56 protein-coding genes and 1 riboswitch (2 of these 57 running past the window's edge) are annotated in these 57671 nt (G+C 35.0%); of the genes, 23 read left to right on the forward strand and 33 right to left on the reverse strand.

The annotated features are described in order from the left end of the window. The 3 genes in view from QWY86_RS03585 to QWY86_RS03595 are tightly spaced (at most 3 nt apart) and all read right to left on the reverse strand, a layout consistent with a single transcriptional unit that may run on beyond the window. On the reverse strand, positions 1–42 hold the start of the coding sequence (locus QWY86_RS03585) for a hypothetical protein (protein WP_290238840.1). 396 nt of this gene lie to the left of the window's left edge; 42 of the gene's 438 nt are visible here — the first part of the coding sequence; it begins with the start codon at positions 40–42; its stop codon lies off the left edge, out of view. Positions 43–45: 3 nt separating this feature from the next. After that, positions 46–1041, reverse strand: coding sequence for a PorP/SprF family type IX secretion system membrane protein (locus QWY86_RS03590; RefSeq protein WP_290238843.1), 996 nt, complete (start codon positions 1039–1041; stop codon positions 46–48). Then, complete coding sequence (locus tag QWY86_RS03595) at positions 1041–3389, reverse strand: T9SS type B sorting domain-containing protein (protein ID WP_290238845.1); 2349 nt, start codon at positions 3387–3389, stop codon at positions 1041–1043. Before QWY86_RS03595 ends, QWY86_RS03590 begins: the two co-directional genes overlap by 1 nt. Positions 3390–3738: 349 nt before the next feature. On the opposite strand from QWY86_RS03595, the gene QWY86_RS03600 reads away from it, so the two are divergent. After that, on the forward strand, positions 3739–4149 hold the full coding sequence (locus QWY86_RS03600; RefSeq protein WP_290238847.1) for an organic hydroperoxide resistance protein: 411 nt from the start codon (positions 3739–3741) through the stop codon (positions 4147–4149). A 110-nt stretch (positions 4150–4259) separates the two neighbouring features. Here the strand turns inward: QWY86_RS03600 and mgtE are convergent, their stop codons facing one another. The 3 genes from mgtE to QWY86_RS03615 form a co-directional block, all read right to left on the reverse strand. After that, positions 4260–5612, reverse strand: coding sequence for a magnesium transporter (gene mgtE / locus QWY86_RS03605; protein WP_290238849.1), 1353 nt, complete (start codon positions 5610–5612; stop codon positions 4260–4262). 65 nt (positions 5613–5677) lie between these two features. Continuing rightward, on the reverse strand, positions 5678–6805 hold the full coding sequence (corA, locus tag QWY86_RS03610; RefSeq protein ID WP_290238851.1) for a magnesium/cobalt transporter CorA: 1128 nt from the start codon (positions 6803–6805) through the stop codon (positions 5678–5680). 3 nt (positions 6806–6808) lie between these two features. Beyond that, on the reverse strand, positions 6809–7420 hold the full coding sequence (locus tag QWY86_RS03615) for a WbqC family protein (RefSeq protein WP_290238853.1): 612 nt from the start codon (positions 7418–7420) through the stop codon (positions 6809–6811). A gap of 39 nt (positions 7421–7459) precedes the next feature. On the opposite strand from QWY86_RS03615, the gene QWY86_RS03620 reads away from it, so the two are divergent. Further along, positions 7460–8341: a lysophospholipid acyltransferase family protein gene (locus QWY86_RS03620; protein ID WP_290238854.1), complete on the forward strand. Its 882-nt coding sequence runs from the start codon at positions 7460–7462 to the stop codon at positions 8339–8341. Beyond that, positions 8338–9354 (forward strand): glycosyltransferase family 2 protein, encoded by a 1017-nt coding sequence (locus tag QWY86_RS03625; protein WP_290238857.1) that lies wholly within the window; start codon positions 8338–8340, stop codon positions 9352–9354. Before QWY86_RS03620 ends, QWY86_RS03625 begins: the two co-directional genes overlap by 4 nt. Here the strand turns inward: QWY86_RS03625 and QWY86_RS03630 are convergent. Both QWY86_RS03630 and aroQ read right to left on the reverse strand, forming a co-directional pair. Then, positions 9344–10069 (reverse strand): TlpA family protein disulfide reductase, encoded by a 726-nt coding sequence (locus QWY86_RS03630; protein WP_290238859.1) that lies wholly within the window; start codon positions 10067–10069, stop codon positions 9344–9346. The two genes, QWY86_RS03625 and QWY86_RS03630, sit on opposite strands and share 11 nt — an antisense overlap. Before the next feature lies 1 nt (position 10070). Beyond that, the gene (gene aroQ / locus QWY86_RS03635; protein ID WP_290238861.1) at positions 10071–10499 is read right to left on the reverse strand and encodes a type II 3-dehydroquinate dehydratase; all 429 of its coding nucleotides are present in this window, start codon (positions 10497–10499) and stop codon (positions 10071–10073) included. 63 nt (positions 10500–10562) lie between these two features. Between aroQ and xerD the strand changes: the two genes are divergently transcribed. Beyond that, on the forward strand, positions 10563–11462 hold the full coding sequence (gene xerD / locus QWY86_RS03640) for a site-specific tyrosine recombinase XerD (RefSeq protein ID WP_290238863.1): 900 nt from the start codon (positions 10563–10565) through the stop codon (positions 11460–11462). On the opposite strand, the gene prmC is transcribed toward xerD, so the two are convergent. Then, positions 11459–12304: a peptide chain release factor N(5)-glutamine methyltransferase gene (prmC, locus tag QWY86_RS03645; RefSeq protein ID WP_290238865.1), complete on the reverse strand. Its 846-nt coding sequence runs from the start codon at positions 12302–12304 to the stop codon at positions 11459–11461. The two genes, xerD and prmC, sit on opposite strands and share 4 nt — an antisense overlap. A 61-nt stretch (positions 12305–12365) precedes the next feature. Between prmC and ribD the strand changes: the two genes are divergently transcribed. The 4 genes from ribD to QWY86_RS03665 are packed head-to-tail and all read left to right on the forward strand — an operon-like array spanning position 12366 to position 15784. After that, positions 12366–13412, forward strand: coding sequence for a bifunctional diaminohydroxyphosphoribosylaminopyrimidine deaminase/5-amino-6-(5-phosphoribosylamino)uracil reductase RibD (gene ribD / locus QWY86_RS03650; RefSeq protein ID WP_290238868.1), 1047 nt, complete (start codon positions 12366–12368; stop codon positions 13410–13412). A 4-nt stretch (positions 13413–13416) separates the two neighbouring features. Beyond that, complete coding sequence (locus tag QWY86_RS03655) at positions 13417–14283, forward strand: EamA family transporter (RefSeq protein ID WP_290238870.1); 867 nt, start codon at positions 13417–13419, stop codon at positions 14281–14283. Continuing rightward, positions 14273–14887 (forward strand): IMPACT family protein, encoded by a 615-nt coding sequence (locus QWY86_RS03660; protein ID WP_290238872.1) that lies wholly within the window; start codon positions 14273–14275, stop codon positions 14885–14887. The genes QWY86_RS03655 and QWY86_RS03660 overlap by 11 nt, the downstream gene beginning before the upstream one ends. A gap of 36 nt (positions 14888–14923) precedes the next feature. Next, on the forward strand, positions 14924–15784 hold the full coding sequence (locus QWY86_RS03665) for a nucleoside phosphorylase (RefSeq protein ID WP_290238874.1): 861 nt from the start codon (positions 14924–14926) through the stop codon (positions 15782–15784). A 134-nt stretch (positions 15785–15918) separates the two neighbouring features. On the opposite strand, the gene QWY86_RS03670 is transcribed toward QWY86_RS03665, so the two are convergent. Both QWY86_RS03670 and QWY86_RS03675 read right to left on the reverse strand, forming a co-directional pair. Next, complete coding sequence (locus tag QWY86_RS03670; RefSeq protein WP_290238877.1) at positions 15919–16314, reverse strand: DUF1398 domain-containing protein; 396 nt, start codon at positions 16312–16314, stop codon at positions 15919–15921. 7 nt (positions 16315–16321) lie between these two features. Further along, on the reverse strand, positions 16322–17365 hold the full coding sequence (locus QWY86_RS03675; protein ID WP_290238878.1) for an aldose epimerase family protein: 1044 nt from the start codon (positions 17363–17365) through the stop codon (positions 16322–16324). A 75-nt stretch (positions 17366–17440) separates the two neighbouring features. Here QWY86_RS03675 and QWY86_RS03680 point away from each other — a divergent pair, with 75 nt between their 5' ends. From QWY86_RS03680 to QWY86_RS03690, 3 genes are all read left to right on the forward strand, one after another. After that, positions 17441–18592: a galactokinase gene (locus QWY86_RS03680; RefSeq protein WP_290238880.1), complete on the forward strand. Its 1152-nt coding sequence runs from the start codon at positions 17441–17443 to the stop codon at positions 18590–18592. 56 nt (positions 18593–18648) lie between these two features. Then, entirely contained in the window at positions 18649–19179 is a 531-nt protein-coding gene (locus QWY86_RS03685) for an RNA methyltransferase (protein ID WP_290238882.1), read from the forward strand. Between the two features lie 170 nt (positions 19180–19349). Further along, positions 19350–20633: an OmpA family protein gene (locus QWY86_RS03690; protein WP_290238884.1), complete on the forward strand. Its 1284-nt coding sequence runs from the start codon at positions 19350–19352 to the stop codon at positions 20631–20633. Between the two features lie 971 nt (positions 20634–21604). Here QWY86_RS03690 and QWY86_RS03695 read toward each other — a convergent pair. From QWY86_RS03695 to QWY86_RS03720, 6 genes are all read right to left on the reverse strand, one after another. After that, positions 21605–22102, reverse strand: coding sequence for a YMGG-like glycine zipper-containing protein (locus QWY86_RS03695; RefSeq protein ID WP_290238886.1), 498 nt, complete (start codon positions 22100–22102; stop codon positions 21605–21607). Between the two features lie 126 nt (positions 22103–22228). After that, positions 22229–22951, reverse strand: a complete 723-nt coding sequence (locus QWY86_RS03700; protein WP_290238888.1) for a Dph6-related ATP pyrophosphatase — start codon at positions 22949–22951, stop codon at positions 22229–22231. Continuing rightward, positions 22941–23627 carry a Sir2 family NAD-dependent protein deacetylase gene (locus tag QWY86_RS03705; RefSeq protein ID WP_290238890.1) on the reverse strand — a complete coding sequence of 229 codons (687 nt, stop codon included), beginning with the start codon at positions 23625–23627 and terminating at the stop codon, positions 22941–22943. The genes QWY86_RS03700 and QWY86_RS03705 overlap by 11 nt, the downstream gene beginning before the upstream one ends. A 2-nt stretch (positions 23628–23629) precedes the next feature. Further along, positions 23630–24562, reverse strand: a complete 933-nt coding sequence (locus tag QWY86_RS03710) for an ABC transporter substrate-binding protein (RefSeq protein WP_290238891.1) — start codon at positions 24560–24562, stop codon at positions 23630–23632. 109 nt (positions 24563–24671) lie between these two features. Further along, entirely contained in the window at positions 24672–25262 is a 591-nt protein-coding gene (locus tag QWY86_RS03715) for a DUF6580 family putative transport protein (protein WP_290238894.1), read from the reverse strand. Between the two features lie 74 nt (positions 25263–25336). Further along, a complete protein-coding gene (locus tag QWY86_RS03720) occupies positions 25337–27199 on the reverse strand; it encodes a TonB-dependent receptor plug domain-containing protein (RefSeq protein WP_290238896.1) in 1863 nt (620 codons plus the stop codon). A 98-nt stretch (positions 27200–27297) separates the two neighbouring features. Continuing rightward, a riboswitch (cobalamin riboswitch) is annotated at positions 27298–27485 on the reverse strand. Between the two features lie 84 nt (positions 27486–27569). Between QWY86_RS03720 and QWY86_RS03725 the strand changes: the two genes are divergently transcribed. Together QWY86_RS03725 and QWY86_RS03730 are read left to right on the forward strand one after the other, a co-directional pair. Then, complete coding sequence (locus tag QWY86_RS03725) at positions 27570–28817, forward strand: serine hydrolase (RefSeq protein WP_290238898.1); 1248 nt, start codon at positions 27570–27572, stop codon at positions 28815–28817. Between the two features lie 81 nt (positions 28818–28898). After that, the gene (locus tag QWY86_RS03730; protein ID WP_290238900.1) at positions 28899–29231 is read left to right on the forward strand and encodes a YegP family protein; all 333 of its coding nucleotides are present in this window, start codon (positions 28899–28901) and stop codon (positions 29229–29231) included. A gap of 65 nt (positions 29232–29296) precedes the next feature. Here QWY86_RS03730 and rplT read toward each other — a convergent pair whose 3' ends face one another. The 9 genes from rplT to QWY86_RS03775 all read right to left on the reverse strand — a co-directional run bounded on the left by rplT (position 29297) and on the right by QWY86_RS03775 (position 38960). Next, positions 29297–29641, reverse strand: a complete 345-nt coding sequence (gene rplT / locus QWY86_RS03735; protein WP_025144714.1) for a 50S ribosomal protein L20 — start codon at positions 29639–29641, stop codon at positions 29297–29299. 75 nt (positions 29642–29716) lie between these two features. Continuing rightward, complete coding sequence (gene rpmI / locus QWY86_RS03740; RefSeq protein WP_056872807.1) at positions 29717–29917, reverse strand: 50S ribosomal protein L35; 201 nt, start codon at positions 29915–29917, stop codon at positions 29717–29719. Between the two features lie 29 nt (positions 29918–29946). After that, complete coding sequence (gene infC, locus QWY86_RS03745; RefSeq protein ID WP_051691975.1) at positions 29947–30516, reverse strand: translation initiation factor IF-3; 570 nt, start codon at positions 30514–30516, stop codon at positions 29947–29949. Positions 30517–30539: 23 nt separating this feature from the next. Continuing rightward, positions 30540–32465 carry a threonine--tRNA ligase gene (thrS, locus tag QWY86_RS03750; protein WP_290238915.1) on the reverse strand — a complete coding sequence of 642 codons (1926 nt, stop codon included), beginning with the start codon at positions 32463–32465 and terminating at the stop codon, positions 30540–30542. A 186-nt stretch (positions 32466–32651) separates the two neighbouring features. Further along, on the reverse strand, positions 32652–33749 hold the full coding sequence (locus QWY86_RS03755; protein WP_353958891.1) for an acyltransferase family protein: 1098 nt from the start codon (positions 33747–33749) through the stop codon (positions 32652–32654). Between the two features lie 152 nt (positions 33750–33901). Beyond that, complete coding sequence (locus QWY86_RS03760; RefSeq protein WP_290238917.1) at positions 33902–34816, reverse strand: hypothetical protein; 915 nt, start codon at positions 34814–34816, stop codon at positions 33902–33904. Between the two features lie 120 nt (positions 34817–34936). After that, positions 34937–35674, reverse strand: a complete 738-nt coding sequence (locus QWY86_RS03765; RefSeq protein ID WP_290238919.1) for a (Fe-S)-binding protein — start codon at positions 35672–35674, stop codon at positions 34937–34939. 37 nt (positions 35675–35711) lie between these two features. Further along, positions 35712–37010: an MFS transporter gene (locus tag QWY86_RS03770; protein ID WP_290238921.1), complete on the reverse strand. Its 1299-nt coding sequence runs from the start codon at positions 37008–37010 to the stop codon at positions 35712–35714. Between the two features lie 57 nt (positions 37011–37067). Then, entirely contained in the window at positions 37068–38960 is a 1893-nt protein-coding gene (locus QWY86_RS03775) for a RecQ family ATP-dependent DNA helicase (protein WP_290238923.1), read from the reverse strand. Between the two features lie 73 nt (positions 38961–39033). On the opposite strand from QWY86_RS03775, the gene QWY86_RS03780 reads away from it, so the two are divergent. Then, positions 39034–42261: an amidohydrolase family protein gene (locus QWY86_RS03780; protein WP_290238926.1), complete on the forward strand. Its 3228-nt coding sequence runs from the start codon at positions 39034–39036 to the stop codon at positions 42259–42261. Between the two features lie 134 nt (positions 42262–42395). On the opposite strand, the gene QWY86_RS03785 is transcribed toward QWY86_RS03780, so the two are convergent. From QWY86_RS03785 to QWY86_RS03795, 3 genes are all read right to left on the reverse strand, one after another. Then, positions 42396–42752, reverse strand: a complete 357-nt coding sequence (locus QWY86_RS03785; RefSeq protein ID WP_290238928.1) for a helix-turn-helix domain-containing protein — start codon at positions 42750–42752, stop codon at positions 42396–42398. 2 nt (positions 42753–42754) lie between these two features. Next, complete coding sequence (locus QWY86_RS03790) at positions 42755–43063, reverse strand: type II toxin-antitoxin system HigB family toxin (protein ID WP_290238930.1); 309 nt, start codon at positions 43061–43063, stop codon at positions 42755–42757. A gap of 61 nt (positions 43064–43124) precedes the next feature. Further along, positions 43125–45326, reverse strand: a complete 2202-nt coding sequence (locus tag QWY86_RS03795) for a B12-binding domain-containing radical SAM protein (protein WP_290238932.1) — start codon at positions 45324–45326, stop codon at positions 43125–43127. A 223-nt stretch (positions 45327–45549) separates the two neighbouring features. On the opposite strand from QWY86_RS03795, the gene QWY86_RS03800 reads away from it, so the two are divergent. Further along, on the forward strand, positions 45550–46266 hold the full coding sequence (locus QWY86_RS03800) for a hypothetical protein (RefSeq protein WP_290238935.1): 717 nt from the start codon (positions 45550–45552) through the stop codon (positions 46264–46266). A gap of 212 nt (positions 46267–46478) precedes the next feature. On the opposite strand, the gene QWY86_RS03805 is transcribed toward QWY86_RS03800, so the two are convergent. Further along, the gene (locus tag QWY86_RS03805) at positions 46479–47669 is read right to left on the reverse strand and encodes a BaiN/RdsA family NAD(P)/FAD-dependent oxidoreductase (RefSeq protein WP_290238937.1); all 1191 of its coding nucleotides are present in this window, start codon (positions 47667–47669) and stop codon (positions 46479–46481) included. A 311-nt stretch (positions 47670–47980) separates the two neighbouring features. Between QWY86_RS03805 and QWY86_RS03810 the strand changes: the two genes are divergently transcribed. Together QWY86_RS03810 and purE are read left to right on the forward strand one after the other, a co-directional pair. Next, positions 47981–49120 carry a 5-(carboxyamino)imidazole ribonucleotide synthase gene (locus QWY86_RS03810; RefSeq protein WP_290238939.1) on the forward strand — a complete coding sequence of 380 codons (1140 nt, stop codon included), beginning with the start codon at positions 47981–47983 and terminating at the stop codon, positions 49118–49120. Between the two features lie 58 nt (positions 49121–49178). Further along, a complete protein-coding gene (gene purE / locus QWY86_RS03815) occupies positions 49179–49661 on the forward strand; it encodes a 5-(carboxyamino)imidazole ribonucleotide mutase (RefSeq protein WP_290238941.1) in 483 nt (160 codons plus the stop codon). A 103-nt stretch (positions 49662–49764) separates the two neighbouring features. Here the strand turns inward: purE and QWY86_RS03820 are convergent, their stop codons facing one another. After that, positions 49765–50328 carry a YqgE/AlgH family protein gene (locus QWY86_RS03820; RefSeq protein WP_290238942.1) on the reverse strand — a complete coding sequence of 188 codons (564 nt, stop codon included), beginning with the start codon at positions 50326–50328 and terminating at the stop codon, positions 49765–49767. A gap of 46 nt (positions 50329–50374) precedes the next feature. Here QWY86_RS03820 and pdxH point away from each other — a divergent pair, with 46 nt between their 5' ends. From pdxH to QWY86_RS03840, 4 genes are all read left to right on the forward strand, one after another. Further along, a complete protein-coding gene (pdxH, locus tag QWY86_RS03825; protein WP_290238944.1) occupies positions 50375–51025 on the forward strand; it encodes a pyridoxamine 5'-phosphate oxidase in 651 nt (216 codons plus the stop codon). Positions 51026–51043: 18 nt separating this feature from the next. Beyond that, positions 51044–51931, forward strand: a complete 888-nt coding sequence (locus tag QWY86_RS03830; RefSeq protein WP_290238947.1) for a 3-hydroxybutyryl-CoA dehydrogenase — start codon at positions 51044–51046, stop codon at positions 51929–51931. Positions 51932–52097: 166 nt separating this feature from the next. Then, a complete protein-coding gene (gene ruvB, locus QWY86_RS03835; RefSeq protein ID WP_290238949.1) occupies positions 52098–53120 on the forward strand; it encodes a Holliday junction branch migration DNA helicase RuvB in 1023 nt (340 codons plus the stop codon). Positions 53121–53643: 523 nt separating this feature from the next. Beyond that, positions 53644–55152, forward strand: coding sequence for a carbon-nitrogen hydrolase family protein (locus QWY86_RS03840; RefSeq protein WP_290238951.1), 1509 nt, complete (start codon positions 53644–53646; stop codon positions 55150–55152). A 68-nt stretch (positions 55153–55220) separates the two neighbouring features. On the opposite strand, the gene QWY86_RS03845 is transcribed toward QWY86_RS03840, so the two are convergent. Further along, complete coding sequence (locus tag QWY86_RS03845) at positions 55221–55427, reverse strand: hypothetical protein (protein ID WP_290238953.1); 207 nt, start codon at positions 55425–55427, stop codon at positions 55221–55223. Positions 55428–55564: 137 nt separating this feature from the next. Between QWY86_RS03845 and queG the strand changes: the two genes are divergently transcribed. Then, positions 55565–56497 carry a tRNA epoxyqueuosine(34) reductase QueG gene (gene queG, locus QWY86_RS03850; RefSeq protein WP_290238955.1) on the forward strand — a complete coding sequence of 311 codons (933 nt, stop codon included), beginning with the start codon at positions 55565–55567 and terminating at the stop codon, positions 56495–56497. Between the two features lies 1 nt (position 56498). Beyond that, on the forward strand, positions 56499–57338 hold the full coding sequence (locus tag QWY86_RS03855) for a hypothetical protein (protein WP_290238957.1): 840 nt from the start codon (positions 56499–56501) through the stop codon (positions 57336–57338). On the opposite strand, the gene QWY86_RS03860 is transcribed toward QWY86_RS03855, so the two are convergent. After that, on the reverse strand, positions 57335–57671 hold the 3' end of the coding sequence (locus QWY86_RS03860; protein WP_290238960.1) for a M1 family metallopeptidase. It continues 1520 nt past the right edge of the window; the window shows 337 of its 1857 coding nt (coding positions 1521–1857); its start codon lies off the right edge, out of view; the stop codon is at positions 57335–57337. The two genes, QWY86_RS03855 and QWY86_RS03860, sit on opposite strands and share 4 nt — an antisense overlap.

Here is a 57671-nt window from a genome sequence, read left to right on the forward strand (position 1 = left end):
AGCTAAAACGAGGCAAGAAATAATTATAAAGAAAGGTTTCATGATTTAAAAATTAGGGCAAGGTACTTTATAGCCTTTAAAATTATTATGGCGATATATTAAAGATATTTCGTAAGTGCGTGGTGTTGAATTTAAAATTTTATTGCCGTAAAGTGTGTAGTTTATCCCGGCACTTACATTACCATAAACGAGACCGAGATATGGATAAAATGATGATTCATTGAAATTATGCCACAAACCGGTGTTAATTTTTATTTTAGAATTTTCATTAGGTTTTAATCCAATAACAGCTCCAACAACTCTATCATTTATAACTCCTTGATAATTATATATTGCGCTAAAATTCAAGTCTACATAATTATTAACCGGATATAGTAAACTTAGATTTAAAGTTCTTCTAGCAGGTACCGATTTGTTATTTGTGCCTAAAAAACTTTCCACAGGTTTTGTTAAATGATAATGCGCATAACCGGCAACAACACTAAACCTATTAAATTCTGCTGAAAAGGTTAGTCCAAAATTTATGTCGAAATACGATAGCCTGTCGTTTTCTAAGTCGAGATAATTTGGCAATGAGGTATCAAAACCATTGCCTGTAAATTGCGAAGCAAATGTAAGTCTGTTCTGATCCAGGTATCTTGATACATAGGCAATTTGTGGCGCTAAACCGAATTTAAAGCGGTGATGCACATCTAAATATTGATAATATGAAGCACTAGCGTTAATGTATTGAGATTTAAGTGCCTTGTTAAAAGATTCATCAAACAATCCACTTAAACCGATACTAAAAACGGCATTAGTGAAATTCTCGTCTTGTATTAGTTTTACATCGCCAGAAACGCTGTACGTATTGTACGGATCACCAAGATTTCCCCATTGCTGTCGGGTATTTAACGCAATTCTGTAATTACCATCAAAAAAGCCAGTATAAGCTGGGTTTAATGTAAGCGGCGCCGCAAAATATTGCGAAAACCGTGGATCTTGTGCTGAACTAAAAAATGTAATAAAGCACAAAAATAGAGTGATTTTAATTTTGTACATTATAGTATTAATATAGTTTTCCCCTTGGTTTGAAACTTCCCACCTAATACATCGATGCCATCTGCAAACCACGAAAAAGTTTCTAAAGGTTGCATTCTTGATTTAAATTGCCCATCCCAGCCATCAGCAGACATATCGTTGGTTTGGTAAACCAATAATCCCCATTTATTGTAAACCTTGAAACTGCTTAATTTTTGAATGCTTGTTAAGAAAGGATATAACCTATTGTTTGTACTTTTTTGTGGTGTAAATGCCGTAGGTACGAAGATTTTTGGCGATGGTAATATATTTAGTGTTATCGCTGCTGAAACACCGCATCCTTTATCATTTTCTAATGAGATAAAATATATACCTGCTTTGTTTACTTTGTTTGGTTCTGCAAGCGGTGTAGATAATGTAGCATCAGTAAAATATTTAGCCTTTATAAAATCTTTACTTCCTTTAATAATTTCTGGAGCAGTTAAATCTATGTAATCGTGATCGAATATTGGTTTTGGTTGATTTAAAACTATTACTGGAATTTTGTTTATAGTTGCTACTATTTTATCGGATACGAAGCAACCATTTGGATTTATAATTTTAACATAATAAGTTCCGCTTTCAGAAATTTTCCATGGTTGATTAAGTTTTATTGATAAATTTTTATCCTTAAAGTATTCAAACCTCACCCCATGGGTTGTTCCATCATACAAATCAGCAACTGTTATATCTATAGTAGATGGATAGCATACCTCTTCAGGATTTTTAATCGATAATATTGGCGGGTCATTAATATCGACAATAATTTTTCCTGAAACTGTACAACCAAGTTCATTTATGGCTTTAACATAATATGTTCCTGTTATTGTTATTTCCGCTGGGTTAACAACTTCTTGTGTTAATGCTTCATCGCGATAAAAAGAATAAACCAATCCTACATCACTTCCTGTAAACAGAGATTTTTCCGTTATATTAACCGTTGATGGAAAGCATGCAATTGGCGGGTTTGCAATAGTTAAATTAGGCTTCGGATTTATCAGAACATCAATTGGAATAATTTTAGTACATCCAGTATTTGATAATATTTTAACGTAATATCTACCAGTTACCCTAACAGCTGATGGATTTGGTAAAGTAATTGTTGCTTCTTGATTGGTAAAGTAACTCCTTACAGTACTCTCTAAACCTACCTTATAAAGTTCCAACTTTGTAATGTCAACTGATTCGTTATAACATGCCTGTGCCAGATTATTATTCCTTGTTAAAATCAAATCATACATATCTACATATGTAGACGTTACACTTTCACAACCTTTATAATTTGTAGCCTTTACGTAGTAAGTTGCAGCGTGGTTCACCGTAATCGGCGTATTTACAGGAATGGTCAAATCCTTATCCGCATAAGCAAAATATGAAAAATCGGGATGCCTGTTTAAAATGTAATTATCTGATAATATGTCAATAACCGCTCCTTCGCAAACGGTATTTGTTGGGCGGAGTTGTAGTTGGTAATCAATTTTTGCAACCGTTGTTGTAATCGTACTTTCACAGCCAAAACCTGTAAATGGCACTAAATCTAAATAGATTTTACTTCCATCCGGAGGAGTTGGTTTGATAACAACCGATTGCGTTGTACCATATTTTACGGTTCTGTCTTCATTATACCAATTGTAATTTTTAAAACCGCTAGGACCAGATACTGTTAGTTGTTCTGAACTTTTACAATAGGTATTACCAATAATTAAATTACCGCATAGACCATTTACATCAACATATGCATAGCCAAAATGGCCTCCTAAGGTGCAATCAGTTGTTATAAATTCTAAAACTAGTTGTTTTCCTTGATAACCGGATAAGTTAATTGTAACTGGTGTCCAGTCTTTGTAAATTACAATTGAACTAGCGGTTGATTTTTTAAAACCCGGTAAATTTGCTGTAGCAATGTATTCATAAGATGCACAGGAGATGTATTGATTGGTTTCAACATCCTTAACCCTGGCAATAAATCTTGGTTGTTCAATGGCTTGATGGTTTGGATCTTCTAATACCACTGCATATTGATAGGTAAGTGTAAATTCTGGCCTATTCTCTGGTACATTAATTATGTAAGATATACCTTCCGCCTGACCACCTGTTCCATTATTTCCTAACTTAACCGTATAATTACCAGCACTTTTTGGTATTAATGGAAACTGACCGTAGGGATCTACTGCATTTTTGTCATTTATAATTGTATGCCGACCTAATATTGATTGTGAAATATCTTCAAGGCTTAAAGCTGTGGCTGAGATTGCTCCACTGTAGATCTTCCAATTTTTGAAATTACTATTTTCAAAATCTATATTTTCCGGACATAATTGCGCATTCAAATTCGATGTTGTGACAATCAAAGTCACAATGAGCATCGTTATAAATTTAAAATTCACCTTAGGGAGATTTGTTTGTATAACTTTACAAATCAAAATTATCTATTAAATAATTTTGATTTGATTCGGTTATACTAATTTAAGTAAATATTACACGAATTACTCCGTTTAGGAATATTTCACTCTTTGGGGGGTTGCGCAAATTACTGTAAATTAGTGCCTATAGCTCCACAAAGAGGAACTTATTTGTCTAATAGTTCACTGCTTTTTTACACGAAAATTAGCCGTTTAATCTTGAAATTATATTAAAACAATGCTATTAGTTCTTTGTTGAATTTTAAAGGACAATATCATGGAAAAATTATATACAGCTGAAGTTACAGCTACAGGAGGTCGCGATGGTCACATAAAATCGAGTGATGGCATATTGGATTTTGAACTAAGGAAACCGAAGGAACTTGGCGGACAAGGCGGTGCTTCAAACCCTGAACAATTATTTGCAGCAGCTTGGGGTGCATGTTATTTAGGTGCATTAGGTTCAATTGCAGAGCATGAAGGTGTTGATACCACTGAAGCAAATGTTAATGTACAGGTTTCGTTTAATAAAGATGGAAATGTTTTCAGTTTATCAGCCGATTTAGATGTACATATTCCGGGTATAACCACTGAAGAAGCACAAAAAATTGCAGATAAGGCTCATAAAACCTGCCCTTATTCTAAAGCAACCAAAGGAAATATTGAAGTGCGGGTGACGGCGATTTAGTTGTTAATGAACAAGAAAGCAGATAGAAATGTCTGCTTTTTCCTATAACATTCAATGGTCGTCATTATTATAAAAGCTACGCCATAACACAATATGGTTAACGTAATATTTTATAATAACAATTTACTGGCTAAACCTAATATTAACATAAAGCCAAAAACATCGGTAAATGTTGTAATAATTATTGAAGATGCTATAGCTGGGTCGATACCTACACGCTTTAATACCAGTGGAATACTTGCGCCAGTAATTCCTGCAATAAGCAAATTTCCTGTCATGGCTAAGAAAATAACTACACCTAACATTGGGTTACCATCAAAGAAGAATGCAAAGGCAAATACAATTATGCCATTCGCCGCACCATTTATTAAACCAACGGTAAATTCTTTTAAAACAGTTCTATATGCTTGATTATCACTTAAATCGTACAATGAAATACGGCGAACAGTTACAGCCAGGGCTTGTGTTGCTGCATTTCCACCCATACCCGCAATTATTGTCATGTAGGCGGCTAAAGATGGAATTAATTTGATAGTCGGGTCGAAATAACGAATAACTGACGATGCCAGAAAAGCAGTTCCTAAATTGATAATTAACCAAGGTAAACGAGATTTTACGGCCTCTACCCAGTTACCACTTAATTCCTCATCTTCCGAAACCCCTGATATTTTTAAAATATCCTCGGTACTTTCTGCTTCTAATACATCAATCACATCATCAAAAGTTACCCTCCCTAAAAGTTTTTGATTTTCATCAATAACCGGAATACTTGTTAAATTATATTGAGAAATTAGCTGGGCAACTTCTTCCTGGTCAGTGCCCGGGTAAACATAAACCGCATCGGTAAAAACAAGTTCTGTAATTTTCGCATCGTGCCTGGCTTTAATAATATCTTTCAAAGAAACGATGCCTTTGAAAATTTCGTTATCATCTACAACGTAAATAGTGTAGAATTCTTCCATTTCTTCGCTTTGACGAATGATTTCATCAATTGCATCTTTTTTGGTGAGGTTTATATTTACACAGATTAACTCTGTATTCATTAAACCTCCTGCAGTTTTCTCGTCGTAGGTTAAAAGATTCCGTATTTCTGAAGCGTGCTCGTCTTGTAAGTCTTCTAAAATTTCTTTCTGCTCATGATCTTCGAGTTGAGAAATGATATCTGTAGCATCATCATAATCTAACTCCTCAACAATCTCGGTACGCTTATCTGGATGGAGCTGAAAAAGTAAATCTTCAGGATGGGATTCCTCATCCATTTCCGAGATAATTTCAGATGCAATTTCTGCCGGCAGTAAATTAATGATATGCTGCTGTTCCGATTTATCCAATCGCTCAAATAAAATTGCAATTTCTGAGGCATGGTATTCTTCTAAAACCTGTTTTAGGGTTTCATCACCAGCTAAGATTGCATTCTTAACCTTTACAACGTCGCTTTTATCTATTTCGAATGATGACTGCATAGCTTTAATTCCCCTAAAATAGAAATTCTAATGCATTTTTAATGGTTATTTATTGTAAAGTGTAGTTATTTAAACCAACCTCTTCGCCAGAAATAAATGATTTGGATGATAGCAATTACCAACATCACCAGCCAAGTGTATAAATAGCCATGTTCAGCATACAATTCGGGCATATTATCGCTTAATATTTTGCCTGTTGTTGGGTCTTCCCTGCTAAAATTCATTCCGTAAATACCGGCGATAAATGTGAGGGGAATAAATATTGACGAAATAATGGTCAACACCTTCATTATTTCATTCATTCGGTTGCTTATGATTGATAAATTCATATCAATATTAGCTGAGGCAATTTCCTTTAGGGATTCGATAAAATCAATAATCTGAATGCAATGGTCATAGGCATCCTTCATGTATGTTTTTGTTAAATCCGAAATTAGATTACTATCACTTCTAATAATATCGTTTAATTTATCTCTTTCTGGCCAGGCAACCTTTCGAATCGTGATCAGCGATCGCTTAATACCTTGAGTATCATACATAATACGCTTATCTGGATTATCAAACAATCTATCTTCAATGGCATCGAGTTCCTCTCCCCAATAATTTAGCAAAGTGAAATAATTATCAACTATTGCATCCATCATGGCATACATTAAATAGCTATGGCCACCAATTCGGATATTTCCTTTCCCTATTTCTAAACGTTTTCTAACAGGATTAAAGCAATCTTCGTAGTTCTCTTGAAAAGTGATTAGACATTTTGAAGTAAGTATGAATGAGATTTGTTCATTGCATAGGTCACTTTCATCATTTATATAAAGATGCCTGCTCACTGCAAAAACATATTCATCATTATCATATTCATCAAGCTTTGGTCGTTGATAGGAACTTGTAATATCCTCTAAAACCAAGCGACTAATGTTTAATTTTGAGTAAAGCGTTTCAAAAATACTTGGGTCGGCTAAACCTTTAATATCAAACCAGTAGAAAAACTCTTTATTTTCAGTTACCTTATCAATATTATTGATGTTTTTTAACTCTTCCTTTTTATACGATTTATCGTTGTAAGTGTGAAGTGTAATTATTGGCTTGAGTGCATTATCATCTATCGTATATAAACCCGGACTTGTTCCTGGTTCTGGAACCTTGTAATGCTTGTGTCTACTCCTGTTACTAGGTTTGTTTTTAGCCATAGCTTAAAGATATAATTTTGCCTGCGGACCTTGATTAAATAGTAAATCTACAATACTTAGATTGGCGATAAATTCATGTTTATCTTCAAAAACCTGATAATAGGGTTTATTGTTTAAATAATCCGTAGTTTTCTTCGGATTCATAAAATTTCGAAAATCAAGTTCCGATGGTAAATCATCAATATATTCGTTCGTAAAATCGTAATTGACGTTCAGTTTTAGTTTTTTACTAATCCACTCTAAAAGTGCTAAATTAAAGTCAAATAGAAAATCGTATTTCTTATTGTAAAATTCAGAAAATTCATGCTCATAATATTCAAAATATGCAGAGCTGCGATAAGAGCTTTCAAAACTCATCCAGTGCAATCGTTGCCAGTTAAAATCGTAACTTATTTTAACATCTTTCATCGCTGTGCGCATTTTTGAGCCTTTAACAACTGGAACAGTTAAATCTAATTTTCCGTTGGGCGAATAAATACTTGCCCGATTTCTGAACGTTTGCTTTGGAAAATGCTCGTATTTTTCTAATAAAAAATTATCACTAACTGATTGTAGTTTACTTATATAGCCTACAGGAGGAAGATAAAATAATGGAAGTATAGCTGTATTCTGCATTTGAAAATATATGTTTGTAGTTCAAACGTTTCAAAATTAATGATTAAAAGGGGTTTTGCGCATGTAGGCGTATTTTTATTATACCTAATTTCGCTTTTGCCACTGCAAGTATTATTTGTTTTCGCAAGATTACTCTATTATATACTTTATTACCTAATTGGTTACAGAAAAAATGTAGTAACCGATAACCTGCGAAACTCATTTCCAGAGAAAACCAATGCTGAAATTAAGCTTATAGAAAAAAACTATTATAAGTTTTTGGCAAGGCTGATTTTTGAAATCGTGAAATTAACCTCAATATCAAAAAAGGAAACACTTAAACGTGTTAAATTTAAAGGTTTGGAGCAATTGGAGAAACACTTTGAAAAAGGTGAAAGTGTTTTAGCTTGTACCGGACATTACGGAAATTGGGAATTAGGCACCTTATCGCTTGGCTTAAATATTTCTGCTAAAACCATTGTAATTTATAAGCCTATAAATAATAAAGTTTTTGAGCATTGGTTTGATAAAGCAAGAACCAAATTTGGAAACATTTTTGTGGCAATGCGACAAACATTGCGTTGTATGGCGACTTACAAAAATGAACCAAGCTTACTTTGTTTTGCAAGCGATCAATCTCCGGTTAAAGAGGAAAGTAAGTTTTTCGTAGATTTTTTAAACCAACCTACTCCTGCCCTTTTGGGCGTTGAGAAAATAGCAAAATCCACAAACAGACCAATTTATTACTTTAAAGTAAACCCAGTTAAACCGGGTTATTACGATATTGAAGTTTTGCCAATGTGCTTAAATCCAGCTGAAACCGTTGATGGAGAAATTACTAATTTGCACTTCAAATTTTTAGAAGAAATAATCAAAGAAAAACCGCAATATTGGCTTTGGAGTCATAAACGCTGGAAATTTAAACCCGAAATATATAGATGAATCCTTCAGTAGCTGTTGTAATTTTAAACTGGAATGGTAAAAGTTGGCTTGAGAAATTTCTTCCCGGAGTTTTAAATTCTGCGTATGATAATTTACAGGTTATTGTTGGAGATAATGGCTCTACCGATGATTCTGTGGAGTTTCTGGCGGTAAACTTCCCCACAGTAACGATTTTAAAAAACGATGTTAATTATGGTTTTGCTGGTGGGTACAATAAAATTTTAGAACGTGTTGAGGCTGAATATTTCATTCTTTTAAATTCTGATGTAGAAGTAACCTCGAATTGGATACAACCCGTTATAGATTTAATGCAAAGCGATGATAAAATTGCAGCTGCGCAACCTAAAATTAAATCGCAATTAGCTAAATATCAATTTGAATATGCAGGTGCTGCCGGTGGCTATTTAGATGTGTATAGTTATCCTTTCTGTAGAGGCAGATTGTTTAATGTTTACGAAACGGATAATGGACAATACAATGAAACCAAAGAAATTTTTTGGGCAAGTGGAGCAGCTTTCTTCATTAAAAGTAAATATTGGAAAGAAACAGGTGGATTAGATGCTGATTTATTTGCGCACATGGAAGAAATTGATTTGTGCTGGAGGCTGAAAAACTTAAATTACAAAATAGTTTATTGTCCGGAAAGTGAAGTTTTCCATGTTGGTGGCGGAACTTTGCAGACTGAAAATCCTTTTAAAACCTACCTTAATTTTAGAAACAACTTAATTATAATGCAAAAGAATTTGCCTTTTGGTGATGCCATATTTCGCATATCAATTAGAATGTGTATCGATTTTATCGCCTGGTGGCACTTTCTTTTATCCGGGAAACCAAAATTTACAATGGCTGTAAGCAAAGGTCATTGGCATTTTCTTAAATCTTTAACCAAGACCGCTAAAAAAAGAAATCAATATCAAAAACCTTACTTAAAGCATAAAGGTGTTTATAGAAACAGCATTGTTTGGGCGTTTTTTATCAATAAGATTAGGTCATTCTCCAATCTCAATTGGTAACTAATGCTTCGTCAATTGATTTCTTGATGTAGGAAACGGTGTTCATGGCTAAACCAATGGTGCTGAATTTAACCTTGCCATTTTTATCGATTACGACATGTGTTGGATAGCCCTTAACGCCATATTTATCAGAAATATATCTCGCATCGTCAACTATATTATAATTGTAAGGCATTGTTTTTAAAAAATCCTTTAATTCTCCTTTAGTATCCAACGCCATAGCTAAAAACACAACATCTTTATTTTCTTTATAACCTTCAACAAGTTCGTTTAACTCTGGTATTTCCATTTTACATGGCGGACAATTGATAAACCAAAAGTTTAAAACAATAACCTTCCCGGTATTTGTTCTTAAATCGAACTTGTTACCATTCATATCTTTGGTCTTGAAACCTTTAAACTGTGTTCCCTCAGCAAAAGCATCACTAGGGCGAGGTTTTGGCAAGCGGTCCATTAAACTTTTACGCTGTTCGGCGGTTAGTTCATATAAAAGAAATTCAGGTTCGCCATTATCAGTTTTGGTGTTTCTACTTCTTAAACCATATTTCCCGGTTCGCATTAAATTTTGCCAAATATTATAAGGATAAACCATACCATCTTCCCCCCTAACAATGGTTTTTTCATCTGTTCTGATGGCCGATTTAATGGCTGTAGTTTGTGCGGTGCACCAAAAGAAAAGAAGAATTAGAGAGATGAAGAGCGTGTTTTTAATCATATTATTTATTTGAATTCATTAGTAAACTTTCTAACGCAAGGCGATAGCCATTCATTCCAAATCCGGTTAAAACTCCCTGGCAATTTTTGCCGGTTAGCGATGTATGCCTAAATTCTTCTCTGGCGTAAATATTTGAAATATGTACCTCAACAACAGGTGCCTTGATTGCTGCAATTGCATCTGCAATAGCAACAGAAGTATGTGTGTAACCGCCCGCATTTAAAATAATTCCATCAAAAGAAAATCCAACTTCGTGAAGTTTGTTAATAATTTCACCTTCAACATTGCTTTGGTAATATTCAATTTCTACAATTGTATAAATGGCTTTTAATTCCTTAATATAATCTTCGATGCTTGTATTTCCATAAATTGAAGGTTCTCTTACACCCAAAAGATTGAGATTTGGACCGTTGATAATTTGTACTTTCATTTTGATTTTTATCGCATTATTTATTGTAACGTTGCAATGTTATAAAAAAATCTCAAACAAAACATGCTTTGGCAAACATATATTAAAGGATTTAAAAGCTACATAAAATTAGAGCGCTCATTGTCGGGTAATTCTGTTAATGCTTACTTAAACGATGTTGATAAGCTAAATCAATATTTTAAATCGATAAATAAAGAGCCAAGGTTAAGCGACATAAAAACCACCGATATTAAATTGTTTATAACCTGGCTAAATGAGCTTGGTATGCTTGCCACAACGCAGGCAAGAGTAATCTCAGGTTTAAAAGCTTTTTTCTCTTATTTAATATTAGAAGAAGTTATACAAGCTGACCCAATGGAACTTATCGAAGCGCCGAAAATAGCCAGAAAGTTACCAGATACATTAAATATTGAGGAGATAAATCGGCTAATAGATGCCATTGATGCTTCAAAACCTGAAGGAATGCGCAATAAAGCAATACTTGAAGTTTTGTACGGTTGCGGACTTCGGGTTTCAGAATTAACAGAATTGAAAATTTCGAACCTTTATACACAAATTGAATTTATAAAAGTTACAGGAAAAGGAAACAAAGAAAGATTAGTCCCTGTGGGAAGTGTGGCCTTAAAGCTAATCGATATTTATCTTAAGCAAATTAGAGTTCATCAAACTATTAAAAAAGGCAACGAGGACATTGTATTTCTAAATCGTTTTGGGGCTAAACTATCAAGAATATCGATATTTACATTAATTAAAAGTCTGGCAGCTATTACCGGCTTAAAAAAAACAATAAGTCCGCATACTTTTCGCCATTCTTTTGCAACGCATTTAATAGAAGGAGGGGCAGATTTAAGAGCCGTTCAAGAAATGCTGGGGCACTCGAGCATAACCACAACTGAAATTTATACGCATTTGGATAGAGATTATCTGAAGGATGTAATTACCCAATTTCATCCACGTTCTTAAGGATTCGTTCTTGCCATTATCATTCTATCTTTACCCTGCATGTCCTTTCTTAACTCTATGTTTTTAAATTGCTTATCAATTAATATCTGAAGTGTTTCTTCCCATAGATATTCATTAATTTCGAAAAAAAGGTAACCATTTGGATTCAGGTTTTTAACTGCGAAATTGGCAATTGCCTCGTAAAAAATAAGTGGGTTTTCATCGCTCACAAACAACGCACTGTGAGGCTCGTGCTCTAAAACATTTTTATGCATTTCTGCCTTTTCGAGCTCCCGAATATATGGTGGATTGCTAACAATAATGTCGTAAAATTCATCTGAAGCGTATTTCAAAATATCAGCCTCAATAAAATTAACCTCTACCTTATTGAGCTTAGCGTTATCCGTGGCAACCTGCAAAGCTTTAGATGAAATATCAATTGCAGAAACATCTAAATGAGGTAAATTTTGTTTCAAACTTACAGCAATACAGCCTGAACCTGTTCCAATATCAAGCAATTTTTTCTTGCTATCTTTTACTTCATTTATAATCCAATCGACCAACTCTTCAGTTTCTGGTCTGGGAACCAAAACATTTTCATTAACGATGAATGGTAACCTATAAAATAGTGTTTCACCAAGAACATGCTGAATGGGTTTGCCAGTATTCAAATCTTCCAAAATTTTTAAAAGTTTATTAGATTCTTTAACAGCAACTTCCCTATCTTGTTTCAAAAGTATTTCACTTTGTGTAAGTTTTAAAATATTCGATGTTGATAATATGAATAAAGCTTTCGCTTCTTCGGCACCATATAGTTCGCTTAAATTCTTTATATATTCTTTCTCTAATTCTTTAATATCCATCTATTGCAAAAGTAATAAATAGAGTAAGTATCCTTGTCATAATTTAACTACTTTTGCGTTAATGAGCGATGAATTTTATATTAAGCGCTGCTTAGAATTGGCCTCTAATGCAATTGGCAATGTAAGTCCAAATCCTATGGTTGGCTGTGTAATCGTTTCGAATGGAGAAATAATTGGCGAAGGTTATCACCGAAAATATGGCGAAGCCCATGCTGAACCAAATGCAGTAAAAGCCGTTTTGGATAAATGTGGTGCAGATGCAGAAAAATTACTTAAAACAGCCACAGCTTACGTTAATTTAGAGCCTTGCGCACACTTTGGTAAAACTCCACCCTGTGCTGATTTATTTGTAAAACATCAGCTTAAAAGAATTGTAATCGGTAATCTCGATCCTTTTTCTGGTGTTGATGGTAAAGGGATTGAAAAACTAAAAAACGCCGGCATTGAGGTGGTGAGTGGAATTCTTGAAGAAGAATGCAGGCACTTTAACAGAAGATTTTTTACAAGAATACAAAAACAACGACCATTTATTGTACTTAAATGGGCAGAAACTGCTAATGGTTTTTTCGCCAGCTTGGATGGTCATCAGAAGTGGATTAGCGGCAATTTAGCGAAAAGATTAGCGCACAAATGGCGTACTGAGGAAGATGCTATTTTAATCGGGAAACAAACTGCTGTTATTGATAATCCTAAATTAACAAGTAGAATGTGGCCAGGCAAAAATCCAATAAGGTTAATTATTGATAAAAACCTTCAAGTTCCAGCTTCCAATAATATTTTTAATGATGAAGCTAAAACAATAATTTTCAACGAAGTGAAAACTGACGTTGTGGGAAATATCCATTACATACAAATGGAAGATATGCACTTTTACTTGGCTCAAAAAGTTGCCTTTCAGCTTTATCTAATGGATATTCAGTCTGTAATTATAGAAGGTGGCGCAAGCATTTTAAAACAATTTTTAGATGCCGGGCTTTGGGATGAGGCAAGGATTATTAGTTCCTCTAACAGTTGGAATGAAGGTGTACCTTCGCCATCAATTACGGGTGATTTAATTGAACAAACTCAAATAAGGTGCGATAAACTTTCTGTATATATAAATAACTAAATTAATGGTATTCATAATTTTAAGTGTTTTTTGTAGCGTTACAGTAGCAGTACTTTTAAAACTTGCAAAAAGATATAATATAAGTATTATTCAAGCAGTTACAGTTAATTATCTAATTGCATTGCTTCTGTGTTTTTTGTTTTTTAAACCCGATGTAAGCTTAATTAACGCATCCGCACCATGGTCCATTTATATTGCTCTGGCAATTTTGTTACCATCGATATTTCTCGTACTGGCGGCATCGGTTAAAAATTTAGGAATTGTAAAAACAGATATCGCACAACGGCTATCCTTATTTATTCCCATTGTTGCAGCTTATTTTATTTTTAAAGAAAATTTTAACCAATTGAAGTTTGTAGGTTTGGCTGTTGGTTTCGCTGCAATAGTTTTAACATTTCTTCGCAAAAGTGATGTGGGGAAAAGTTCAAATCGCTGGCTTTATCCCATTTCTGTATTTATTGGCTTTGGCGTAATTGATGTTCTTTTCAAACAAATCGCTTTACATAAAGAATTTCCATATACAACTTCGTTATTTATTGTTTTCTGCCTTGCATTCATAGTTTCATTACTAATTGTTACGAGCATGATTTTGGCAAAAAAAACAAAAATACAGCTGGTAAACCTTGGTTGTGGCTTTATATTGGGCTTATTTAACTTTGGAAATATTTTATTCTATATGAAAGCCCATAAAGCACTTTCACAAAATCCATCAACTGTATTTGCGGCTATGAATTTAGGTGTTATTGTAGTGGGTAGTTTAATTGGCGTACTCGTTTTTAAAGAGAAATTAACGCGAATAAATTACATCGGAATTGCTTTTGCAATTTGTGCGGTTATCTTAATCACATTATCCCAACTAAATGCTTTTTGACGATTCATACCAAACTATAAACAAAACATCTGAAGGCATTTTTAGAGATAAGGGCAGCAAATTTATTGCTTACGCTTATCCAATACGTTCTGATGAAGAAGTTAAACCAATACTGATTGCATTGAGGAATGAGCATGCCAAAGCCAGGCATTTTTGTTACGCTTACAGATTAACAACAGACCGTTCAGTTTTCAGAATTAATGACGATGGAGAACCATCCGTAACCGCAGGTCGGCCAATTTTAAATTGTTTATTATCAGAAGATTTAACCTATGTTTTAGTTGTTGTAGTTAGGTATTTTGGCGGTACTTTACTTGGCGTTCCAGGATTAATCAACGCCTATAAATCTGCTACCATAGAGGCACTGCAAAATGCTGAAAAATTAACTAAAACCATAAATGATGTTTACGAAGTTCATTTCGATTACCTGCAAATGAACGACGTTATGAAACTTATTAAGGATGAACACTTAGAGGTAATCAATCAGAACTTTGATATTGATTGCGTAATTAAATTTGAAATCAGAAAGGCACAATTAAATCAGGTTTTAGGAAAGTTTGATAAAATTGAAAGCATCAAATTAAAATATTTAGAAACCTTGTAAAGCATATTATCTAATTTTAAATTCTAACCAAATCCTATGAAAATTCCAGAAAGCGACCTAATAATAAATCCTGATGGTACGATATATCACCTAAATATATTACCAGAGGATGTAGCAGATACTGTAATCACAGTTGGCGACCCTGACCGTGTTGGGGAAGTGAGCAAATATTTTGATAGTATAGAACTCAAAAAAGGTAAACGTGAATTTATTACGCACACAGGTTTTGTAGGCAAAAAAAGAGTTACAGTGCTTTCAACAGGAATTGGAACAGATAATATTGATATCGTTTTTAATGAACTTGATGCCTTGGTGAACATTGATTTCGAAACTAGAGAAGTTAAGAACGAATTAAAATCATTAGATATTATTAGAGTTGGTACTTCAGGTGCTGTACAACCAGATATCCCAATGGGAACAATTTTAGCTTCTTCTTATGGTTTGGGCATGGATGCACTTATGAATTATTACGTGCATAACTTAAATGGCGATGAGCAAAATATTTTGAATGACATAAATATTCATTTCGGGCATTTAAAGAACATCAAACCCTACTTAACAGCAGCAAGCAGTGCTCTAATAAATACAATTGGGAAAGATATGGTTAAAGGAATAACCGTTACAGCACCAGGTTTTTATGCACCTCAAGGTAGAAAAGTACGGGCAAAAAATGCTGTACCAGATTTTGTTGGTTTAATTAATAGCTTTAAAAGCAATCAGGAAAGGATTACAAACTTGGAAATGGAAACAGCTGGAATTTATGCTTTAGCCAAAGTTTTAGGGCATAACGCACTTTCTGTTAATGCAATCTTAGCTAGTAGAGTTAAATATGAATTTAGCAACAATCCAGAAAAAATAGTTGCCAAGGCAATTGAAACCGTATTGGAAAGGATATAAAAAATCATTTTGGAAATTTAAAATAAATTTTCGTCATGCTCAGCTTGACTGGGCATCTTAATACTTTAGCTTGATTATATTTTGCAATTGCATTAAGATTCCCGTTTTTACGGGAATGACGATAGTTTGAGTAATTATACTCTTGGAATATTTTCTTTTACCAATTCCTTTTGTTCTGTATCAAGGTAAGTGCAAGTCATCTTCGGAATATCTATAACCCATTTTTCTACTCCTGCATCAGCTGCTTGCTTGCAAAACGCAAAATAATCAGTTTCTCCTTTTTGATGAATTTTCAAAGCATGCTCTAATTTACCAGCAGATGATTCATCATTTATTATTAATTCGGGATATTCTTCTGGACTTGCTTGTTCAGTGTGGTTTTCATTATCAAAGTAAACAGATAATCCGTTAGAGACATAGACATCATTTCTAACGACACCTAAATCTTTAATTTCTTTAATAAATTGAGGGAAATCTGCTCCAGTTTTTATTTTAGATTCTGCAGATTTTATTTCTTCTATCGTAAACATAAGTTATTTATTTTTTTGATACTTTATAAATGGTTGTCTGCGTATATAAATCATCCGGATACAAAATTGTTGATGGAAATTCTTCAATATTTATCGCATTTGGATGGTGTTGTGTTTCCATGCAAAAAGCTTCAAAACCATTATAATCCTTCCCTCCTTTGGCATTTTTAACCTTTAGATATTTCGACGTATAGAAATGGGCCACAGGTTCTGTAGTGTAAATACTGAGCACTAAACCACTTTCATCCTCAGTTGTTTTGCTTGCTAATGATAAATCACCATAATTTTTATCTAAAACATAAGTTTGATCGTAACCTTCATCTGGATTCCAATCTCTGCCAATTTCTTTTAATTGAGTAAAGTCTAAAGCAGTATTTTTAACAGGAATTGATTTTCCTGTAACACAATAGTTAGAATCCTGTTCAAGATAATTGGTTGCAAAAATTTGTTGCTTATGTTTATCAATTTTTCCACCTTGTGGAGCTAAATTAAAATAACCATGATGGGTTAAATTTAATGCAGTAGCCTTATCGGTTTCTGCTTCGTAGCTTAAAATAAGTTCATCATTTTCTGTTAATTCAAAAGTTAAATCAACAATTAAATTTCCAGGGAAACCCTCCTCGCCATCAATGCTTTCGTATTGTAGTGTAACAGATTGGGTATCTTCATTAAAATCTATAATATCCCAAACCTTTTTATCAAAACCATCTATTCCACCATGTAAGCTATCATTCTGATTATTTTTGGCTAGATGATACGTTTCTCCATCAATTTTGAATGATGCGCCTTTTATTCTGTTTGCATATCTGCCAATCACTGCACCAATATGTGGGTTATTTTCAAGGTATTCTTCATCAAAATACTGATTAAAATCATCGAAACCTAAAACGATATCTTGCATATCGCCTTTACCATTTTTAACTATAAAATTATTAATAATGGCTCCATAATTATATATTTTAACATATGTGCCATTACTGTTGGTTAATTCAATCGCGATAACTTCTTCGCCATTAATTATATTTCCTGTGGGTATTTGCTTAATGCTCATAAATTGTAACTTAGGGCTTTTGTTTACTTAACAAACATACTATTAATACTCGCTTTTTATAAATATTTTAAACTGATGAAATCCCAACTCGAAGAAAAATTTGCAGAACAATATCAAAAAAATGCTGATGCAGTATATTTTACACCTGGCCGTGTAAATTTAATTGGTGAACATATTGATTACAATGGTGGCCTCGTAATGCCCTGTGCAATTACATTAGGTACATGGCTGGCAATTTCACCAAATAGCGATGGCAAATTTAGATTTAGGAGCTTAAACTTCAGCGAGCAGATTGAAGTAGAAAGCAATGTGCTACATCAAAAGAATGGAAGTTTATGGGCTAATTACCCAATTGGAGTAATAAATGAATTCATTAAGGATGGCAAAGAAATTACTGGATTAGATTTTCTTTATTTCGGTAATATTCCGATTGGATCGGGTTTATCTTCTTCGGCATCAATTGAAATTGCTACAGCTTTTGCGCTTAACGATTATTTCAACTTAGAATATGATAATCTCGATTTAGTAAAGATTGCCAAAAGAGTTGAAAATGATTTTATCGGATTAAACTCAGGTATAATGGATCAGTTTGCGGTTGCCTATGGCGAAAAAGATAAAGCCATAGTTTTAGATTGCGAAACATTAAAATATAAGATGGTTGATGTTGATTTAGGAAAATATGTTTTGGCCATCATCAACACAAAAAAGCCCAGAGAACTTGCAGATTCTAAATACAATGAGCGAGTTGAAGAATGCCAGACTGCTCTGCAACTGCTAAATTCTGAAATAAAACTTAACAATTTGTGTGAGTTGAACGCAGAGAAATTTGCACTGCATAATCACTTAATTACCGATGAAACTATCCTAAACAGGGCCACACACGTTGTAAAAGAAAATGATAGAGTACATTTAGCTGCAAAGGCCCTAAATGCTGGAGCATTAGATGAGTTTGGAAGATTAATGTACGCTTCTCATCAATCACTACGAACTTTATATGAGGTTAGCGGAAAGGAATTAGATACAGTTGTTGATTTTTGTGCTGATTATGAGCATGTAATTGGTGCAAGAATGACTGGTGCCGGATTTGGTGGTTGCGCAATCGCACTTTTAGAGAAAGGCTTTGAAGAAGATTTTGCTAAACACTTAACAGATTATTACGTAGAACACATAGGTTACCCAGCAGAGATTTATGTAAGCAAAATTGGTAACGGCCCTACCAAGTTGTAACTTTTTAAATTACTGTTATTCATGGTTAAAAGTCTGTGTACATCTATTTTATTAAAATGAAAAAATTGAAACTTGATGAACTTAACAGAACGGATGTTGAGTCGTTTAAAATACAAGAAAAACTACCAGTTGTAGCAGTTTTGGATAATGTTAGAAGTATGCATAATGTAGGTTCTATCTTTCGTACTGCCGATGGTTTTGCTTTAGAAAAGGTTGTACTTTGTGGCATCACAGCTCAACCTCCACATCGTGAAATTGAGAAAACCGCACTCGGAGCAACACAATCTGTAGATTGGATTCATTATACAGAAACAACTACTGCTGTTGATGAATTAAGAGTCCAAGGTTATGAAATTGTTGCAATTGAACAAGCTGAAAACAGCACAATGCTTAATACATTCACGCCTGATAAAAACAAAAAGTATGCATTAATATTTGGAAATGAAGTTGATGGTGTAAGTGATGAAGTAATGAAAAAAATTGATGAATGTATCGAGATTCCTCAGTTTGGTACAAAACATTCATTCAACATAACCATTTCTGCCGGTATAGTTTTTTGGGATTTTTTTGCAAAGTTAAGGTTGTAAAATTAAAAATTTATTAGAAAGTAACTTTTTTGTGAATATTTATTTTGTGTATAAACTACTGATTCATTGTGAATTGTACTGTAAAAGTAGATTTTGATAAGATTTTTTCCTATTGGTGACCAAACAGAATTAGAAAAAAGCTGTTTATCCACTATTATAAGAAAATAAATATGAATACGAGAATTACAAAATCAACAATGTTGGTTGCCTTATTAGGCCTATCATCGCAACTATTTGCACAAGAAACGCCAACTACATCAGGCAGATTTGGCAAACAAAATTTAAGAACATGGAGCGTAGGTGCTCAAGCTGGTATATTCAGTCAGAATACTATTTTAGGTGGCGGAAGTGTTAAAGCGAGAGAATTTAAAAGTGTTGGTTACGGTGCTTTTGTTAAAAAACAAATCTTACCAGCTTTAGGTTTACAAGCTGATTTTTTACGTGGTGAAATTAAAACACTAAATGCATCGAGCACAATTGAACAAAAAAATAGTATTAACTGGGCAGGTTCATTAACAGCTGTATTAAACATTGCAAATTTCAGCTTAAATACTGAGAACGCAGTTTTAATTCCTTATATTAAAGCTGGTGCTGGTTATATGTCATCAGATTCGCAGGTTGGTGCTACTCAAGTTTTCCAAGATAGAGAAGGTTGGTATATTCCAACAGGTGTTGGTTTCAAATTTGGCGTTTCCAAAGGCATAAATATCGATTTAGGTTATGATATTAACTTTATAAAATCATCTCCTACTGTTAAAAGTGCTTACTTAGAAAACAGATATTCTTACTCACACGTTGGTTTAGAATTTGCTTTAGGTAGCAAAGATAAGTCGCAATTACAAAATTACAGCGCCATTGCAGATTTACGTAAACAAACTGCAGAGGAAAGTAACGAGTTAAGAAGGGCATTATCTACAGCTGAAGAAAATGCAGCAAGAGATAGAGCGCAGTATGCAAAAGATTTAGCAGATGATGACAATGATGGTGTAGCTAACAAATTCGATAAATGCCCTGGAACTGTTTCAGGTACAGTTGTAGATGGTTCTGGTTGCCCGATTAAAGTTCAACGCGAAGTAATTAAAGAAACAAAAGTTGTTGTTACAGAAGAAGACCGCAAAGTTGTTAGAGATGCAATTTCTAACTTGGAATTCGATTTAGGTAAATCGACAATTCGTTCTAAATCTTACACTACATTAAATAGAGTTGCTAATTTGTTAGTAGAGAAAAACTTTAGCCTAAAATTAGCTGGACATACTGATAATACTGGTGGTAGAGAATTAAACTTACGTTTATCTAAAGAAAGAGCAGAATCTGTTAAAGCTTACTTAGTTTCGCAAGGTGCTAATGCATCGAGAATTGAGGCTACAGGTTATGGTCCAGACCAACCAATTTCTACGAATAAAACTGCAGCCGGTCGTCAAGAAAACCGTCGTGTAGAATTTACATTGTTTTAATCGATAGCTTTAAATAGCATATTAAGCCCCGATGGATTTAATTCATCGGGGCTTTGTTGTGAATTATGGTCTAGATATAAAGGAAATTTAAACGAGTTCAGAATGACGGACCTTCTCATATACATCACGTCTTTGTGAGGTACGAAGCTACTCCTAACTACTACTCAAGGTTTGAATTTGCGACTGGTTTAGATAGTTTATCTTGCTACTAAATGGCGAAAGAGTTTAAAATTAGAGTGCTTTATAAATATTCGAAGCGCAAATACAGTGAAAATTAGGTTAAAGCAGTCCCGCCAATGCTGCAATCTTTTGGCAATAAAACTTACAAAGCCTGTTCATGTTTTTTAAGTACACTTCGTAAGTTTTGCCAAAAGGATTTTCGCTATGTCGGGGCTATTTAACTTCTGGCATAACCTTTTTGAAGGGTTTTTATTGCACAAGCCTTTGTGTTTAAACCCGACATTAACGAACACGAAGCGCAGCGGAGTAAAGTGTTTGGCGGGACTACAGACCGCCATGATAAAGAATCTTTCATTTTCAAATTCGTAGATAATGACTGTATTTATTATGCTTAAAGTTTCTGAATCAAGTTCAGAATGACGAACTGCATTATGAATAACGTGATTGTGAAGCACGAAGCAATCTTTAAAACTATCGCTTTACATTTAATGAGATTAAGAATTGAGTTGAGAATGACATAGTTTTAACCTGCCTTTGTACTTTAAACCCAATATTAAAGAATACGAAGCACAGCGGACTAAACTGTATGGCGGTATTGAAGACCGCAATGAAATAACAATCTTTCATTTCCGAATTGTAAATAATGAATGTTTTTTTGCTTAAACATTCTGGCAAAAGTTAATAATGAAGATAGTTTTAAACTTGAATTGAAGTTTAATACACACAAAAAATGGCAACCAGATAAACTGATTGCCATTTCATATATTTAAAACTCTTAAGAAGTGTAAATATTAGTTTTTAGGTTGCACACGACCTGATTTTCTATCTTCACCTCTACCGATTAAATATCCACCACCGGCACCAACTAAACCACCGATAATTGCACCTCTACCTTTTTTCTTGTCGATTAATGCACCACCAACTGCTCCGGCTGCACCGCCAATAACCGAACCTTTTGCAGCATCACTCCATCCTTGTTTTTTAGCTGTTGGCTGTGTACCGCCGTAAGAACTTGAACTGCTACTAGAATATGAACGGCCGGCGGTAGAACGTTGACCTGCTTTTCTTGCGGCTGCTAGTTCTGCCTGATGTTTGGCTTCTTTTTCAGCTTCGACTTTTGCTGTTTCAGCTCTTTTGAAGCTATCCAATCTTAAACTATCTTTAACAGCTTTTACAGCCATTGCTTTTTCAGCTTCTGCCTGTTTTAATGCAGCTTCTTCTTTTGCTTTATTGTTACAAGCAAATAATACTGAACTACTTAATGCGATTACTACTAATATCTTTTTCATAACATAAATCTTTAAAAATAAACCGTTGGCCACCTAAAGCCGAAGGTCTCATTTGGATGTGTTTTTTAGTTAATTATAGATAGTAAAGAAAAAATGATGCCAAAAAGTTTTAATATTTTGATTTTTTTATTCTAAATCTACATACCAGAAACCTAAAATATCTGATTCACTGGTAGATAAACTACTATCTTGACCTGTACTGAGTGGTTTGCTGTATGTTCTAAAGACTAATTCGCCAATCGTAAAACTGATTTTATTTTTAAACAGTGGCCCATCAAAGGCAAAAGTATGAAACTCTCCATTTTCGCCGCATGAATCTATTTCTGACGGAAGGCTATTAATTAATTCATTATCTAAAACTTTTCCACAGATATATTTTAAATTCTGTTGAGCACAAACTATTATGGTTTTGTATTCTAAGGTTAAAAAATCATCTATTATAATTGAAGAGTTTATACTCCATAAAGGAAATATGGCTTTCATCCCTATTTCAGATAATTTTTCTTCCCTGTATTTCTTTAAATCTTCCAAAAAGATATCTCCGAATATCGAATGTGTAATCCCCTCTGCCTTGAATTTACTCATGTGAGTTTTCATAACATCATCATAGGTTTTCATGTCGGGCATTTCGGGCAAACGGATTTGGTAAAGCGGAATACCGATGCTTTCGGCTTGTTTTATCAATAAAGATTCACGGACGCCATGCATTGAAACCCGATTATACTTTTCGGTTATTGTTGTAACTAAATATTTAATTTCTAGCGAATTATCTTGTAATGCATAATGTAATGCTAGTGTACTGTCCTTTCCTCCACTCCAATTAAATATGCATTGTGTCTTATTCTGCATTCAATAAAATATTCTTTATGTACTGCATTCCGTTTATAGCAGTTTGCTCAATGTTTATAACATTACCATAACGCTTTACATCAGGTGTTTTCGGATCGATAATATATTTTGGTGCATCTCTAGGTACAAAGTCAATTAAACCAGCAGTGGGGTAAACAGCTAAAGAAGTTCCGATAAGCAGGAAAACATCAGCTTGTGCACATATCTCAGCAGCAACTTCTATCATTGGAACTGCTTCACCAAACCATACTACATGCGGCCTAAGTTGAGTACCAAGTTCACAAAGTTCGCCCATTTTAATTTCAGTTCCATTTATAGGATAAGTAAGCGAAGCATTTTTATCTGATTGAGCTTTTGTTATCACACCGTGAAGATGTGTGACTTTAGTTGAACCTGCCCTTTCATGTAAATCATCAATATTCTGTGTGATAATTTCAACATCGAAATCATTTTCCAATTCGGCTAAAATGGTATGCGCTAAATTTGGTTTAGCAGCTAAAACCTGTCTTCGTCTTTGATTATAAAAATCCTGAACCAAATTTGGGTTTCTTTCCCAGGCTTCGGGTGTAGCAACATCGTAAACGTTATAACCTTCCCATAAACCATCCGAATCTCGAAAAGTTCTCAATCCGCTTTCTGCACTAATTCCTGCACCTGTTAGAACAACTAATTTCATAATTAGCTAAAAACTTTTATTTCTGAATAGTTAATAAATTTCTGAGCAATTCTATCATCAGCGGTAAAAATCTCTGGATGAAACATGCAAGATAAAGCCTCAATACCCTCAACTAAAGTTCCGATACTTGGTTGCGTAAACATATCAAAATCGGCGATATACACCTGGTTGTTTTTTACGGCTTCAAGATTATTCCAGCCTGGTTTTGAAGTTAGTAAAGTCATTTCTTCAGCGCTGCGCTTTACATCAAAACCACAAGGTGCAACAACTAAAACTTCCGGGTTATATTTTATGATTTTATCCCATTGGGTAACAAGAGAATCACCGGCAGGATTTGATAACATATCTACACCGCCTGCTGCGGCAACTTGAAAAGGAATCCAATGTCCGCAATTGTAAATGGGTTGAATCCATTCCATTATCATTACCCGTTTTAGTGGTGCTCTATTGGCTCTTATTTTATCTAAAATGGTGTCCGTTTTCTGTTGCAAGCCAGCTAAGTATTTTAAGGCAACTTCCTCTTTATCCATCGCTTTGGCAATTGTTATTGCGCATTCAAAAACATCTTGCAGGTTATTTGGCGAAAGTGGTACAAGTTTAGGCTGCTTGCTTAACTTCATAACAGCCGTTTCGGTACAAACCGTATCGATATTACAAACCTCACATATATCTTGCGTAAATACAATATCTAGTGAAATGCTTTCTAAAAGTTCATCATCAACCCAGTATAAGCTTTTGCCTTGCGCTTTTGAGGCAGAGAAAATTCTATCGATTTCTATACTCGAATAATTTTTGCCCTCTAAAATGCAACGTACAATTTTTGGCATTTCAGCAGCTTCCTTTGGGCATTCGAAAGTAACGCCATGTAGATACTCCTGCAAGCCCATATCGTAAATCATTTTGGTTGCAGCGGGGAGAAAAGAAACAACTTTCATAGAATGAAAAATATATTCGTTAAAATGGATATGTAAGTATGATAAAGATAAAAAAAATCCTCTTTTGATAGGATTCAAAAGAGGATTTATGTATTCGTTTAAAGAATGATTATATTTTTTGTGGTTGTAACTTTAACACCGGATATTTCGCTTTTAGAATTTCAAATGCTCCGAATAAAATCGCACCATAAATAATTGTTCCTTCTAAAAATCTAATTTCAAATGGAATTGCCTTTTCTAAGCAAAGCCAAAAACCTGCTAAATCTTGTGTGTAAGCTGGGTTTCTAAACCAAATCGGGAAATCAGTTACAATCCAGTGGATTAAAACAATTACAAATGTTGAAGTTAGTAAATTAACTACATTCACATTCTTTAATAACACTCTGCCTACTAAAACCATCAATGCAAAGGCAAAATAAACCACATACCAGCCTTCATATAAAAATCCACTGCTGTATTTACTGAAAATGGTGGTTGATAATACAAAATCGCTTAAAAACAAACTTAATAAAGGAAAGGCAAATGCTTTCAGATGGTCCTTAAAGTAAGCACCGCCAAATAATGCAACCGCACCAATTGATGAGAAATTAGCAAATTTTAGTTCATCAGAATTAAAGGTTACCAGTAAACGAAATCCGGTAATTACCAAAATCATTAATAGTAAAATTGCCGTACGTGGATTAAATTTTAAGTGAGCCATGTCGTAGTATAAAGTATTTAGTATCAGGTATCAAGTTTGTATAGCTAGACACCTGATTGCAAAGTTAATTTTTCTTATCGGATATTAAAACTAACACCTGTATTAAAATTGAAACCCATAGCATTATAACCTATGATTTCATTATATTTTTCGTTTAAGATGTTTTTAGCATCAAAGAAAATCTTAACACGTTTGTTTGCCAATGTATATTCTGCATAAGCATTTAATAATTTGTATGCTGGCAAAGTATCAACAGTATATGTAGCAAAATTACCATCCGTACGGTTACCGAAGTAACGATAATTTGCACTAACATATAAATTATTAGTAGCCTGAACACCTGCATTTAAGCCAAAGGTATGTTTTGGTCTGCGGAATAAATAATCGGCAATTGCATTATCAACAAAGTTGAATTCATTTCCTTCAACGTAGCCATAATAACCGTTAAAATTAAACTTACCAAATTTCACAGCCGGCTCTACTTCAAAGCCTTTTGTTTTTTGACTAACCTGATTTACATATCCTGCCGGGAAAGCATAAATAATTGCATCGGTTAAATCACGTTTGTAACCCGCAACTCTTAGGCTAAATTTATCATCAGCAAAACTGAAATTAACACCAGCTTCGTAGTTTTGAGATTTCTCCGGTTTCAAATCTAAATTGGCACCAAACTGCCCGAACAACATATTTAAAGTAGGGATTTTAAATGCAGTTGAAACCGTACCAAATAATTTAATTTCCTTAATGATGTTGATGGCTGGCGTTACCGAATAAGTATAGTTTTCGCCATACTGTTCGTGTTTGTTATAACGACCACCAACTTCTAAATTGAAAATACTTAAATCATGCAATAACACAGAAGTGTAAGCTGCAAAAATATTTGCATTCGGACTAGCTGTACCAGATTTTAGCTTCATGTTTCTGTTATCCAAGCCAACCAATAAATCAACCTTGTCGCCAAGTTTTTGATTGTAAAACAAATCAACAATATTGATTTTTCCTTGAGAAAAGCTTGGGAAGCTGCTGTGTGCATCATTAGATGTACTTTCGTAACTATAATTCAAGGTTACTTTACCAGTTCCAAATTCATACTTAGCATTTGTTCCGACTGCAACGTTTTTTAAAATTGAATAATTACCGGCATCAACGAAAGCACCACCATCAAAGCTATAATTGCCATAATAATATCTTACAAATGGATTCACTGTAAAGTTTTTATCTAACTGAATTCCAAAATTTGCATTTACAGCTCCCGTTCTAAAACCATCTTTATCAAATTCAGTATTATTTCCGACTGGATTTGCAGCTTCAGAAATACCATTTGTTTTGTGTTGAGTATAGTTAATGTTGTAATTGAATCCTTCTACACCGCCATTTAAACCTATCGTACCTTTGTAAGTTTCGTAAGTTCCGGCAGTTGCAACACCATAAATGGTATTACCTTTTGGCCCGCCTTTTTTAGTAATGATGTTAATTACACCCGCAACAGCATCAGATCCATAAATAGTAGATTGACCGCCTCTTAATATCTCAATATGGTCAATTTGGTCGATAGATATTAAACGTAAGTCGAAAGCACCACCATTTCCTGATGGGTCATTTTGTACAATTCCATCAATTAAAACAACTGCATATGAACTTCCGGCTCCACGGAAAAATACCGATTTATTTAAACCTGGGTTACTACTTGAACCCGCTACAATAATTCCGGCTTGCTCGCTAATTAATTCTGGTAAGGATTTACCATGACTTTGCTCTAAAGTTTCTTTTGAAATGATGGTAACAACTTTACCAGTTTGCGACTGCTTTTGGTCGTTCTTAGTCGCAGTAATTACAACATCTTTAAGTTGCAAACTGTCTTGTGCATTAGCCGATTGACTAACTGTTAACTGAGCAAACCCCAGGCCTGCCGCAATTAAAATTCTTTTTTTGTTCATTTGATTGTGAGTTTTGCCCACAGCCAACAGATTAGGAAAGGAAATGAAAATACGAAAACGTTTAGTACCTCAATCCTAGCTTCAATCCCCGAAAGCTATGAAATTATTCGCTTAAGGCAGGTCTTCTGACTTACTCCAGTTTCTTCAACCTTCCCGAATTATAATCAGTGGTTATTAGAATGAAAAAACGTTACAGAGCTTACAGCTGCGGGACAGTTGCAGAATTACACTGCATTCCCTTTTAATCCCGATTGTAAGATCGGGAACCAAAAGCGCTGCAAAAGTAGTAAAATAATGTAACTTGTAAAATGGATGATGGAAAATGGCATTTACTATACAAAAAGTTAACTTTATTATTCAAATTCAAACTATGAAAGCAATCTTTACATCACTCCTTTTGTTAATTTATACATCAAGCATGGGTCAAAAAATAGATACGGTTTTTCTTGAGAAATTAATGAGTACCAAGCCGGAGCTTTTCAGTAGTGTTTTAAATCATCCGGATAAAAATCAAGTACAGATTTTATATACTCAAATTAATCGAGATGTAAATAATAAGCCAAGTTTCAAAAGTTTTAGTTACAATCTTGATGCCCACCATTACTTTTATCCCGCAAGCACAGTAAAGTTAGCTGCTGTAATTTTTGCATTGGAGAAAGTAAATCGATTAAAAAGTACTGGTTTATCTGCGAAAAGTTCAATGATCACAGATAGCGCATTTAAAGATCAAACAAAAGTTGTAAATGATACTACAGCTAAAAATGGTCTTCCAAGTATCGAACACTACATCAAAAAGATTTTATTAACCAGCGATAACGATGCATTTAATCGTTTATTCGAATTTATTGGTCGGGCCGAAATTAATGAGAAACTAAAGAAAAATGGTTTACTAAATAGTAGAATCTTAAATCGCTTGGCCATTGGCGATGCCGGAGAAAGCGCTAAGCATACCAATCCAATCAAATTTTTCAATGGAACTAAATTAGTTTACACTCAGGATGCTCAGTATGATGCCAAAGAATACGATTTAAAATTAACCAATACCGTAATGGGAAAAGGTTATTTGGATAGTGCCGATAAATTGGTAAACAAGCCCTTTAGCTTAGCAAACAAAAATGCCTTTGCCATTGAAGACCAACAGATGTTGATGAAAAAACTAATGTTCCCGGAAGCTTTTCCGGTAAAGGAGCGTTATAACTTAACTGCTGAAGATTACAAATTGATTTATACTTACATGAGTAAGTTTCCTACAGAAAGTGATTTCCCTAAGTATGAGGCAAAGGAATTTTGGCCAACTTATGCAAAGATGCTTTATTATGGTCGCGAACAAAATGCTGATTTAAATTCAAACATTAGAATATTCAATAAATATGGTGATAGTTATGGCTTCATTATAGATAATGCCTACCTCGTTGATTACAAAAACGGAATAGAGTTTTTATTAACGGCTGTTGTCCAAAGTAATGAAGATGGAATTTATAACGACAATAAATATGAATATGAAACCCTTTGCTTTCCTTTTATGAAGCATTTAGGTAGAATCATTTATGAGGAAGAATTAAAAAGAAAGAAGAATAACAAGCCAAATTTGGAAAAATTCAGGATGGTTTATAAATAGTTTTGTATTTGAAACTGATTTTATAACTTTAATTCAAATCGTCCCTTATAAATAATTATAAAAATTAATTAAAAATTAGAAATGGGAAAATTTGTAATCAGTACAAGAAAAAACGGTGAATTTCAGTTTAATCTAAATGCCAGCAACGGGCAAACTATTTTAAGCAGCGAAGGTTATGTAGCAAAATTAAGCTGTGAAAACGGAATCGAATCTGTAAGAAAAAATTCACAGGATGATTCAAAATTCGAAAAGAAAACATCGACAAATGGCAAGGCTTACTTTAACTTAAAGGCAACAAATGGCCAAATTATTGGCTCCAGCCAAATGTATGAAAGCGAAGCTTCGAGAGATAATGGCATAGCTTCGGTAAAAAGCAACGCACCCGATGCCTCAATTGATGACCAAACACTTTAAACAAAAAAAGTCCTGATTTGCATCAGGACTTTTTTCAAATATGATTATCGCCTAAGCGAAAATTTCTATTTTACTGCATCGATTACAGCTTTGAAAGCTTCTGGGTGATTCATTGCTAAATCAGCCAATACTTTACGGTTTAAACCGATTTCTTTTGAAGCAAGTTTACCGATTAATTGAGAGTAAGAAATACCGTGCTGACGAGCACCTGCATTAATACGTTGGATCCATAATCCGCGGAATTCTCTTTTCTTAACTTTACGGTCACGGTATGCATATTGCAAACCTTTTTCTACTGTGTTTTTGGCAACAGTATAAACCTTACTTCTTGCTCCCCAGTAACCTTTTGCAAGGTTAAGGATTTTTTTTCTTCTTCTTCTCGAAGCTACTGCGTTTACCGAACGTGGCATGTTGTTGTTGTTTTTTGGTAAGCGGCGTTCCGTTTATTGGAAACTTTAATGCCTGATACCTGGTGAATTAATAAATTACTTTCCGATACAAAGCATACGTTTAACGTTACCAGTATCTGCTGCTGTTACCATGCTAGCGTTTCCTAGTGCACGTTTACGTTTAGTGCTCATCTTTGTTAAGATGTGACTTTTGTATGCGTTGTTTCTTTTGATTTTACCTGTTCCAGTAAGCGAAAAACGCTTTTTAGCACTGGAATTGGTTTTCATTTTTGGCATAACCTGTTTTTTAATTTATAAACCTATTTTTATTTTTTTGCTACTTTAGGCGCAACCGTTAGGAACATACGTTTACCTTCTAATTTAGGTAATAACTCTACTTTTCCTACATCTTCCAAAGCCTGGGCAAATTTTAATAATAAAATTTCTCCCTGCTCTTTGTAAACGATTGCTCTACCTTTAAAATGCACATAAGCTCTAACTTTCTCTCCGTTCTCTAAAAAGCTTACTGCGTGTTTTAATTTAAATTGAAAATCGTGGTCGTTTGTATTTGGACCAAAACGAATTTCCTTAATAACCGTTTGCTTAGCGTTTGCTTTAATCTCTTTCTGTTTCTTCTTCTGCTCGTAAACAAACTTGCTATAATCAATAATTCTACAAACCGGAGGAACTGCATTTGGAGAAATTTCTACCAAATCTAATTCCAGTTCATCAGCAAGTGCCAAAGCTTTAGCCAAAGGATAAATCCCCGGTTCAACATTATCGCCAGCTAAACGCACTTCGGGCGATTTTATATACTGATTGATGTTATGTTCTGCTTCTTTTTTCTTAAAAGGTGGACGTGGTCCCCTGTTAAATCCTGGTCTTCCTAATGCCAATATTGTATAATGTTAATTTTTATTTAAACTGTTATTTCTTTTAATAATAAGCCGCTGAACTCTTCCAACGTCATTTCTCCTAAATCTCCCTCTCCATGTTTTCTGATTGAAACTTTACCTTCAGCCATTTCTTTCTCACCAATGATGAGCATGTAAGGGATTTTTTTAACCTCCGCATCGCGGATTTTGCGACCGATTTTCTCATCCCGAAAGTCAATCAGCCCGCGAATATCGGAATTATTTAATTCATCTAAAACTTTTTTTGCATATTCTTCATATTTTTCTGAAATAGGAAGAATAATAAATTGCTCCGGACTTAACCACAAAGGGAAGTTTCCGGCACAATGTTCTATCAAAACAGCAATAAAACGTTCCAATGAACCAAATGGTGCACGGTGAATCATCACAGGTCTGTGTTTTTGATTATCGCTACCAGTATATTCCAATTCAAAACGTTCTGGTAAATTATAATCAACCTGGATTGTACCCAATTGCCATTTTCTACCCAAGGCATCTTTGACCATAAAATCCAGCTTCGGGCCATAAAAAGCCGCCTCGCCATATTCTACAACTGTATTTAAACCTTTCTCAGCAGCAGCCTCGATAATTGCATTTTCAGAAAGCTTCCAGTTTTCATCCGAACCGATATATTTAGCTTTATTATCTGGATCTCTTAACGAAATTTGAGCAGTATAGTTTTCGAAACCTAAAGATTTAAATACATAAAGCACTAAATCTATAACTTTTTTAAACTCATCTTTAACCTGCTCTGGCATACAGAACAAGTGCGCATCATCTTGAGTAAAACCACGCACACGTGTTAAACCATGCAATTCGCCACTTTGTTCGTAACGATAAACAGTTCCAAACTCTGCGAAACGAACCGGCAAATCTTTGTAAGAACGTGGTTTTGTTTTATAAATTTCGCAATGGTGCGGGCAGTTCATCGGTTTTAAGAAGAACTCCTCTCCTTCTTGCGGCGTTTTTATCGGTTGAAATGAATCCTTACCATATTTTTCCCAGTGACCAGAAGTTACATACAAATTCTTATGACCAATATGCGGGGTAACCACTTGCTCGTAACCTGCTTTTGCTTGTGCTTTAGTTAGGAAATTTACCAAACGTTCACGTAAAGCTGTTCCTTTAGGCAACCATAAAGGCAAACCCATTCCAACTTTTTCAGAAAAAGCAAATAACTCTAATTCTTTTCCAAGCTTACGGTGATCACGTTTTTTAGCTTCTTCAATCATTGCCAGATATTCAGTAAGCTCGCTTGCTTTTGGAAAAGTTACACCGTAAATACGAGTTAACTGTTTTTTAGTTTCATCACCCCTCCAATATGCGCCTGCCACATTCATCAGTTTTACTGCTTTTACAAAACCAGTATTTGGAATGTGCGGACCGCGACATAAATCGGTAAATTGACCTTGAGTATAAAAAGTAATTTTCCCATCTTCCAAACCATCAATTAAATCAAGTTTGTACTCATCGCCTTTTTCTGTAAAATATTTTATTGCATCAGCTTTGCTAACACTTTCACGAGTAAAAGTTTCTTTCTGCTTAGCTAATTCAATCATTTTGGTTTCGATGGCTTTAAAATCATCCGAAGAAAATTCTTTATCGCCGAAATCTACATCGTAATAAAAACCAGTTTCAATTGCCGGACCAATACCGAATTTTGTACCCGGATAAAGCGCTTCTAAAGCCTCGGCCATTAAATGCGCTGATGAGTGCCAGAAAGTAGTTTTGCCCTCAGCATCATTCCAGGTTAACAATTTAACAGAAGAATCTGCTTCAATTGGACGAGTTGAATCCCAAACTTCGCCGTTAACTTCGGCAGCTAAAACGTTTCTTGCTAATCCTTCGGAAATTGATAATGCAATTTGATGGGCAGATGTGCCCTTTTCGTACTGACGAACGGAGCCGTCAGGTAATGTAATATTAATCATCTACAACTATGATTTTGTTCCTCATCAATCAGAAATATTGGAACGGTTTAAAAATAATGTTATTTCTAAATCACTTACTACGTGATTTTATTTGCTGCAAAGATGCTGTTTTTTCATCAGAAATGCAAGTTTGACCATTTTAATGACACGAAATCAGGCTGAAATTTAATCTTGTCAAACTTTGTTTTACATCCACTTATTTTGTAGATATTTACGAAGCGGAACATCAACAAATCTCATGATCAAGCATGAAAACAATATCAATACAATAAGATAAATTGGTACGGTAACTTTGAGTACCGACATTTCTGGTTTTGCTGTCATAAAATATGTTAGAAAGACCCAAATAAATGGATAGTGCGTCATGTATAATGGATAAGAAATCTCTCCGGAAAGCTTACAAAGCTTTTGTAATCTAGGCTTCACGGTTGCTCCGGCACCAAGCGCAACCAAAACAGGGAAATAAATTAATACAATTAATGGCTCTGTTAGCCAGTTATATTTATCATCAAAAGGAACAATAAAAGCCAAAAGTAGTAATGCTGATAAACCAAGAAAGCCTAAATTATTCTTGATTGCCCACTTAGAACGATAAACCAACATCCCAACTAAAAACGAATAAAAAACGCGTACGCCACCATCCCAAAATGTTGGGCCACTCCAACCGCCCATTAAATTGGTTGATTTAAAAGCAATGAAACAAATTAACGCAGCAGCGATAAAAGTAAAAATCTGTAAGGTATTGCGACTCAATCTGTACAAAACGAATACATAAAAAATATTTGCAACATACTCCCAAAATAGCGACCAAGCTGGTGCATTTAAATTGAATAAGTTGAAATAACGCTCAGGCATTAAAGGATAAGGAATAACAAATGCCGATGCTAAAAACATCAGAAACGTTTTACCAAAACCATAAGTAGAATAAAAATCACTAAAAGGATCTATTAAAAATGTCATTAACCCTAAAACCGAACCAATTACAACTAGTGGATGTAATCTGATTAACCTCAGTTTTATAAACTGCCATACACCAATTTGTTCTATTCTACTATCATAAGCATATGCAATAACAAAGCCTGATAGGCAAAAGAAAAAATCGACTGCCATAAAACTGTGCGCAATAAGGTTTTCTTTTGGAAGAAATATTATCTCTATGAAATGAAATAATACCACCGATATGGCGGCAATGCCCCTTAATCCATCTAAAATCTCGAAATGCTTTTTTGTTTTTAGTAATGAATTATCGTTTTGCATTTGGCTATGGCTAAAAATTTTGTTCAATAATAATCATTTTGTATTTGAGGCGAAAATCTGAAGATGTATTGATTAAGTGTAACCAAAAATATACTTTGAATTTATGATAAATTTCAATAAAAAAGCCTGCTCAAAATATAAATTGAGCAGGCTCTACTTTTTTTTTTTATGGTCCTGTTTTAGTTAACCATAATTACTCTTTGTCCGCCAGCGCCGCCAGGTCTATTATTTCCGTTTCCTCTGAAACGTTTCATCATGTTTTCCATTTTAACTTTATATTCTGCATCAGTAATTGGGGTTGCCTTTTTAGGTGCTGTAACATCTTTACTGCTAACATTTCTATATTCGATACTTTTGGCAATCGTACTATTTCCTCTTCCTTCGATAGCCAAAACAGTTCCTTCCGTCCACATATTTGGGTTTGGAGAAAAATCAAATCCTAAATCTTTTGTATACCAAATGTGTGTTTCTTCAGTAACATCTTTATCCATATCCAATATTTTAACTGAACGTGTAGATTTCACGATAACCTCATTACAGGTTAAACCTAAAATTTGTTTAGTTGCATCAGTTTTAACCACCTCAATTTTTGGTGGAACAACTGGTTTTGGTTTACTTGTATCGTTTGGATTATTTCTACCCATTCCCATTCCGCCAAATGTACCGATTGGACCCGAAGTATTTAGTTTTAAGCTGCTTGGCATAACATAAGTCGTATCACTTAAATCGAAAACTTCAACCAATTTCTTATCGGCAAAAGTGTAATAATATTCTCTATTGCCACCTGCACCTCCAAAACCTCTCATCATACGGCCCATTCCACCGCCGCCACCTCCAGCACCATTACTATCTTCGGTTTCTTCAACCGGCATATAACTTGCATTGGTTGCATTAAATAATAATTCGAAATTTGATTTACTTGTTGATGGCATTCTTGCAGCCATTTGTTCAGGAATTTTAACGCCACTTGCAGCCATCATCGCAGCCGGGTCTATCGTAGTTTCAAACTGTATTGCTCCAGAAGTTTTCTTTTGTGCATTTGCTACTGATGCAAAAGTTAAAACGCCTAATAAAGCGAAGATTGCTCTTTTCATTTTGTTATGTTTTGTTTGTTAGATATAAAACTTAAAGAAAGGTTTAACAAAGTTATTTCAATTTAACTTAAAGCTTGTTAAAAAGTGTTAAACACTTAGAAATCAGAGGTAATAATATTGTTAATATTCAGTGCTTTCTAACCAACCATTACACAAAACATCAGCAATATGCATGGTTTTGATGGGTAAATTATTTTTTTCGATGTAACCTTGAAGATGTAACAAGCAAGATAAATCTGTAGAAATAATATAGTCAGCTTGTTGGGCAAGCGCATGATTAACTTTTTGTTCTGCCATTGCAGAGGAAATAGCATCGAATTTTACGGCAAATGTGCCCCCAAATCCACAGCACATATCATTATCCGGCAATTCTAGCATCTCCAAACCATGTACTTTTGATAAAAGCTGACGAGGTTCATCTTTAATTTTACATTCACGTAAAGCACTGCAAGAATCGTGATAAACGGCTTTACCTTCTAATTCTGCACCGAAATAATCTTTTTTAGCTACATTGATTAGAAAATCAGACAGTTCCCAAATATTTGATTGTAAGCTGCGACATTTGTTATGAACGATTGTATTGGTAAATAAATCATTAAAACCACCTTTTACCATACCCACGCAAGATGCCGAAGGTGCAACAACATAAGTGTTTTCGGTAAAATCGTTTAAAAATTTAGTACCAACTTCTTTAGCTTCGTCCCAATAACCAGCGTTGTATGCAGGTTGACCGCAACAGGTTTGCTTTGAATTGTATTCGACATTGCAGCCTGATTTTTCTAATAATCTTAAAGTATTAAATGCGGTTTCAGGATATAATTGGTCTACAAAACAGGGAACAAACAATTCTACTTTCATCTATTATAATTACGATTCGAGCTACAAACTTACAATTTTACTTTTCTTTGCGCTCGATTTTCCTCAAGATTACTAAAAAGATTAAGCCAACAATAAAAAATGATGCCAAAGCAATGATGGATTGGCGCATATTGTGCGTGATTCCTTCTATAAAAGCAAAGCTGAATAAACCTATGACAATTGCTAATTTCTCTGTTGCATCGTAAAAACTGAAGAAAGATGCAGTATCTGTAGTATTTTCAGGAATATGTTTTGAATAAGTAGACCGAGAAAGTGACTGGATTCCACCCATAATTAAGCCTACTATTGCTGCCAACCCATAAAACTGATATTCTGTAGTAATAGAATAACCGTAAATGCAACAAGCTATCCAAACTAAAACCACAAGAATTAACACATTGATGTTACCCCATTTCTTTGCCAAAAGCGACATTAACCAAGCACCTAAAATTGCAACCAACTGAATAATTAAAATTACTGCAATTAAACTACCCGATTCTAATTTTAAAACTTTAGCACCAAAACCTGCAGCTGCAAGCATAATGGTTTGAACACCCATTGAGTAAAAGAAAAAGGCAAACAGATATGTTTTTAAAAAACTAATTCGTTTTAGCTGTTGCCAAACTTTTGCAAACTCGCCAAAACTACTTTTAACAATGCCCTTACCAACAGATGCCGGGTTTGGTATATCTTTTGGCAATGCTTTAAAAGGAATTTGAGCAAATAACAGCCACCAAATACCTACAAGTAAAAATGATATTTGTGCAGGTAATGATTTGTCAGTAATGCCAAAAAGCTCGGGTTTCAAAACAAATACGAAGCAAATTAACTGTAAAATTACGCTACCAACATAGCCGTATGAAAATCCTTGTGCACTTACTTTGTCCTGATTTTCGGTTGAAGCAATTATTGGTAAATAAGAATTATTAAACATAACACCGCCAACATAGCCCATTGCGGCTAAAACAAAGCATATTAGTCCAGCTTCTAAAGTCTCAAGCTTAAAAAAAAACAAACCCATGCAAGCAATTGAACCTACATATGTAAACAGTTTCATAAAGAATTTCTTTTTACCCTTTGCATCAGCATAAGAAGATAAAATTGGCAAAAGCACAACCATTATCAAATAAGCAAAAGCCAACGCATAGTTTGATAAAACAGTATTGATAAACGTTTTTCCGAAGAATGTAACCTCATCGCCATGCGCTTCGGTTGTGGTTACCGCTACATAATAAACAGGGAAAATTGTTGAAGTTATCACTAAGTTGTAGGCAGAATTTGCCCAGTCGAAGAAAGCCCATGAACGAATGGTTTTCTTATTATCTTTTTTTATCATTTGAATTTTCGCTTCGCGGATGATTACACTGATTGTTTGATTGTAATGATTTTACAGCTAAAGATAATACTTCTTTCCGTCAGTTTTAATCTTGCCGGCATCTAATAATTCGCGAATGGTATCGATACGCTCATTTTCAGAACCATTTTTTATGTTGATAACCAAATCATCTAAAATTAAGGCTTGTTGTTGAAGTAAGGAAACAATTTCAAATTCAATTTCATCGTTTAATTGCACCTCATTTTCTAGTCTTTTTTCTGCCAGACAAATATCACAAACACCGCATTTTGTAGTATTGTGTTCATCAAAATAATTAAGTAATTGTACGCTTCTGCAAATATTGGATGATGCATAACTAACCACAGCATTTATTTGTCTAAGCAGAATTTCCTTCCGAAGCTCTAAATATTTTACGTCTACATCGAAATGGTGCATATCAACCCTTGCTCTTATGTATTGCAATTGTGGCTGGTCTGTTTGTTGTATGTAAGTAAGCATTTCCATCGACTGTAATTTATCCAGAAATACTATAATTTCTTTATAAGATAATCCCGTTTTTTTTGCTAAATCTGATTCATTTATTTTAACAAAACCATCAAAAGCACCGCCGTAAGAACGTAAAATGGTTTTAATAATTCCATCATAAGCCTTGTTTTCAATCTGAAAACGGTACACATCTTCATGGCCGACAGTAAACATTAACCTTGATGGTAAGAAAACACTTTCTGAAAGAATCACATAACCATCGTGCTCTAAAAATTTTAATGCAGAAATTGTTTTTAAAACGCTAAAATTAAATCGTTTACAGAAATCAGCTATATCAAAAGTAAAAGTCAAGCCCTCACCTGCACCAAAAGCCAATTGAAAATAATTTCCTAAATAATGATAAACTTTTCTAATTTCATCCGGAGAAGGAAAGCTGTTTACATATCTGGTTTCCAAGCTTAAAATATCCGATTGATTGGCTAATAAAACAGCATAACTTCGATTTTCATCGCGTCCGGCTCTACCCGCTTCCTGATAGTAGGCTTCTAAACTTTCAGGCAAATCTAAATGAACCACAAATCGAACATCCGCTTTATCAATCCCCATTCCGAAAGCATTTGTTGCCACCATTATCCTGGTCTTGTTTAGCTTCCAGTCTTCTTGTTTTTGAAAACGAACATCACGCTCTAAACCGGCATGATAGAAATCGGCCTTGATTTGGTTTCTGTTTATGAAATTTGAAACCTCTGCAGTTTCTCGTCTGTTTCGAACATATACTAAACCAGTGCCTTTAACCTTTCTACAAATGTCAATTAGCTTTTTATATTTATCTTCCTTATTAAAAACAACATAGCTTAAATTATCTCGAGCAAAGCTTTTAATAAAAACTTCAGGGTTTTTCATCTCAAGCTTTTCGATGATGTCATGTCTAACAAAATCTGTAGCGGTGGCCGTGAGTGCTAAAACAGGTACATCAGGATGAATTTCCCTGAGCTTGGCAATTTGCTGGTATGGTGGACGAAAATCGTAACCCCACTGCGAAATACAATGCGCTTCATCAACAGCAATTAAATTAACATTCATGTAAGAAATTCGAACACGAACCAAATCTGATAATAATCTTTCTGGCGATAAATAGAGGAATTTTATCTTTCCATAAATGCAATTATCCAAAAGAATATCGATTTCCCGTTTGCCCATTCCTGCATAAATGGCAATGGCCTCAATCCCTTTCGACTTCAGGTTTTCTACCTGATCTTTCATTAAGGCAATTAATGGCGAAACCACGATACAGATTCCTTCTTTTACCAATGCAGGAACCTGGAAGCAAATAGATTTACCACCGCCAGTTGGCAATAAAGCCAAACTATCATTTCCTTCTAAAACAGAAGTAATAATATCTTGCTGCAAGGGTCTGAAAGCTTGATGTCCCCAATATTTTTGTAAAATCTCTATTGCTGTCATAAATCGGCGGTATCAAAACTATAAAAAAGCTTGTTATATTACTAAATTGCGCCACAATTAATCCAAAACTTTAATGAAAAAACTCTACTTTCTATCGGCACTCTCGCTCCTATTTTTTACTTCAAACGCACAGGAAAAGAAATGGGATGTAGAAAAATACATGGGAACAACCAAAAACTTCACCTTAAATACAGATGAAGGAACCTGGATGAATCTGGATGTAAGTCCAGATGGTCAGGAAATTGTTTTTGATTTACTGGGTGATATTTATACCATGCCAATTGCAGGCGGACAGGCTAAATTAATTAGTGGCGGTATCGCTTACGATGTACAACCTCGTTTTAGCCCTAACGGAAAGTATATTTCTTACACGAGCGATAAAAATGGTGGTGATAATATTTGGATTATGAGCCGCGATGGTTCGAATAAAAAGCAAGTTACCAAAGAAAGCTTTAGGCTTTTGAATAATGCAACATGGATGCCCAATAGTGAATATATTGTGGCTAGAAAACACTTTACAGCAGGTCGTTCTCTAGGTGCAGGCGAAATGTGGATGTATAATATTAATGGCGGTGACGGTGTTCAGTTAACGAAACGCAAAAACGACCAGCAAGATGCAGGAGAACCAAACGTTTCGCCCGATGGCAGATTTGTTTATTTTAGCGAGGATGTTACGCCAGGACCAAATTTTGAATACAGTAAAGACCCAAATGGAACGATTTATGCCATTCGTCAGCTGGATTTAACAACTGGTAAATTAACAACGCTAATTAACGAACAAGGTGGAGCTTGCCGTCCGCAAGTTTCTCCTGATGGAAATTTAATTGCCTTTGTAAAACGTGTTCGCTTAAAATCTACTTTGTATGTTCAAAATATAAAAACAGGCGAAGAGTGGCCTGTTAACGAAGATTTATCTCACGACCAACAAGAAACGTGGGCTATTTTTGGTGTTTATCCAAACTTTGCCTGGACGCCCGATAGCAAGAGTTTGGTGTTTTATGCGAAAGGAAAAATCAGAAAAACCGAATTGGCTACATTAATCACTTCGACCATTCCTTTCCAAGCAAATACAGTTCAAACCGTACAGCAAGCTTTACATTTCGAACAAAATGTTTTTAGCAATGATTTTTCGGCTAAAATGCTTCGCCAGTTAACAACATCACCTGATGGCAAAACAATCGTTTTTAACGCTGCAGGTTATTTATATAAGCAAGAATTGCCAAACGGAACACCAGAAAGATTAACAAGTGGTTTGGATTTCGAGTTTGAACCAAACTTTAGTCCGGATGGAAAGTACGTAATTTACACCAGTTGGAGCGATGAACTTCGCGGAGCGATTAAAAGAACAGATTTAAAATCGGGCAAAACGATAACGCTGAGTGATGAAAAGGGCTTTTATTATTCACCGCAGTATTCTACCAAAGGTGATAAAATCGTTTTCAGAAAAGGAAGTGGAAATGATGTTTTAGGCTATAATTACGGTCGCGGAACCGGTATTTTTATCATTGCTGCAAATGGTGGTGCTAAAACATTGGTTTCTGAAAATGGAATTAAACCATCTTTCAATAATACTGATACCAGAATTTATTTTCAAAGTTTTGCTGAAGGAAAAAAGGCTTTGAAAAGTATTGATTTGAATGGAGCGAATGAAAGAACTCACTTTACTTCTCAATATGCAAATCAATTTGTTGTTAGTCCTGATAATAAATGGCTGGCCTTTAACGAGTTGTTTAATGTCTACATCACGCCGATGATCAATGTTGGTGTGGCGCAAGATGCATCTGCAGGAAACAAAGCAATTCCTGTAGCTAAAGTTACAACCAATGGCGGTACATATATGCAATGGAGCGCAGATAGTAAAAATTTACATTGGACTTTAGGACCAAAATATTTTACCATTGATGTAAATAGTGCTTTCAATTTTGATGGTACAACTCCAAAAACACAAGCTTCATCAATTGATATCAATCTAACTTTAAAATCTGATGCGCCAACTGGAATTGTAGCATTAAAAGGTGCAAGAATAATTTCAATGAAAGGCGATGAAGTTATTGAGAATGGAACCATCTTAACGGATGGAAATAAAATTACGGCAATTGGAAAAGCTGATGCGGTTACAATTCCTGCAAATGCAAAAATTATCGATGTAACCGGCAAAACCATTATCCCTGGGATTGTTGATGTGCATGCACATTTACGCACCAGTCCGGATGGAATTACGCCACAAAGTGATTGGAGTTATCTGGCTAATCTGGCCTTTGGGGTTACCACTGCTCACGACCCATCGAGCAATACGGAAATGGTTTTTAGTCAAAGTGAAATGCTTAAAGCTGGCCGAATGATTGGACCAAGGGTTTATTCAACTGGTGGAATTTTGTACGGTGCCGATGGCGATTTCAAGGTTGTGATTAACAGCTTAGATGATGCCTTGGCAAACCTAAAACGCCTAAAAGCTGTAGGTGCATTTTCAGTAAAATCATACAATCAACCTCGTAGAGAACAACGCCAGCAAATTTTAGAGGCTGCCCGTCAATTAAAAATGGAAGTGGTTCCGGAAGGTGGTTCCACATTTTTTCACAATATGAATATGGTTGCTGATGGACACACCGGAATTGAACACAGCATCCCGGTTTTACCAGTTTATAAAGATGTAACCACGCTTTGGAACAATACCACTGTTGGTTACACACCAACTTTAATTGTTGCTTATGGCGGTCAGTGGGGCGAAAATTATTGGTATGATAGAACTAATGTTTGGGAAAACGAAAAGTTAATGACGTATACACCTCGTTCGATTATTGATTCGAGAGCAAGACGTAGAACAACTTCAGAATATAGCGATTACAATCATATCGACATTGCAAAAGCAACTAAACAAATTGCTGATGGTGGCACAAAAGTTAACCTTGGCGCACACGGACAAATTCAAGGTTTGGGCGCACATTGGGAATTGTGGATGTTTGTACAAGGTGGATTTTCACCCTTACAAGCCATAAGAAATGCAACTTTAAATGGTGCACATTATTTAGGAATGGATAAAGAAATTGGTTCGTTAGAAGTTGGAAAATTAGCGGATATGGTTATTATGGATGCAAACCCTTTGGATGATATCCGTAATTCAGAGAAGATTAAATATGTAATGATTAATGGGCGTTTATACGATAGCGCAACGATGAATGAGATTGGAAGCCGAGACAAACTTCGTGGAAAATTATGGTTCGAAAATGCAAAAGGCACAGGTTACATTATTCCAAATGGAGAATCAGAAACCTGGACTTATACCGTTCCGCATTGCGATTAGGTTTTAACATTGGAAAGAACTTAAGATTCATTTAGGACAATAAGCTTAAATGAATCTTAAATTTCTTGAAAGGTTAATTTTAGCCACTCATACTCGCTTAAAGTACTCCAATTTATACATTATGGATACCAAGATTAAGCTAATAATACAGCTGCAGGGATACCTAATTTTTGATGAAACAACTTTGCAATGCGTAAGGTAAGTGGCTTTTTACCATTTAGCAAAGCAGAAACATAACCCTTACTTCCTATCAAATCAACTAAATCTTTGTTGATTAAACCTTTTTCTTCCATCTTTAATTTCACAACCTCTAATGGGTCGGGGAATGGAATTACATAATGCAAATCTTCATATTGTTTAATAAGCAATAATGCAATTTGTAGTTTTTGTCCATCTTTGCTATCAGGATGTACAGATAAATCAAATTGCTCATCAACCCAATTTAATAGATTATGATATTCCTTTTCTGTATTAATTATTTGTAAATCCATCTTTATGATTTAAATTTTACTGTAGCCACATCAATTTCATCATATTCTTTATGGGTGCCGAACCATTTTATCTGGATGGTTTTATATAGAAAAACAATCCTTATAACTAATCTATACTTATTGCCCATAATATTTATAACTACCCTGTCATCACCAACTAAACTGGCATTGCCATAAATGCTTTTTAGTTCCTGAAAATTCTTAAAGCTTGTAGTTAAAAATTCATAATACCATTCGAAAAGCGCATTTTTAGCTTTCGGATAGATTTTACTGTAATCCAAAAGGGTTTTTCTGTTAATGATATTAAACATATAATAGTTTTCTATTAGAAAACAAATATACAAAGTTCTCTGGTGGAAAACAATTTTCAAATTACAACACCAACAATCCAAACTCTCTCAAAGTGTTAATCGGTTTCGAATACCAGAATAATTCAAAGTTTTCCATATCCTTTTCAAAATCAGTTTTTACTTCTTGAAATGAATAAATTTTATCTCCAGAAACTTTTATTTTATCTAGAATGGAAACCAACCATTCTCCTTCGGTTTTGCTGGTCTGAACGGTAAAGCTTTCTTTTTTATCATGAAAAGTTAGTGAAGCCATTTCCCAGGAATTGCCTTTTTTAGTTTTAGTAAAAAAATCAGCATTAGGTTTGCTACCTAACCAAACCACCTTTGCAGTAGGTTTTGTGTTGAAGTTATTATCTTCATTTATGGCTTTCTCAATAAAATCAGAGGGTATTTTTGTTCGTGGAATTTTAAAATCGAACCAATCTTGCAAGTCATAATCAAAGCAAATTCCATGCATAAAGTTGAAAAGCGATTTCTTCAATCCGAAGCTAAATTTGTTGTGGTCGATGCCAGTTTTATCCGTGTAATTAATGTCGTTATTCGCAAAAGTTCCAATCACTTCTGTTTCCTTAACCACGCCAAATTTTTCAGGATACATGCCTACAGGACTATGCGCTGTCATGGCAAACTGATGCCAAAAACCAGATTGCAAAATCCCAGCTTCAAATAATTGGCGAACCATTTCCAAACTATCAACCGTTTCCTGAACCGTTTGCGTTGGGTAACCGTACATCAAATAGGCATGCACCATGATGCCCGCTTCGGTAAAATTTCGAGTTACTCTTGCAACTTGTTCAACCGTTACGCCTTTGTCTATCAGTTTCAATAACCTATCAGATGCCACTTCTAGACCACCAGAAACGGCAATACAGCCAGAAGCTTTCAGTAATAAACATAAATCAGCAGTAAAACTTTTTTCAAAGCGGATGTTTGTCCACCAGGTTACAGCTAATTTTCTTCGCAGGATTTCCAAAGCTACTTCACGCATTAATGCTGGTGGTGCGGCTTCATCCACAAAGTGAAAACCATTCTGACCAGTTTTTGTGGAAAGTTCTTCTATCCTATCTACAATTTGTTTCGCCTGAACAGGTTCATAAACCTTAATATAATCTAAAGAAATATCGCAGAACGTACATTTGCCCCAATAACAACCGTGAGCCATCGTAAGCTTATTCCATCGTCCATCACTCCACATCCGATGCATTGGATTTACAATTTCGATTACGGAAATGTATTTATCTAATAACAAACCCGAATAATCAGGTGTACCAACATCAGCTTGCTTATAATCTTTTCTAAAAGAATCGTTCTTGTAAGCTACTTTGTCATTTTCGAGCAAGAATGTACGCTTGTACATTTGCATTTCAGATGGAACATTTCCGCTAATATTTTGAATCAGTAATTCAATCGGTAGTTCGCCATCATCCAACGTAATGAAATCGAAAAACTCAAAAACACGTTTATCCGAAAGGGAGCGTAATTCAGTATTTGGGAATCCCCCACCCATAGAAATTTTAATTTCTGGATGGTATTTTTTAACCCATTGTGCCGAACGAAATGCACTATATAAGTTCCCTGGAAAAGGAACTGAAATCAAAAATAATTTTGGTTGAACGGATTCTATATATTCTTTCAAAATAGAAATCAGAATGTTATCAATGTAACTTGGCTCCTGGCACAACGCATTGTAAAGCTCATCAAAAGAGTTCGCACTTCTGCCCAAACGCTCCGCATATCTACTAAAGCCGAAGTTTTCATCTACACATTCTACGATGAAATCAGAAATATCTTCGAGATAAAGCGTGGCTAAATGCTTGGCTTTATCTTGCGTTCCCATTGCGCCAAAAGCCCAATCCAATTCTTCTAATTGCGCAAATCTAGAGGCTTGAGGTAAGAAATTATCTCCACAAATTTGTAGTGCTAAAGTTGGATTTTTGCCTTGGAGAAAATCAATAACCGAATCAATTGTTTTTAAGTATTCATCTTGTAAGGCTAAAATTCTTTTAGAATTTGGACTTGAAGCACTTCGACTATGCTCTGCCTTAAAAAATATATCAATCAAACCTTGTTTTGAAAACATTTTAAGAATCACTTCTATTCCCAAATCGGCCTGAGTTGAAGATATATTTTTTGTGTTTAGAAAGCCTTTTATATACGCTGTTGCTGGATAAGGAGTATTCAGTTGGGTAAAAGGTGGCGTTATGATAAAAAGTTCTGTCTTCAAAAGAAATATTTAAAGTGCAAAAGTAAGGGAATTTTAGGAGTTATCCGATTCGTAATCTCTGTCATTTCGAGGGAAGCCGAGAAATCTTTGTAATTAGCTTATCCGTTTCAAAGATTTCTTCATTTCGCTGCGCTGCAGTCGAAAAGACGGCACTTCGAGAGTTATGCTAAACTAAATCAATAAAAAACACGTTTTACAAATACATCAACGCCATTTACATAATATGAGATTTTTGCTATTCCTTTTATTGATAATTTTTGCTGAAATCTCTTTCGCTCAGAAATCATTTATTTTCCCAAAAGTTAAATCGCAAGGTTTAATAGCAGAAGATTTAAAACCTGCAAACTGGACTATCATTGAAACCGCAAATGGAGACTTAAACAATGACGGCGTTGAAGATTTGGTCCTTGTATTTGAATCGAATAAAATTACAGATGAGACAAGAACTTATGGCGATAACAACTCCGAAATCATAAAAGAAACGCAAAAGCCACGAATTTTAGCGATTTATTTTAAGGATAAAACGAATGGAGAATTTCGGTTATCCATGCAAAATAACGATTTTATCTTACGGTCACAAGAGGGCGGCAAACTTGGAGACCCGCTTAACCAAATCGGAATTAAAGACCAACAATTGTATTTGCGGTTTCAGGGTGGTGCCGAATGGCGTTGGGAAATGGGTTATACTTTTAAATTCGAAAATAAGGATTGGTTTTTAACTAGTGCGATTAATCTCTATTTCAACCAAAATACTGGCGATATGACCGAAAGAATTTACGATTTTAAAACCCGTGAATTATTTACAACGGTAGGTAATTTACATCGACGTGATGTGGCAAATCGAAAAAGTAGCGAGGTATTATATTTTAGTCAGTTGAGAACTTTTAAGACTTTTAAAAAGCCATGGGCATGGGAAATTATGCCTAATGTTTATTTGTAGTTAATAAGCTTTTTGCCACGGAAACACGGAAGTCACTGAAAATCTTATTATAAGCAAATCGTCATTGCTTGGCACAAGCAATCCTAATGCTTTTGCTAATAATTTTCTATAAATGAGATGCTTTGTACATCGCAATCACTAGAGTTGAATATTTTGAAACGGAATTTCAGGATGCTCATTTTTTCTCCGTGATTTCCGTGGCAATAAATACTTTACAAATTCTGTGCGATTACGAAACCACTAGCCCAGGCCCATTGAAAATTATAGCCACCAAGCCAACCCGTAACATCCATACATTCGCCACCGAAAAACAAATTAGGAATTTTCTTACACTCTAAAGTTTTCGAAGATATCTCATTAGTATCAATTCCGCCACGCATAACTTCAGCTTTATCATAGCCTTTATCGCCTGCTGGTTTTACTTTAAATTGATGAATGGTTTGCTCTATTAAGTCAATTTCGGCTTTTGTTAAGGATGCAACAGGTTTTGTTAAGGGTAGAAACTTACCTAAAGCATCAGTAAATTTCTTAGTGTAATAACGATTTAACAAAGTTGACAACATGTTTTTGCCGTTCGATTTACGTTCATCATCCAATAACGAAATAATATTTTGTTTGGGCAGAAGATTTAAATTGACAACCTTACCCCTACGCCAAAATGATGAAATTTGCAGAATTGCTGGTCCGCTTAAGCCCCAATGTGTAAATAAAATATTTTCTTCAAATGAAATTTCATCATTGCTGACTTCGCAAAAAACCGAATTACCCGAAAGTTGCGCAAACCACTCTTCATCCTTACCGGTAATGGTTAAAGGAACTAAGGCCGGAGCAGTTTCTATAATTTTTAAGTTATGTTTTTTAGCAAAGCGTAAAGCAAAATCGGTGGCACCCATTTTTGGAATCGGTAAACCACCTGTTGCAATAACCAATTTTTCAGCTTTTAAAACTACTTTGTTTCCATTTTTCTCATAAGTTACCTTGAATCCATCAAGTAATACTTCGATATCTTTTACATCTGCATTGCAACGAATTTCCTGACCAAAATCTTCGCAAATCGAAGTAAAAACCTGAACTACATCTTTGGCGTTTTTTTCATCGGGAAATAATTGACCTAATGTTTTTTCTTTGCCTTGAATGCCATAGGTTTCAAAAAAACTGATGGTGTCATCAACCGTCCATTGCGTAAAGGAAGATTTTATAAAGTGTGGATTAGCCGAGATAAATTGCTCTGCCGATGCAAATTGATTGGTATAATTGCAACGGCCACCGCCAGAAATCAGGATTTTGGCACCTGGTTTTTCATTCTTTTCCAGCAGAATCACTCTTTTTCCAAGATATCCAGCTTGCACCGCACACATTAATCCGCAAGCACCCGCACCAATAATTATTGCATCAGCATTCATAGCAGCAAAGTTATAAGTTTTAGAGTTATTGTTGTGTTAGTTGTTTTATAGCCGCGATTGAAGTGGAAATACTTTTTGTTGGTGTCATCCTGATCTTGTCGAAGGATTGTTTGTTAGTTCCAGATGCTTCGACAGGCTCAGCATGACAGAAGTTAATGGCAGTGATAACAAAAAGATTGTAACGAAAAGCGGGACTGAGCATTAATAGTTGTAATAGCCTTGCGCTTCGAAAATTAATGTTACAAATCAATCATTCTGCCTTTATCCTTGTTCTTTTTACTATTTTTGTGACTTAAAAATCTCTTTTATTGATGGCAAAACAGATAAGCGAATTAAAGTTAGGTATTTTAGGTGGTGGCCAATTAGGCAGAATGCTGATTCAGCAATCGATTAACTACAACGTAACTTCTTTGGTTCTAGACCCTGACCCAGATGCGCCTTGCAAACACATTGCAAACCACTTTGAAAATGGCTCGATTACTGATTTTGATACGGTTTATAACTTCGGTAAGAAAGCCGATATTATCACCATAGAAATTGAAAAAGTGAATATTGATGCTTTGGAACAGCTTGAAAAAGAGGGCAAACAGGTTTTTCCACAGTCGAGAGTTATTCGTTTAATTCAGGATAAAGGCGTTCAAAAACAGTTTTTTAAAGAAAATGACATTCCTACTTCCCCTTTTCAAATTGTAAATACGAAAGAGGATATGGAAAATTGCCAGATTCCGTTTCCATACATTTTAAAGTTGAGAAAGGATGGTTACGATGGCAAAGGCGTAATGCGAATTAACAGCGCTGAAGATTTAAACGGTGCTTTTGATGCGCCTTGCATTATCGAAAAGTTAGTGGATTTTGAGAAGGAAGTTGCTGTAATAGTTGCCAGAAATTCTAAAGGTGATATGAAAACTTTCCCGATGGTGGAAATGGAATTTAATCCGGAAGCCAATTTGGTTGAATTTTTAATTTCGCCATCAACGTACGCAGAAAGTTTACAGCAAAAGGCAGAAAATATTGCCAAAAACATCGCTTCATCGATGAACATTACCGGAATTTTAGCTGTAGAAATGTTTGTATGTAAGGATGGTGAGTTATTGGTGAATGAGGTTGCACCTCGTCCGCATAACAGTGGCCACCAAACAATTGAGGGCAATTATGTTTCTCAGTTTGAACAACATTTACGTTCGATATATAATTTGCCTTTGGGTGATACCACAAGTATTACGAATGCCATAATGATTAATTTATTGGGTGAAAAAGGCTCAGAAGGCGTTGCTAAATACGAAAATTTGGAAAAGATTTTAGCGATTGATGGTGTATTTGTTCATTTATATGGCAAAAAATATACAAAGCCTTTCCGCAAGATGGGCCACGTAACTATTGTTGATATTGATAGGGAAAAGGCGATTGAAAAGGCCAGGTACGTGCAGAAAACATTGAGGGTGATTGCTTAAGGGAACAAAGATTAAAGAGCAAGGAATAAAGATTAAAGAACAAAGATAAAAGCAAAAAATGAGTGCGAAAGTTGGAATAATTATGGGCAGCAAATCTGATTTGCCTGTTATGCAAGATGCAGCTGATGTTTTAAAAGAATTTGGGATTGACTATGAAATTACAGTTGTTTCTGCACACAGAACGCCTGAACGTATGTTCAATTATGCAAAGGAAGCTCAAAGCAGAGGTTTAAAGGTAATTATTGCCGGCGCAGGCGGTGCAGCACACTTACCAGGAATGGTTGCATCAATTACTACGCTTCCCGTTATTGGCGTTCCTGTAAAATCATCAAATTCTATTGATGGTTGGGACAGTATTTTATCAATTTTACAAATGCCAAATGGTATTCCTGTTGCTACGGTTGCGTTAAATGCCGCTAAAAATGCTGGTTTATTGGCTACTCAAATTTTATCTACTGCTGATGAATCTTTGACGGTTAAAATGCAAGCCTATAAAGATGAGTTGAGAAAGAAAGTTGAAGAAAGCGCTGATAGTTTGTAGTCTGAGGCCAGGAGTTCGAAGTTGGATGATATATTGCTCATTTTAAATATAAAAAAATTACAGCTTAACATCAGACTTCCGACACCGGACTTTTTCTACTAATCTAATTCAAACTTGGGTCTACTGGGAAATTGCTCACATGAGCATATTTCGGACCCAGGTTTACGATAACATCTCTCCAGAGTTTCTCGTCATCATTACCGAAAATAATATCAGGGTGTGAAACATCACTAACCATCCAGGCGTTTTGTTCAATTTCCTGACTTAATTGTCCATTATCCCAACCTGAATAACCCAAAAAGAATTTAACTTCATCTTCCTGTATTGCGTTGGTATTGATAAGAATTTTCAATGTTTCGAAATTACCACCCCAGTAGATACCGTTGCCAATTTCTTCCCCACTTTGCAACTTATCGTAAGCACGATGTATGAAATGCAATGTATCAGCAGCAACTGGCCCGCCAAAATAAATTTGATTCTGAGCTTCCCACAAATCCTGAATAACATCTTTTAAAAGCAAATTACCAACCTGATTTAAAATATAACCAACTGTTCCCTCTTCGCCGTGTTCGGTTATTAGAACCACGGAACGCTTAAAATTTGGGTCAGCCATAAAAGGTTCAGAAATCAGTAATCGGCCGGTTTTTGGTTTTATATTATTTAACATGATGATAATCATTTGAAGCACCATAAAAGATGCCTATTTTTGTTTTATGCAAGTTACAAATGAATTTCTACAAAACCTGCGCCAAGATTACATAAGCGCTACATTAGATGAAAATGACGTAGATGATAATCCGATTGTGCAATTTAAAAAATGGTTTGACCACGCCGTTGAAGCCCAGGTTTACGAACCAAACGTAATGACTTTGGCAACAGCCGATAAAGCCGGCCGACCAGATGCTCGTATCGTACTTTTAAAAGGTGTTGATCAAGATGGCTTTAGATTTTTTACGAATTATTTAAGTGCTAAGGGAAAAGAGCTTAAGCGTAATCCTTATGCAGCTTTGGTTTTCTTTTGGCCTGATTTAGAACGACAAGTTCGTATTGAGGGTATGGTAGAAAAGTTGGATAAAGAAACTTCTGAAGCATATTTTAAAACCAGACCAGTTGCCAGCCAAATTGGAGCCGTTGCTTCTCCCCAAAGCCAAATTATAGAAAACAGGCAAATTCTAGAGCAGAAGTTTGAAGAACTAAAATCTAAAAGTGATGATAAAGAAATTTTAAAACCTGCACACTGGGGCGGTTATATCGTTAAACCTACGCGTATAGAATTTTGGCAGGGTCGACGAAGTAGATTGCATGATAGAATTAATTTTGAATTAATAAAAGGAAGCTGGGTTAAGAATAGATTGGCTCCTTAAACATCCAACGAAAAAATAATGAAAAATATATCAGTAATAGGTTCAGGTACAATGGGAAATGGAATTGCACATACTTTTGCGCAGTTCGGGTTTAGTGTTAATTTAATAGATATTAACCAAGATGCTTTAGATAAGGCGATTGCAACCATAGGAAAAAACTTGGATAGACAGGTAGCTAAAGGAACCCTAACGGATGCTCAAAAAACTGATACCATAAATAATATCACAACTTACATATCTATTGCTGATGGTATTAAATATGCTGATTTAGTTGTAGAAGCCGCTACAGAAAACATGGAGCTTAAACTTAAAATTTTTAAGGCCTTGGATGGCTTCGCTCCTGCTGATGCTATTTTGGCTTCCAATACTTCTTCAATTTCAATTACTCAAATTGCTGCTGTTACCAATCGTGGCGATAAAGTTATAGGTATGCATTTTATGAATCCCGTTCCGGTGATGAAATTGGTAGAGGTGATTAGAGGATACCAAACCAGTGATGAAACCACCAAAACAATAATGTCGCTTTCTGAAAGTTTACAAAAAACACCAGTTGAGGTAAATGATTATCCTGGTTTTGTGGCTAACCGCATTTTAATGCCGATGATTAACGAGGCAATTTACACTTTGTATGAAAATGTTGCTGGTGTTTATGAAATTGATACCGTTATGAAATTAGGTATGTCGCATCCGATGGGACCACTGCAATTAGCTGATTTTATTGGCTTGGATGTTTGTCTGGCAATTTTAAAAGTGTTAAATGATGGTTTTGGTAATCCAAAATATGCACCTTGTCCGCTTTTGGTAAACATGGTTGCTGCTGGCAAAAAAGGCATAAAAACTGGAGAGGGTTTTTATAAATATACCGCTGGTTCAAAAGAATTGGTAGTAGCTGACAAATTTAAATAGCAGTAATTATTTAGTAAAAAGTACTTAGATAAGGTTAATCATTCATCATAAAACACAAATAATGTAAATCAAAATACTAAAAATTTGAGTATTTTGATTTACATTAGCAGCTTTGATTTAGGCATCAAGTCATGATACTAAATACTAAATACTTGATACTAAGAAAATGAACGAAAATCTTGACCCAGAAGCAGGCAATTTAACGCCTACCGATAGAGACATCGAACGTGTTTTACGGCCGCAAGCTTTTGAGGATTTTACCGGGCAGGAAAAAGTTATGGAAAACCTGAAAATTTTTGTTCAGGCAGCCAAACTTCGTGGAGAATCTTTGGACCATGTTTTACTTCATGGCCCCCCAGGATTAGGGAAAACAACATTATCGCACATTATAGCCAATGAAATGGCTACTGGTATAAAAGTAACATCTGGCCCTGTATTAGATAAACCTGGGGATTTAGCAGGCTTATTAACTGGTTTAGATGAGGGAGATATTTTATTTATTGATGAAATTCACCGTCTATCACCTTTGGTTGAGGAATATTTGTACTCCGCTATGGAAGATTTCAAGATAGATATTATGCTTGAAACCGGACCAAATGCAAGGTCAGTGCAAATTTCTTTAAACCCATTTACACTTGTTGGTGCAACCACACGCTCTGGTTTGCTAACCGCACCATTAAGGGCTCGTTTTGGGATAAATGCAAGGCTAGCTTATTATGATGCAAAACTACTTACTACCATTGTTCTGCGTTCTGCTGAGATTTTGAAAACGCCTATCAGCGATGAGGGTGCTTATGAAATTGCCAGAAGAAGTCGTGGTACGCCGCGTATTGCGAATGCGCTTTTACGCCGAACGAGAGATTTTGCCCAAATAAAAGGTAACGGCAAAATTGATACAGAAATTGCAAGTTATGCCTTAAATGCTTTAAACGTTGATGAGCATGGACTTGATGAAATGGATAATAAAATATTGGTAACCATTATCGATAAATTTAAAGGCGGACCGGTTGGTTTGAAAACCATTGCAACAGCTGTTGGTGAAGATGAAGGAACAATTGAAGAGGTTTATGAGCCATTCCTGATTCAAGAAGGTTACATCATGCGTACTTCACGCGGGCGTGAGGTTACCGAGGCGGCTTATAAGCACCTAAAGAAGAATTGGCCTGGTCAGACTGGGAAGTTGTTTTAGTGTTTTAAAAGGCTTTGGCAATATTTGCAGAATCCTTTGTTCTTAAACGGGATGGAAGCGTTATACTTTTTTGACAGATAAAACTTCGTATTCCTGCCATGCTGATGGTTAATTTATTTCGTAAGAGTGGATATAACTAACATTTTAAGCCGCTCGTCATTGCGAGGTACGAAGCAATCTCATTTAAAGATTAATAGGAATAGATTGCTTCAGCTCACACAAACCCAGCTTCGCAATGACGACCGATGTAAAAACGTCAATGGTAGGATCGAAGCATCTGCAAGCGATGAAACAGATTATTCATGGTTGTTTATTCTTGTTATGGAATTCATGCTTGCTCCGCAGGTCTTAGTTCCTCAGAATGACAGTAGTTTCAAAAAAGATTTAGCGAACAGCCCGACTGTTTTTACCAATGAAATTGTGGCTTTCATTTCCAAAAACTAAACAATTCTACAAAAATGGCAGTTAAAAAGGCAAACATTAACCTCCTTTCTCTGTTCATTAGTTGTAAAACCAGCAAAGTATGAATATAGAATTACGAAGATTAACGCTCGAAGATTATGCCGATTTGAAAGAATCTATGTTGCAGGCTTATGATAGCATGGGTGGTTCTATCTGGCCCAAATCTAGTATTGCCAAGCTTATAACTATTTTCCCAGAAGGGCAATTATGCATTGCTGTTGATGATAAAGTTGTGGCCTGTTCGTTAGCTATAATTGTTGAATATGACGAATATGGAGACAGGCATACCTACAAATTAATTACTGGCGATTATTCATTCACAACTCACGATCCAAATGGCGACACCTTATACGGAATCGAAATCTTTGTACATCCTGAATTTAGGGGGTTGAGATTAGGGCGTAGATTGTATGAAGCCAGAAAAGAGCTTTGCGAGAGTCTGAACTTAAAAAGTATTATTGCCGGAGGAAGAATTCCAGGTTACCATACCTATGCCGAAACTTTAACACCAAGGCAGTACATTGATAAGGTAAAAAGCAAAGAAATTTATGATCCTACCCTAACCTTTCAGATTTCTAATGATTTTCACGTTAGAAAGGTTTTAAAAAATTACCTTCCCGGAGATAAAGAATCAAAAGAATATGCAACACTAATTGAATGGAATAACATTTATTATCAAGGATTAGATGCTTCGGCACGTTCTGCCATGACGATTAGATTGGGTTTGGTTCAGTGGGAAATGCGTTTATTTCCAGATTTAAAAACCTTTTACGAGCAAGTTGAATTTTTTGTTGATGCACTGAGCGGATATAAATCAGATTTCGTAATGTTTCCGGAGCTTTTTAACACACCGCTTCTGCAACCGTACAATCATTTACCTGAAATTGAAGCCATGCGGAAGCTCGCCGAAAAAACGCAGGAAATTGTTGATAAAATGCATGAATACGCACTGAGTTACAATGTAAATATTATCACCGGAAGTATGCCATTGCTTGATGACGGCAAACTTTACAACGCAACCTATTTATGCCACCGAACTGGTAAAATTGATGAATACAGGAAAATTCATATTACACCAAACGAACAGAAATATTATGGGATGATTGGTGGAGATAAAGTTCAGGTTTTTGATACCGATTGTGGGAAAATTGGGATTTTAATTTGCTATGATGTTGAGTTTCCGGAATTAAGCAGAATTTATGCCGACCAAGGTATGCAGATTTTATTTGTTCCGTTTTTAACCGATACGCAAAATGGCTATACCCGTGTTAGGCATTGCGCACAAGCGAGGGCGATAGAAAACGAATGTTATGTTGCCATTGCTGGTTGCGTAGGTAATTTGCCAAAGGTGAATAATATGGATATTCAATTTGCTCAATCGGCTGTTTTTACGCCATCTGATTTTGCTTTTCCAACCAATGCGGTAAAAGCTGAAGCTACGCCAAATACCGAAATGGTTTTAGTAGTTGATGTGGATTTGCATCTTCTGGATGAATTACATCATTATGGTACAGTGAAAGTTTTGAAGGACAGACGTAAAGATTTGTACCAGGTTAAGCTGTTAAAATAAGTTTTTAAACACAAAAAAAAGCCGATTATCAATACGATAACCGGCTTTTTCAATTGTACTAAAGCTAATTACTTGCTCATGGCGAACCATACGATTAAGCCGATAATTACGGCAATTGGTAATATCCATTTTAAGATCGAACCTGCACCATTTTCATCCTTTTCGGTAACTGCCGGTTGTGCTGGTCCTGGATCTTCTTTATGACTTTCGTAATCTTTTTCTATCGGTTTTGGAGCTTCTCCACTTTCCGTATGTTTCGGATCTATATTTTCCATTGTTAAAAATTTGCGTTAGTTGGACTATTTGCCTAAAAGGATTCTGAAATGAAGTTCAAATCAATTTTGTAGCATTTAAAATAACAACAAGCAATAAAGCAAAAGGTTTTAATTCTAAGCCCTATCTTTGCAAAGCGATGTATAATAATTCTGCAAAATATAGTCAATTGATAAAGGCCGAAGCCTTGCGCCTCGGCTTTCTTGATTGTGGCATTTCGAAAGCAGAATTTTTAGAAGCGGAAGCACCCCGTTTGGAAAAGTGGTTAAACAATAATCACCATGGCGAAATGAAATATATGGAAAATTACTTCGATAAACGCCTCGACCCTCGGTTATTGGTAGATGGTGCAAAATCAGTAATTTCCTTATCATTAAATTATTATACGGATGATAAACAACAAGACCCAAACGCTCCAAAAATTTCCAAATATGCGTACGGAAAAGATTACCATACCGTAATAAAAGATAAGCTAAAGGAACTTACTCATTTTATTGAAGAAAATATTGGTGAAGTTTCGGGAAGGGCTTTTGTAGATTCTGCACCCGTTTTAGATAGAGCTTGGGCTAAACGTTCGGGAATTGGCTGGATAGGAAAAAACTCCAACTTAATCAGCAAGCAGAATGGTTCATTCTTTTTTCTCGCAGAGCTGATAATTGATTTAGAACTGGACTACGATAACCCATTTCAAACCGACCATTGCGGCACTTGTACGCGTTGTTTAGATGCTTGTCCAACGGATGCAATTATTGCTCCACAGGTTGTTGATGGTAAAAAATGTATTTCTTACTTAACCATCGAACTTAAAGATGAAATACCAAATGAGTTTAAAGATAGAATGGATAACTGGATGTTTGGTTGCGACATTTGTCAGGATGTTTGCCCGTGGAATCGCTTTTCAAAAGCACATAATGAAGAAGCCTTTAAACCAGAAAATGGCTTGCTAGATTTAAGTGCTAAAGAACTTACCGAAATTACGGATGAGGTTTTTAAAAAGGTATTTAAAGGTTCTGCAGTAAAACGAACAAAATATATAGGTTTGAAAAGAAATATTGATTTTTTACAATCTTAAAATGAATAAGCTTTTATTCTTTATTATACTTTCCTTATCAATTCATATTGTTAGTGCACAAACTTTAAAATTAAAGAAGAGAAAAGCCAATGCAGTTGTTGGTAGTGCTTTCGCACTGAGCATTTCTGATAGTTCTTTAAGTTTAAAAGAAAGAGAAAAGATAATCTATAAAGAAATAAAAAGAGGTAATGTTCCAGAGTTTTTGAGAAAATTAACGCCAATGGTAAAAATTTTCTCGCATGACGAAAATAAATTGACTTATTATGTTTTACCAGATTACTTTTCTATTGGAAGTGATGATGATTTCTTTTATGTACCGATGACACCAATGCTTGCTCAAAAAGTAGCCAACTTAACTAAATGTAGCTTACCCACTAAACAAATTACTGATTTGATTTATGCTTTAGCAAGTATAAAATTAAATCCACAACCAATTGCACCGACAAGCGCTATGTCTACTGTACCAATTTTTGTTGCTCATAATGATTCTATTAAAAAACAACTTAAGCCATTCATCATTAAACACAAAGAAGGTGCTCTAACAGCAGGTCACAAAAAAGATATCATTATATCAAACAAAATTTATGGGGAAACATCACCCAGGGTTGTCATTTACGGTTGGCATAAATCCAATTACAAAGCAATTCAACCGGTATATAACAAACATAGTAACACATGGGTTGATTACAGTCATGGTATTAGGCTTATTCAGAACTATGTATATTTAAACACAAAAAAAACCACTTTAAAGAAGATTTTGAAAGAACCTAATTTAAATGGTTATTTTAGTGATGAGGGTGTGATTAAAAAGCCCTATTATCCAATTAGAACAAAATATTAATTCACCGAAAAACTATTGTCAGACTTAGCTTTATCAGGCGTGTGCGGATTTCCCATCACAATCTTTTTTAGCCTCTTTGTCGTTTTAATATCAATTGTTGTTTGACTACTTCCTTTTTCCCAAACGGAAATTGTGCTGTGATTTTTTTCTACAGAACCATCATCAAAAGTTAAGGTTAAATCTATTGGCAGAGGCTTACCTTTATTTTCAATTACAATAGTATAACCATCAGTTGTTTTAACGGCTGATTTTATAGCCATATCGGTTACCCCACCTTCAAAAAACCAACGTTTCCAAAACCAATTCAAATCTTTACCGCTTCCCTCATTCATG

The organism is Pedobacter aquatilis, assembly GCF_030409415.1.
Classification (GTDB): domain Bacteria; phylum Bacteroidota; class Bacteroidia; order Sphingobacteriales; family Sphingobacteriaceae; genus Pedobacter; species Pedobacter aquatilis.

What these genes read in the sequence shown, in the direction of transcription:
- QWY86_RS03590 (WP_290238843.1), bottom strand. Translation starts at nt 1,041, where the DNA reads ATGTACAAAATTAAAATCACTCTATTTTTGTGCTTTATTACATTTTTT.
- QWY86_RS03600 (WP_290238847.1), top strand. Translation starts at nt 3,739, where the DNA reads ATGGAAAAATTATATACAGCTGAAGTTACAGCTACAGGAGGTCGCGAT.
- mgtE (WP_290238849.1), bottom strand. Translation starts at nt 5,612, where the DNA reads ATGCAGTCATCATTCGAAATAGATAAAAGCGACGTTGTAAAGGTTAAG.
- corA (WP_290238851.1), bottom strand. Translation starts at nt 6,805, where the DNA reads ATGGCTAAAAACAAACCTAGTAACAGGAGTAGACACAAGCATTACAAG.
- QWY86_RS03615 (WP_290238853.1), bottom strand. Translation starts at nt 7,420, where the DNA reads ATGCAGAATACAGCTATACTTCCATTATTTTATCTTCCTCCTGTAGGC.
- QWY86_RS03620 (WP_290238854.1), top strand. Translation starts at nt 7,460, where the DNA reads ATGATTAAAAGGGGTTTTGCGCATGTAGGCGTATTTTTATTATACCTA.
- QWY86_RS03625 (WP_290238857.1), top strand. Translation starts at nt 8,338, where the DNA reads ATGAATCCTTCAGTAGCTGTTGTAATTTTAAACTGGAATGGTAAAAGT.
- QWY86_RS03630 (WP_290238859.1), bottom strand. Translation starts at nt 10,069, where the DNA reads ATGATTAAAAACACGCTCTTCATCTCTCTAATTCTTCTTTTCTTTTGG.
- aroQ (WP_290238861.1), bottom strand. Translation starts at nt 10,499, where the DNA reads ATGAAAGTACAAATTATCAACGGTCCAAATCTCAATCTTTTGGGTGTA.
- xerD (WP_290238863.1), top strand. Translation starts at nt 10,563, where the DNA reads ATGCTTTGGCAAACATATATTAAAGGATTTAAAAGCTACATAAAATTA.
- prmC (WP_290238865.1), bottom strand. Translation starts at nt 12,304, where the DNA reads ATGGATATTAAAGAATTAGAGAAAGAATATATAAAGAATTTAAGCGAA.
- ribD (WP_290238868.1), top strand. Translation starts at nt 12,366, where the DNA reads ATGAGCGATGAATTTTATATTAAGCGCTGCTTAGAATTGGCCTCTAAT.
- QWY86_RS03655 (WP_290238870.1), top strand. Translation starts at nt 13,417, where the DNA reads ATGGTATTCATAATTTTAAGTGTTTTTTGTAGCGTTACAGTAGCAGTA.
- QWY86_RS03660 (WP_290238872.1), top strand. Translation starts at nt 14,273, where the DNA reads ATGCTTTTTGACGATTCATACCAAACTATAAACAAAACATCTGAAGGC.
- QWY86_RS03665 (WP_290238874.1), top strand. Translation starts at nt 14,924, where the DNA reads ATGAAAATTCCAGAAAGCGACCTAATAATAAATCCTGATGGTACGATA.
- QWY86_RS03670 (WP_290238877.1), bottom strand. Translation starts at nt 16,314, where the DNA reads ATGTTTACGATAGAAGAAATAAAATCTGCAGAATCTAAAATAAAAACT.
- QWY86_RS03675 (WP_290238878.1), bottom strand. Translation starts at nt 17,365, where the DNA reads ATGAGCATTAAGCAAATACCCACAGGAAATATAATTAATGGCGAAGAA.
- QWY86_RS03680 (WP_290238880.1), top strand. Translation starts at nt 17,441, where the DNA reads ATGAAATCCCAACTCGAAGAAAAATTTGCAGAACAATATCAAAAAAAT.
- QWY86_RS03685 (WP_290238882.1), top strand. Translation starts at nt 18,649, where the DNA reads ATGAAAAAATTGAAACTTGATGAACTTAACAGAACGGATGTTGAGTCG.
- QWY86_RS03690 (WP_290238884.1), top strand. Translation starts at nt 19,350, where the DNA reads ATGAATACGAGAATTACAAAATCAACAATGTTGGTTGCCTTATTAGGC.
- QWY86_RS03695 (WP_290238886.1), bottom strand. Translation starts at nt 22,102, where the DNA reads ATGAAAAAGATATTAGTAGTAATCGCATTAAGTAGTTCAGTATTATTT.
- QWY86_RS03700 (WP_290238888.1), bottom strand. Translation starts at nt 22,951, where the DNA reads ATGCAGAATAAGACACAATGCATATTTAATTGGAGTGGAGGAAAGGAC.
- QWY86_RS03705 (WP_290238890.1), bottom strand. Translation starts at nt 23,627, where the DNA reads ATGAAATTAGTTGTTCTAACAGGTGCAGGAATTAGTGCAGAAAGCGGA.
- QWY86_RS03710 (WP_290238891.1), bottom strand. Translation starts at nt 24,562, where the DNA reads ATGAAAGTTGTTTCTTTTCTCCCCGCTGCAACCAAAATGATTTACGAT.
- QWY86_RS03715 (WP_290238894.1), bottom strand. Translation starts at nt 25,262, where the DNA reads ATGGCTCACTTAAAATTTAATCCACGTACGGCAATTTTACTATTAATG.
- QWY86_RS03720 (WP_290238896.1), bottom strand. Translation starts at nt 27,199, where the DNA reads ATGAACAAAAAAAGAATTTTAATTGCGGCAGGCCTGGGGTTTGCTCAG.
- QWY86_RS03725 (WP_290238898.1), top strand. Translation starts at nt 27,570, where the DNA reads ATGAAAGCAATCTTTACATCACTCCTTTTGTTAATTTATACATCAAGC.
- QWY86_RS03730 (WP_290238900.1), top strand. Translation starts at nt 28,899, where the DNA reads ATGGGAAAATTTGTAATCAGTACAAGAAAAAACGGTGAATTTCAGTTT.
- rplT (WP_025144714.1), bottom strand. Translation starts at nt 29,641, where the DNA reads ATGCCACGTTCGGTAAACGCAGTAGCTTCGAGAAGAAGAAGAAAAAAA.
- rpmI (WP_056872807.1), bottom strand. Translation starts at nt 29,917, where the DNA reads ATGCCAAAAATGAAAACCAATTCCAGTGCTAAAAAGCGTTTTTCGCTT.
- thrS (WP_290238915.1), bottom strand. Translation starts at nt 32,465, where the DNA reads ATGATTAATATTACATTACCTGACGGCTCCGTTCGTCAGTACGAAAAG.
- QWY86_RS03760 (WP_290238917.1), bottom strand. Translation starts at nt 34,816, where the DNA reads ATGAAAAGAGCAATCTTCGCTTTATTAGGCGTTTTAACTTTTGCATCA.
- QWY86_RS03765 (WP_290238919.1), bottom strand. Translation starts at nt 35,674, where the DNA reads ATGAAAGTAGAATTGTTTGTTCCCTGTTTTGTAGACCAATTATATCCT.
- QWY86_RS03770 (WP_290238921.1), bottom strand. Translation starts at nt 37,010, where the DNA reads ATGATAAAAAAAGATAATAAGAAAACCATTCGTTCATGGGCTTTCTTC.
- QWY86_RS03775 (WP_290238923.1), bottom strand. Translation starts at nt 38,960, where the DNA reads ATGACAGCAATAGAGATTTTACAAAAATATTGGGGACATCAAGCTTTC.
- QWY86_RS03780 (WP_290238926.1), top strand. Translation starts at nt 39,034, where the DNA reads ATGAAAAAACTCTACTTTCTATCGGCACTCTCGCTCCTATTTTTTACT.
- QWY86_RS03785 (WP_290238928.1), bottom strand. Translation starts at nt 42,752, where the DNA reads ATGGATTTACAAATAATTAATACAGAAAAGGAATATCATAATCTATTA.
- QWY86_RS03790 (WP_290238930.1), bottom strand. Translation starts at nt 43,063, where the DNA reads ATGTTTAATATCATTAACAGAAAAACCCTTTTGGATTACAGTAAAATC.
- QWY86_RS03800 (WP_290238935.1), top strand. Translation starts at nt 45,550, where the DNA reads ATGAGATTTTTGCTATTCCTTTTATTGATAATTTTTGCTGAAATCTCT.
- QWY86_RS03805 (WP_290238937.1), bottom strand. Translation starts at nt 47,669, where the DNA reads ATGAATGCTGATGCAATAATTATTGGTGCGGGTGCTTGCGGATTAATG.
- QWY86_RS03810 (WP_290238939.1), top strand. Translation starts at nt 47,981, where the DNA reads ATGGCAAAACAGATAAGCGAATTAAAGTTAGGTATTTTAGGTGGTGGC.
- purE (WP_290238941.1), top strand. Translation starts at nt 49,179, where the DNA reads ATGAGTGCGAAAGTTGGAATAATTATGGGCAGCAAATCTGATTTGCCT.
- QWY86_RS03820 (WP_290238942.1), bottom strand. Translation starts at nt 50,328, where the DNA reads ATGTTAAATAATATAAAACCAAAAACCGGCCGATTACTGATTTCTGAA.
- pdxH (WP_290238944.1), top strand. Translation starts at nt 50,375, where the DNA reads ATGCAAGTTACAAATGAATTTCTACAAAACCTGCGCCAAGATTACATA.
- QWY86_RS03830 (WP_290238947.1), top strand. Translation starts at nt 51,044, where the DNA reads ATGAAAAATATATCAGTAATAGGTTCAGGTACAATGGGAAATGGAATT.
- ruvB (WP_290238949.1), top strand. Translation starts at nt 52,098, where the DNA reads ATGAACGAAAATCTTGACCCAGAAGCAGGCAATTTAACGCCTACCGAT.
- QWY86_RS03840 (WP_290238951.1), top strand. Translation starts at nt 53,644, where the DNA reads ATGAATATAGAATTACGAAGATTAACGCTCGAAGATTATGCCGATTTG.
- QWY86_RS03845 (WP_290238953.1), bottom strand. Translation starts at nt 55,427, where the DNA reads ATGGAAAATATAGATCCGAAACATACGGAAAGTGGAGAAGCTCCAAAA.
- queG (WP_290238955.1), top strand. Translation starts at nt 55,565, where the DNA reads ATGTATAATAATTCTGCAAAATATAGTCAATTGATAAAGGCCGAAGCC.
- QWY86_RS03855 (WP_290238957.1), top strand. Translation starts at nt 56,499, where the DNA reads ATGAATAAGCTTTTATTCTTTATTATACTTTCCTTATCAATTCATATT.